The organism is Chryseobacterium luteum (assembly GCF_000737785.1).
Lineage (GTDB): Bacteria > Bacteroidota > Bacteroidia > Flavobacteriales > Weeksellaceae > Chryseobacterium > Chryseobacterium luteum.
This window is the reverse complement of sequence record NZ_JPRO01000014.1, coordinates 57,672-115,342: the sequence shown is the minus strand read 5'-3', so window position 1 is coordinate 115,342 and position 57,671 is coordinate 57,672. Positions and strand designations below refer to the sequence as shown.

The window sequence follows — 57,671 nt, the reverse complement described above, 5'->3', positions numbered from 1 at the left end:
TAGGCAGTCTGTCGGGAAAAAAATCTATTTCCCAAATTCATTCAACGACTGATTAATTTTCACTAATCTTTCGTTGGTAAAATTTATATTTTTTTCGTAGTTAAGAGAAACTACCTCAGCATTGGTTCCCAGTTTCAGGGCACACATAGCCAAAGCATCCTGTTTGTCTCTTACATCGAAGTTCTGTTCAAAATCTTTAATCATACTTTCAATCTGCTTTCCTACTTTACGCAGAGTCTCTTCCTCTGCGGCCGGTACGTTCAGCGGATATACCCTTCCTGCAATGTTGATGGTTATTCTTCTTACATCCATTATAATCCACTGTTTTGAAGCTGTGCAATACAGAAATCAATTTCTTTTACCAATCTGTTGATATGGTTTTTCATTAATCTGTTGTGCTCGGGATTCCCCGATATTGCTGAATACAATTTTATATTTTTCTGTTCTTCTGCTAATACCTGATTTCTTCTTCTTTCCTCATCATATTTCATTTTCAGTTCTTCATGCTCAACTGTTAATTCAGATAATCTTTCAGTAAGATTTTTATAGTTCTTTTGTAAAAGTAAAATCTTTTTCTCTAATTCTGAAAAATTATTTTCTAAATCTTGAAGCATTTCAGGTTTTCTATATTCTAACTAATAGCAAAAGTAAAAAAATAATAACAGTAACAAAAATAAAAGTCTCTATATTTTGATTAGGCACGAAAAAAAGGAGATGCATTGGCACCTCCTTTTGTATTTTATGGTATTATTTCTTATTCAAATTTCAGAACAAACATTACTGCTCTTGTCTGAAGTGTAGACATTGCTGTCGCCCAGTATGGAGGTGTATTTGCATTATCTGCCACTTTCTCGTTGTTCATGAAGAATGTTCCTCTGATAGCCGGAGTAAGTTTAAATTTATTGAAATAAAACTGGATTCCCATTTCAGCCGACCATGCAAAATTATGCGTAGTAGACCTGAAAACCTGCTGCATGTTGTCATCCTCAGAATCTGAATTGGACTGAAGGTTAACTACATAGTTCACCCCTGCCGCAATATAAGGTCTGGAATTGTACCATCTCTGACCGTGAAGTTCCAGCAATACGGGAATGTCTACCAGTGTAGATTTGATCTCTCTTACCCTGTCCTTTTCAGTTAAAGGAATTGGGATAAAAGGCGGGTTCGTTAATGTTCCTGCTGCGTACTGGTCATTGGACTGGGTATTGAAAGTCAACTGCCTCTGAGCAAATTGCAAGCCTGGCTCCAGTCTTAAATCCAGATAGTCATTCAGTCTCCATTTGGCGATCAACCCCGCCCCGAAGCTGTAGCTTTCTTTGGATTTAACAAGATTCTGATTACCTTCCGAACCATATCTTGGATGTAGGACGATACGGTAGTCCAGCCTGTTGCCGTTCAAATAAAACCCCCAGCTGAATTTCTGCTCGTCAAAGTCTTCCAACTTATCCATTCTGTTTCGGGTTCTGAATTGTGCATCTGCAAAAACTGCAATATTGACTGAGGCTAAAACCAGTGCTCTTAATAGAAATTTATTCATAGGTTACTTTGTTGCTTTATAAATTGTGGCTATACCTAAACTTAACTTTTTATATTCTACTTTCTTAAATCCTGTATCTAAAAGAATTTGTTTCATCTTCTCCCCGAAAGGAAAAGCATTTACAGAATCCGGAAGGTATGTATATGCCCTATTATCTTTGGAAACCAGCCTGCCGATGGCAGGTAATATATTTTTGAAATAAAACATATAAAATGGACCTAAGAACCCCTCAACCTTTGAAAACTCCAGTATGTAAACACTTTTGTTATCTTTAACTACTCTTCTCAATTCTGCCAAACCTTTGGTAAGGTTTTCAAAATTCCTCACTCCAAATGCAACGGAAACAGCATCGAATCTATTGTCCTCGAAAGGTAAATTTTCTGCATCTCCCTTTTGCATGGAAATTTTGCCGTCTAATTTAAGTTTTTTTATTTTAATAACGCCAACATTTAGCATTTGTTGTGATAAATCCAGACCAATTACTTTCGCATCGGTTCCTTTTTGAATCGTGATTGCTAAATCTCCCGTTCCTGTAGCCACATCCAGCACTTCCTGCGGATTGTCTTTTTTCATCATTTTCACCAGTGTATTCCTCCATATAATATCAATTTTCATTGATAAAACACGATTCAGAAGGTCATACTTCGGCGCAATATTGTCGAACATATCCTCTACCTGGCTTTTCTTGGTAGCCTCGGAGTTGTAGGGAGTAACTTTGGTAATATCTTTTGTCAAAACTTAAAACTTGTAATATTCTTTGTAATAATTTAGGAAATCCTGCTTTCTGAAGATCTTTGATCTTGATTCCACCTTTTGGATGTTTTTGATCACTTTATCATAATCTTCGTCTACATTGTAATAAAAATCTTCCGTGTAAAGCTTATTGAAGCGTCTTGCTCCTCCAAAATAATCTTTCCCGTCAATTGTGATTTTGTCCAGGGCCAAAAGTAATGAATCTTTTTTAAGATTATACCCATAATATTGATCATTAATATAATAATCCTCATGGGCGATATTAATAAGCCCTCGGATTTTATTGACTTCAAATGCAGAATCATACAGCATTTTCTTATTCTGGTCGAAAACTTTAATGGAGTTTTTTCCCTTCTTTAAATCTACATGAACATACTGCCCTGCAGAAATAACCCCTTCGGAACCGTTATTGATCTTAAAATAATAGGTATTGGGAGTAGGGTTGTCTACTACAAAATAATTTCTCTTGGCTAAAAAAAAGAAGTAGACCCCAAAGGCAACGATAAACACCACAGCTGCAATAAGTAAGCCTTTTAAGGACGAGTTGTTTTTCATACGATTGTAAAGTACAATTTTTGCAAATTTAATAATATTTTTAATTCTCCGTTATTAATATTAATTATTAACTTTGCATCTTTAAAAAAAATCATATAAACGAATGCCGAATACGATCATTATTGGTTCCGGGTCCTATATTCCTAACAGAGTTATTGGTAGAGAGTATTTCATGGATTCTGAGTTCTACACTGAAGACGGAGTTAAGATTGAAAAACCTGCAGAAGAAACCATCGCAAAGTTTGTAGAAATCACAGAAATAGAAAACAGAAGATTTATTGAAGATGATCTTTCCAACTCGCTGATCGGCTCTGAGGCTGCCAAAGCTGCTCTTGAGGACGCTAAAGTGGATGGAGAGCAAGTGGATTATATCATTTACGCAAGCAACTTCGGGGAAGTTACCGTAGACGGATATGTGAATTTTATGCCGAATATGGCAGCAAGAGTAAAAAACAGGCTGGGCATTAAAAACAGGAAATGTATTACATATGATATGATTTTCGGATGTCCGGGATGGGTGGAAGCCATGATCCTTGCCGACAACCTGATTAAAGCGAAAGCCGCAAAAACCATTCTTGTGGTAGGAGCAGAAACACTAAGCCGTGTTACCGACCCGCATGACAGAAACCGAATGATCTTTGCTGACGGTGCCGGTGCAGTAGTGGTACAGGCTACCGATGAAGAAAATGTAGGCATCATCGCCCGCAATACGATCTGCGACAACGGTCCGGAGTTGAACTATCTTGAAAACGCTCCTTCCATCAACCAGAATGTAGACCAAAGACGCCTTTACGTAAGAATGCAGGGAAGAAAGATCTATGAGTACGCCCTTAAGAATGTCCCTTCGGCCATTAAGGAAACAATAGAGGATGCAGGACTTTCCATAGAAGACATTGATAAGATCCTTATTCACCAGGCTAATGCCAAAATGGATTACGCCATGATCGAAAGACTTCACAAGCTTTATGATGTGAAGGATTATGACCACGCCATCTCCCCTATGACAATCCAGGACCTTGGAAATACATCTGTGGCAACCATTCCTACCATGTATGATTTAATAATTAAAGGAAAAATGCAAGGTCAAACGTTTAAAGATAAAGGTAACATTGTGATGACTTCGGTAGGGGCCGGAATGAACATCAATGCTATTGTTTACAGATTTCCTTAAAAATATTTAATTAATAAAATATAAAGCACAGGGAAACATATTCTTTGTGCTTTTTTTAGATTTATCATGCAGAGAAATTTTTTAATCATCGCCGCCATCTTCCTCTTTTTAGAGGTTTATATCTATCAGGCTATAAGAACATTAACTGACAATTTCTGGATAAGACTGGGATACTGGGTGGCATCTCTGGCCGTTTACGGAATCTTCGCCTATGAAGTAACTCATTTCCAACGATCAGACAGAAGTACCATGAGAGCTCAAATCATGATTTCGTTATTCCTGATCTTCATTATGCCTAAAATTTTCGTGGTTCTGTTTTTATTAATTGATGATATTTTCAGAACCGGAAGCTACCTGGCAGGCCTTACGCAACCTAAAGAACACTTTTTCCCTGAAAGAAGAAAATTCCTGAGTATCGTAGGATTGGGCCTTGGAGGAGTTCTTTCTGCTCTTTTCATAGACGGAATTACGTTCGGAAAATACAGACATACCGTAAGAAAAATAAAAGTAAAAATCCCCGGTCTGTCAAAAAGCTTTAAAGGCTACAAAGTGATCCAGATTTCCGATGTTCACAGCGGAAGTTTTTCCGATCCGTCTAAACTACAGCATGCGATTGACCTGATCAATGAACAAAACCCTGATCTGGTTCTTTTCACCGGAGATATGGTGAATAACATTGCAGATGAATTCAAGCCGTTTATTCCCTTATTTTCAAAGATCAGGGCAAAGGACGGCAAACTTGCCGTGTTGGGAAATCACGATTACGGAGATTATGTAACCTGGACTTCTCAAGATGCCAAAAAGAAAAACCTTGATACTCTTATCGAGTATGAAAAACAGGCAGGTTTTGATATGCTGAGAAATGAAAACAGAGTTATTGAAAGAAACGGAGAAAAGCTGTACATTCTCGGTGTTGAAAACTGGGGACTTAAGCCGTTTCCCCAATTCGGAAAAATTGATGACGCATTAAAAGGTGTGCCGGAATCCGCTCCAAAAATCTTAATGAGTCACGACCCTACCCACTTCGATTATGTCGTTAAAAAACACCCCGGAAACATTCATCTTACCCTTTCAGGACATACGCATGGGATGCAGTTCGGACTGGACCTGAAAAATGTAAAATGGTCTCCGGTACAATACCGTTACCCGAAATGGGCTGATTTGTATGAAAGCGAAGGCAAACTACTGTATGTCAACAGAGGATTCGGTGTTCTGGGTTATCCCGGAAGAGTGGGCGTTCTGCCGGAAATTACACTTTTTGAGTTGAGCTAGATTGGGTTGCGGGTTACGGGGTGAGAGAGTTTGAGGGGTTTAGAGTAAATGAGTTGAGAGGAGTGTTGCTGGTTGCTGGTTGCTGGTTGTTGGTTTTTGGTTTTTAGTTTTTAGTTTTTAGTTTTTAGTTTTTAGTTTTTAGTAGTTAAGTTAACGAATAATTGTCTTATGCCTGACATTTAGCATCTTGTTTCTTGAAGCTATCCTCCACCATTACCTGCGAAGCAAAATTCACCATTGACATTTATTCTGTAATAAAATCCAAATCAAAAACCGGGATTTCAACCTTCGACACAATCCCTAATCCCTAAAATCTTGACTCTTATTTCTTGAATATATCATTCCCCACTCACTTGCAAAGCAAAATTCACCATTGACCATTTATTGTGTAAAATCCAAATCAAAAAGACCAGAATTTTAACCTTCAACACAATCCCTAATCCCTACAATCTGCCAACTAAAAAATATAATCCTTCATCCGGGAAGTGGCAAGTTCCTTCTCGTTGATCCAGGTAAGGAGGGCATCCAGTTTATCTTCCATTTTTTTGCCCGAAAACAGGCTTCTGTAAAAAGGAATATCGAATCTGTATTTTTTAAAATCTGTAAACTGCCAGGAATTGAGATAAATTAAAACGAAACCATCATTTTTAAGGGTTTCAAAAACCATACTCTGATAATACTTCATCGGCAGGATCTGAAATACAAAATCGTTATACGGCAGCTGGCTGTATGGCGAGATACTTTCCGGGACAATACTCAGTCCGTCTTCTTCATTAATTTCCGTATCTCTTTTCAGTCTTTTGAACGGAAAAAGGATATCGGCATTATCAATATTGGAGACATAATTAAACTCCAGCGATTTCAGATCCTGCTGAGGAAGTTTGAAATCTTTCTGCCTGATTCCCCTCACCTGTTTTTCCAGAAGATCCTGAATATCCTTCTTAACATCTTCAATTTCCTGAAGAGGGGAATTCAAATTATAAAAAGCAATTTCATGCCCTTTGGATGAAATTGCTTTTATTAGGTTCCGCAGTTTTTCTGCGATAGAAATCTCTACAAAAAAACTTGCTTTTATGTCATGAATATCTAAAATCCGAAGAATAGCTTTTGTATTGTCTTCTGTGATTTTCAGTCTTTCCACATCAGAAATTTCTACATTTTTTTTCGCCTCTGCTTCCGTATTCAAGATGTTAAAAGTCAGTAAAATCATTTAAATTAAATTTTAGATAATATTTATAATTAATTAAAAATCAGATGTTAAAATATAATTTATTTAAACATTAACTTTAAGTAACTAATTTTTATTCAGTTTCACTTTAAGATTGCTGATCATGTCCTTAGTCATTTCAGAAATTCCGAAATCATACGTCAGTCCCCAGTCTTTTTTCGCTACCGAATCATCAATGGAAGCCGGCCAAGAATCGGCAATGGCCTGTCTGAAATCCGGCTTATAATCAATAGAAAATTCCGGAATTTCTTTCCTGATTTCTTCTGCCAGTTCTTTCGGTGTAAATGACATTCCTCCTAAATTATAAGACGAACGGACGGTAAGATTTTCCTTCGGAGCTTCCATTAATTTCAATGTTGCATTGATTGCATCATCCATATAAAGCATAGGCATTCCCGTTTCTTCAGAAATAAAACTTGTATATTTCCCCTCTTCTATCGCTTCGTAAAAGATCTCTACGGCATAATCTGTAGTACCTCCTCCTGCAGGCGTTTTCCAGGAAATAAGTCCCGGATATCTGATACTTCTTACATCTACTCCATGCTTATCGAAATAATATTCGCACCACTTTTCTCCTGCCATTTTAGAGATTCCGTAAACTGTTGTAGGATTCAAAACCACATCCTGCCCCACATTCTGTTTTGGAATTCCTTTCCCGAATACCGCAATTGAGCTCGGCCAGAAGATCTTTTTAAGAAGCCCTTCCTTTGCCATTTCACAAAAATGAAGAAGAGGCTCAAGGTTCAGTTTCCATGCAAAAACAGGCTGCTTTTCTGAGGTTCCTGATAAAAGTGAGGCCAAATGATACACTGTTGTGATCTCATAGTCTTTAACGACCTGTCTCACTAACTGTGTATTGGTAACATCCATTCTTTCATAATGTCCCGCAGCAGTAATTCCCTTTTGCCATCTGTCCAATCCTGATGCTACTACATTATCAGCTCCGTGAATTTCAACAAGCCTGTTGGTCAGTTCGGTGCCGATCTGTCCCAAAGCACCTGTAATCAATATTCTTTCCGTATAGGATTCCATTTTACATATTTTTTTAGAGTTGTACAAAAGTAAAAAAATCATGCTTATCATAATAAAAAACGTGTGTTTAAAAAATATATCCTTAAATGGATTATAAAAGAATTAATCTCACAAGAAATCAACTATAATCACCAATCAATAAAAACTCATTAACAAAACCTGATTTTTCATTCTATTTCTTCATTAATACAGCCTCCATACAAACATTCCATTGGTTTAATATGCAGCTGTTTACATTAAAAAATTATCTACTTTTGTTTTAAACAAAATCTTATGAAGAAGTTTTTTATTGCAGCAGTACTGTTGGCAGGGAATGTATACTGGGCTCAGTTTACTGATTTCAACATTATAAAGGAGGTAAAAGTAAAGAACAAAGGTGTAGTGGTTTCTGCACATCCCCTGGCAAGCCAGGCCGGAGCAGAGATCATGAAGATGGGAGGAAACGCCTACGATGCCGTTGTGGCAACACAATATGCTCTTGCTGTAGTTTATCCTCAGGCAGGAAATATCGGAGGAGGAGGTTTTTTAGTAGGTGTTAAAAACAATGGCGAAAAATTTACACTCGATTACAGAGAAACAGCCCCGAAGAAAGCATCCAGGGATATGTATATTGATAAAACTGGAAAGGCTGATACTGATCTGTCCCAAAACGGAAGACTGGCCGTAGGAATCCCCGGAAGCATAGCCGGATTTTTTGCGACTTTACAATACTGCAGGCTCCCGATGGATAAAATCATCCAGCCGGCTATTGATCTTGCAGAAAAAGGATTTGCCATTACAGAAATGGAAGCCAATATGCTGAATACACACAAAGAAAATTTCTTAAAGCACAACAAATCCACTATCGCTTTTGTAAAAGACAGCCCCTGGAAGGCCGGTGATCTTTTAGTTCAGAAAGAACTGGCTGCTACACTGAGATTGATTCAAAAGCTGGGTGAAAAAGGGTTTTATGAAGGAAAAACCGCTGGGCTTATGGTTTCAGAAATGAAAAAAGGCAACGGAATCATCACTCTGGAAGATCTCAAAAATTATAAAACAGCAGAAAGAAAACCTTTGGAGTTCGATTATAAAGGAAGCCGTGTGGTCACCATGCCTCTTCCCTCCAGTGGCGGTGTACTGCTTGCCCAAATGCTGAGCATGGCGGGTTATGAAAACCTGGAGAAGTACCAGCAGAATTCAACGGAGGCTGTACAGATCATGACGGAAGCAGAAAGAAGAGCTTTTGCCGACAGGGCAGAATACATGGGCGATCCGGATTTCATTAAGGATAAAACAGCTTACCTTACTTCGGATGCTTATTTAAAAAACAGATGGAAAAGCTTTAGCTTCAGTAAGGCTACACCAAGCTCAGAAGTTGGAAAAATCATCAGCCAGCCAACAGAATCCACACAGACCACCCATATTTCTGTTATAGATAAAGATGGGAACGCCGCTTCTGTAACCACTACGCTTAACGGATATTACGGAAGTAAAGTAGTAGTTTCAGGGGCAGGTTTCTTTTTAAATAACGAAATGGATGATTTCTCAATCAAGCCGGGGGTCCCGAACATGTTTGGAGCTGTAGGCGGAGAAGCCAATTCTATACAGCCTAATAAGAGGATGCTTTCCTCGATGACTCCTACTATTTTACTTAAAAACGGGAAACCTTACATGGTTGTAGGAACACCGGGCGGAACCACGATTCCTACTTCGGTTTATCAGTCCATCGTTAATGTGGTAGATTTTAAGCTGAATGCGAATACCTCCGTGAATGCACCGAAATTCCACCACCAGTGGCTTCCTGAGAAAATTACGGTAGAAAACAATTTCCCCGAAAGCACGATCACAGCCCTTACAAGCAAAAACTATGTGATAGAAAAAATAAAATACATCGGAAAAACAGAGCTGATCCTGATGGATGACAACGGAAATATCCATGCTGTGGCAGACGGCCGTGGAGACGATTCTGTTGCAGTGGAATAATTTTGTAACACATACTATAGATGCTTCGGCTCCGCTCAATATGATAACGTTGATTAAACCATGTCATACTGAGCGGAGCCGAAGCATTATCAATTCATGGTCATTGGTTTTAGTAATATCTTTATTCAAGAACACTTTTTGTTTTTTAAGATAAAGAACAATCCCATTCGGATTATTTTAACTGACTTTCATCATGTTTAAGATAAAAATTCTTAATTTTCCGCCTTCAAAACCTAAAAAAAGAATCCTTTGAAAGCGAAACAATTTTATCATCAGCTTTATTTCCAGGTTATTATTGCGATAGCAGCAGGTATACTTCTCGGAAGATTTTATCCTGAACTGGGCGAAAAAATGAAACCGCTGGGCGATGGATTCATCAAACTGGTGAAAATGATCATCGCTCCGGTGATCTTCATTACCCTGACGCTGGGAATTGCCCATATGACCGATCTGAAAAAAGTCGGCCGTATTGCTGTAAAAGCCATGATATATTTCTTTACATTTTCAACTTTAGCCCTGATCATAGGACTGATTGTAGGAAATATTTTACAGCCGGGACACGGTTTAAATATTGATCCGGCTACCCTGTCAGGCGATGTTTCGCAGTATCAGCAGAAGGCCCACGATTCTACACTGACAGGCTTTATCATGAATATCATCCCCGAAACGCTTTTCAGCCCGCTGGTAGGAGAAAATATACTTCAGGTGCTTCTGGTGGCTATTCTGATGGGGGTCGCACTGGTCCTGACCAAAGAAAAAAGCCAGAAAGTGACTGATTTCTTGCAGGATCTGTCTACTCCGGTTTTTAAAATTGTTCATATGCTGATGAAGCTGGCCCCAATCGGAGCTTTTGGTGCAATGGCATTCACTATCGGGAAATACGGCCTTCATTCTGTCCTGAACCTCCTATTTTTGGTAGGAACATTCTATATCACTTCTATACTTTTTGTTGTAATTGTTTTGGGTGCGGTTGCCTGGTACAATGGATTCAGTATTTTCAAGCTGATGTTTTATCTGAAAGAGGAACTTCTATTGGTTTTAGGCACCAGTTCTTCTGAATCAGCGCTTCCGGGAATTATGGAAAAGCTGGAAAAGGCAGGCTGCTCAAGAGCGATCGTAGGGCTTGTAGTTCCCACCGGATACTCTTTCAACCTGGACGGAACGAATATTTATATGACACTGGCTTCATTATTTATTGCTCAGGCTCTGAATATTCATCTTCCACTGGAAAAACAGCTGATGCTGCTTTTGGTTGCCATGTTAAGTTCAAAAGGTGCTGCCGGTGTTACAGGGGCCGGATTTGTAACATTGGCTGCAACACTGGCCGTGGTTCCTGAAATCCCGATTGCAGGAATGACTTTAATTCTGGGAATCGACAAATTCATGAGCGAATGCAGGGCTTTAACGAATGTAATTGGAAATTCTGTAGCTACGGTAGTTGTAGCAAACTGGGAAAAGCAACTGGATAAAACCCAGCTGCAGTATTGCCTGAATCATCCGAATGAAATTGAAAAGAAGCTGGAGGTTTGATGATTTATATTATGCGAACTAAACCTTATAGGTTTTAAAAACCTATAAGGTTTGTGCGGTGTTACAAAAATTGATGGTAAATTCTATTTTAAATTTCATCATAACAATCACCCTACACTAAAATATTCAGGCTGGCTGGTAAAACTTTTACATGAATGGGTGATTTTATCTTATTAAATTCACCGTCAAGATGCCAGTTTTTAGTGTTTACTTTAAATGAAATTTCCGAAACGGGAAGATACGTTACATATTCATCATCTTTCAGCCTTTTGGTAAACATTCTGAAGGCGAAAAGAGCTGAATAGGTCAGCGGGAATTTTTTCACCAGCACCATATCCACCAATCCGTCACTTTTACTTGCTTTTGGAGCAATATAGGCGTTGTTCCCGAACTGTCGTGTATTGGCTATATTCAGCATCAGGTATTTTCCGTTGTACTGCTGATAAGCTTCATCAAAAAATTTAACCTTAATGGGCCTGTAATTGAAAAATGTCTTCAGGGATACTTTGATGTAATTTTTGAATCCACGGCTGGTTTTTTCGAACTCTTTAACTACTTTCCCGTCAAATCCAGTTCCTGAAACGTTGATAGACAACTTGTCGTTAACGGTAAAAGTATCAATCTTTCTGGATGTTTTGGCTTTAATTTTCGCTAACAGTTCGTCCAGGTTTTTACTGAATTTAGTCTCATTGGAAAAGCCGTTACCTGATCCGGCAGGAAATATGGCCAGAATCTTATCTGTATTAATAAGGTTTCTTGCCACCGTTGAGATGGTTCCGTCACCACCAATCGCCACAAAAATATCTACATTGTCAAAATTCGTCCTGATAAAATCATCTGTCCCCGGAATGGATTCGGAGATATAGTATAAAGGGTTGTCAACCTTTTTTTTGAGTTCGTCAAGAAACGGCTGATAATTTTTTTTGGCCGAAAAGGGATTAATGATAAAAGCTGCTTTTTCCATTACCGCAAAAATAGAAAATGCTTCCAGATCAGGAAGCATTAATTTACTTTATTTTCATTCTTTCTTTGAATTCTTCATTGAGTGTTCCTTTCAGTTCGTCCCAGGATATGGGAATGATGATATCACCGGCCGCAAATGCTGTAATCTCATAGGGGCTGTAATGGAAGTACAGGTTTTTCTGATCAAAATAGAAGTTATCTGTAGCAGGAATGACTTCCACCAGAAGCATTTCTGAATTATTTACATTCCCTTTACTGTCTGTTGTCCCGCTGTTTATCTTATTAATATTCTTCATCAGAATAGCTTCAAGTTTGGCTTTTGGCATTGAAGTAATATCTTTAAGTTCCAGTTTTTTATTGTTTTTAAGGTCGAAAATCCTTTCCGAAAATCCGTAATTATCATGGGCTCCTCCTTCGTATGAACTCCAGGCATACCCGATATGCATATATCCGTTATCATTAGAGACGAGATTCATATCGGAGCTTGTATACCATTTCTGCGCGTAGGAAATATCTGAGAGCCAGTCTTTACTGTCTCCTTTTACCGATTTGAAATAATCATTTTTGTCTTTATCAAGGAAAGCTTGCAGCCCTTGTTTAGAAAAATCTTTAATCCCCTTATTCTGAAAATAAATACTGTCCAGCAGTTGTTTGTCTTTCAAAGCTGGAAAAACAAGAAGTTTGGAAGTAAAGGCTACGGACAGGGAATCTGCAATATTTGAAGAGTCACTCACTTTCACGGAATCTACAGTAAATTTTTCCGGTTGGGAAGTTTCCGTTTTATCAGGTTGGGTTGTATTTTCTCCTTTTTTACATGCTGAAAAAGCGAGCAAAGAAGAAACCGCCAGAATGGCAATGGTATTTTTCATAATTATATCTTTTGGGTATAAATGCAAAAACCATTCAAAAGATGAATGGTTTTGCAAATTATTTTTATTTATCTGAAAGAATTGCCTTTTATGATTTTTTGACCAGGCTTATTACCTGGTTTTCACTTTTTGAGGCGGTTCCCCAAATCTGCCTGAAGGCAGGATAATATTCTTTGGGATAATCCGGACTGGCAATTTTTGTGGTAGAGATTATTTCAAGCTTATTGCCTTTCTGCTCGGCTATATAACTGTACTCAATTTCTTTATCTTCTGTAACGATCCTTTTACTTTTAGGCATTGCTTCTATGACGTAGCCTTCCGGTATTTCCAGGATTATTTTTTTCACTTTGGTAATTGAAGAAATAAAATCTATGGGATATTTTCTTTCATCAGCCTGATCAAATTCATTGGAATTTTTGCTTAAAAAAAGCATAGGATTAATGATCATTTTCTTTCCTACCTTATCTATCAGATTATCAGAAGAGAATTTCATGGTACTTTCAAAGTCTCCATTTTCAAGGATTTTAGAATCAATTCCGGTAAAGTCTATTGCAAAATTTTCTTTGTACTGCTTCTTGTATTTTTCTGCATTTTCATCATAGCTTTCTTTGGTAAACATGGCATAGGAGCCGGTATCTTTATCAGAATAGGTTCCGGAAATACTGCCGTCTTCATTGATCTTTGCTTCTGTGGTAAGATAATTGAAACTTGTTGTTCTATTTTCCATCTCCATCAGGATTGCCTTCTCTTTAGCCATGAGAACACCATAATGATTCCAGTCTCTTGGGGGAAGGTTGTTCACAGATGCCTGCTTTGAAGTGGCATCGTAAAGATTAAACCCATCTCTTATTTTAACGGCTGCAATAACAAAATTCATTCCGACTATGCTGGGTGAAACTAAGTTGATTAAGCCGTTGTCTACGGTAGAAATAGCAAGTGGATCTGCTTTCAGTCCGGCCTCTCTAAGCATCATGACAAGCAAAAGGTTGATTTCTGCGGCGTTTCCTGTTTTGGTTTCTATCAGTTTTTTTACTCCTTCTTCTGTATAGATCCCTCTGTCTTTGTTCCAGGTGAATGTATTTTTCACATAATTAAAAATGGCATCTGCTTTTTCCGTATCGGAATGCAGCCCTGAAATAATTGAGGATACATTTTCTTTAACCAGCTTCGTTCTTTTCAATTCTTCACCAAAATCTTCGTCTTTATAAAGTTTATCTTTGATTTCGTCCCAGGAGGAGGAATACATTTTCAGTTCTTTAAAATTAGTCGAATGAAGCTCCGCGCTTACTTTTGTACGGTAATTCCTGTCATTTTTAACAAATTTTTCAGTTTTGAATCCTTTCAGGTTTTCATACCCGAATCTATAGGTTTTAAACGACATTCCATACATGGTCTTTTCTTCCACCATTCTGTACTTTGGAGATAATGAGCCTGTATAATTCACATTATAAGCTATATGGGAAGGACTGTCCAGAATATACTCAGTATACAGTGAAGGAACATCAGACTCTATTACGATCTGCGGAACCGAATATAAAAAGGGCGATACAACTTCATACTGGTATTCTATAACCGATCCGTTTTTTACATTGGGAAAGGCAAATTTGGTAATGGTTGTATATTTACTTTCCTTGCTTTTGTATTTTGAACTCTTGTCTACTTTTGTAACTGCTGCGGCTCCGTTTTCGAGATTATATACGAAAGCTTTTATTTTATTTAAAACCTCTTCATTCCCGCCATTGCTTTTATATAGCGGGATTTCAAGATTTAACCAATCTTCAGCTTTATCTTTGTCATAGATTTTGACTCTGTAAAAAACCTTTTTTCTAAGATCTCCGGTTGAGGTATCGATATCGAAGTGTACCGATTTGTATAAAATTTCTGCCGGTGCATTTTCATCCAGAGCTGATTTTTCTTTAGACAGATCAGCATTGTCAAATTTCGGAGGGTTCAGAAATTCACGTTTCTGGCCGTTTATATGGATCAAAGTTCCAAAGCAGAAAGCTGTCAGTATTATTTTTTTCATGGTTAAATTTTAGTCAGTAAGATTTTTGAATTATCAGTATTCAGGGTCTTTTTTCTGAAACTTACGTACTCGTTGTATTTTTCTTTCGGAAATATCCCTTTGTTAATTTTAATGAATCGTGTGACTTTCAACGATTCGCCGTTTTTTACAATATTCAGTTTATAGGTTCCAAATTCAGAATTGATGGTAATATTTTCCGGAACTTCGTCAATTTTATAATTTTTAGGAATGATAAAATCAATTTCGTATTCATCCTGGAAAGACTGCCCTATCTCAAACGGAAGCTCCCGGTTTTCATCTGATTTATAATAATTATTGGCGAAAATAGGAACCGCTCTGAAAATCAGGTTCGTTCCTGTACTTTTGGAATAATTATTTGCTTTAAAATTCATATTGAATTTTATCACTGCATTGTCTTTATCATTGACAAAGTCTTTCATTTCAACTTTTTCAAAATTCAGAACATCAAATCTCGTTTTCATAGCCTCAGTTCTTTCCTTCGGCGATAAATAAGCATAAGCTAAATTATTGTCATACTGACTTCCGGTATAAGCAAACTGGATTTCTCCGCTGATGCTGTTGTCTTCTGTAAGGTTAATTTTTAAAATCTGCTTTTCTTTGTTCTGCTCGGCTGCATATGCAGGGGTATTAATCAGTTCAATTCCCTTTTTAGTTACAGCGAGAACATTCCTGTCTGTAGTACTGTAGCTCAAATGGTTAAACGCAATCTGCTGAGAGGTGTTTTCGAGCCAGATATTTCCTTTTTCGGTAGGAACCATCAGAATGGCATGATTTCCACCCATTGAAGGAAATTCCGGATCAAAAGAAATCTGGGAGGAACCGGAATTGATCACGCAATAATGAGATGGAATTCCAGCCTCGTTCAATAAAGTTTTCATGTAATTGGTCAGTCCCTTACAGTCTCCATAACCTTTTTTCTGAACTTCATCAGGAAACATAGGAAGCCAACCGCCAATTCCCAATCCTACAAATATATATCTGGTCTTCGACTGCATATACTGGTAAAGCTTTTTTACTTTTCCCTCCGTTGAGCCTTCCAGCTTCAAAGCAGCCACTTCAGCTTTGATAGCCGGAGTAGATGCAGAAACAGGTTCTACAAGATTAGTATAATACCAGGTTCCAAAATCCATCCAGTTGTTCAAGGCTCCCTGCTTGCCTTCCAGATTGAATCTGGCCAAAGCAAAACTTACTTTAGGTACTATTTTTTCAGGCTGAGGCAGCATCAAGGCATCATCTATTGCCGGAACATTCTTGTAGGAGTAATTTTTCTCATTACCATTGTCAGTTTCAGTTACTGCGGTGTAATTGTATTTTGACGGATAGATTTTGGTCTTAAGGTCGATACCGGATTTATTGATTATTTTGAACTGGGCTTCTTCCAGGGATATATTCGGAGAGGAAAACGGTACAAAATCGGGAATGAAAATGGTGTTTTCATCTGTGATCTGGTAGGAGAAATCAATTGTGTAAGGATAATAGGCCGAAGTATATGGTAAAGCCAAAACCCTGCTATCTGAATAAAACACACCCTGGGTATTATTGGCAAAATCCCCGAAATCAGATTTGGAAAAGCTTTTTACTTTTTTTCCGGATTCATCATATATGGTTACTTTCACATCAGAAATATTATCTCCTTTCTGATAAGGAATATAAATCTGAGCTTTTGAATCGCCATCTTTATTTAAAACAGTAGTTACCGTATTATATTGGTACTTAATTTCATCAATTTTGTTAACCTGAGCCGTTGTAAAGTCCCTCCTGACTACAACATCGGCATTTTTCTTCAGGTTTTCAGGAATGGCAGAAACCGGATAGATTTGTGCAAAATACAAAGAGGCTGTAGTTAGAGTGCCAAGAATTAAAATTTTCATCATGGTTATTAAAGTTGGGCAAAAATAATAAAATCTTAATAAATGTTAATTTTTTATTTTAATATAAATAACAATACCACATAAAATACTTCATTATTAAAGCATTTTTACATTACGATTTTTACAGTTTATGTCTCTAAATGAGGATGTTTTATAATTTTTCCGCAAAATCATTTTTTTTACAGCATTTTAAATTTTCAAGTTTTAAAATAAGGACAAAAAAAAGGCCCCATTTCTGGAGCCTGTCAATATCTTTTTTATTGATTATTGATCATTTGGAATTCTGTTACTGTCGTATTTATCACTGCTGAACGCCAGAACCGGTACAAAAATAAAACCAAAGAAAAACAAAAGAATGGTATAAACCGGAGTTTCTTTTCCAAAAGCTTTTGCCAATCTGTCATTCACTACCCATGAAGCATAAAGGTTAACAAAAGGAACGAAAAACAAAACAATCCACCATATGGGTTTCTTAACAATATCCAGGAGTACAATGATATTGTAGAAAGGTACAAAACCTGCCCAAGCATCTTCTCTTCCTGCTTTCTGAAATATTTTATACATACAGTATCCATAAAATACATAAATCAGCAAGCTGAAGATCATAGTACCCATTCCCAGTCCTGCTGCTGCAGCACCCGACATTGCATCGACCCCATTATAAGGGTCTGTTTGTAAAAGAGTTAACATATTATTATTATTTTTTATTGGTTCGCATCAAATATAGAAAAAGCTTCTAACACTTAGAAGCTTTTTTGAATATATTTTTAATAACAATTATGCATCAATTTTTGCATATTTTGCGTTTTTTTCGATGAATTCTCTTCTTGGCGGAACCTCATCTCCCATCAACATAGAGAATATACTGTCGGCCTCTACGGCATTATCAATCGTTACCTGTTTTAAGATTCTGTGTTCAGGGTTAAGAGTTGTTTCCCAAAGCTGTTCAGGATTCATTTCTCCAAGACCTTTATAACGCTGAACCTCTACACCTTTTCCGTCCGGAGCCATTTCTAAAGTAAATTCTTCACGCTCTTTCTCGTTGTAGGCATATACTTTCTTGTTTCCTTTCTTTAATAAATATAAAGGTGGCTGAGCAATATAAATATATCCGTTCTCAATAAGTTCTTTCATAAATCTGAAGAAGAAAGTAAGAATCAGGGTAGAAATGTGAGATCCGTCGATATCGGCATCGGTCATGATCACTACTTTATGATATCTCAGTTTGGCCATGTTTAAGGCTTTGCTGTCTTCTTCTGTTCCTACAGAAACTCCAAGAGCGGTGTAGATATTTTTAATTTCCTCGTTGTCATATACTTTGTGAAGCATAGATTTTTCAACATTCAGGATCTTACCTCTCAAAGGTAAAATAGCCTGGAAATGTCTGTCTCTACCCTGTTTAGCTGTTCCACCTGCGGAATCTCCCTCTACAAGGAACAATTCGGATTCAGCAGGATCTTTGGATGAACAGTCAGATAATTTCCCCGGAAGTCCGGAACCGCCCATCGGAGATTTTCTCTGAACCATTTCACGGGCTTTCTTGGCAGCCTGTCTTGCTTTTGCAGCTAAAACTACTTTCTGAACGATGATTTTTGCTTCGTTAGGATTTTCTTCTAGGAAATTAGTAAGCATCTCCCCTACAATTTTATCTACAGCACCTGACACTTCGGAATTCCCCAGTTTTGTTTTGGTCTGTCCTTCAAACTGAGGTTCCATTACTTTTACAGAAATTACAGCCGTCAGTCCTTCACGGAAATCGTCTCCTGTGATTTCTACTTTTTCTTTAGCTGGAATTCCCAGATCATCGGCATATTTCTTCAACGTTCTTGTTAAAGCACGTCTGAAACCTGCAAGGTGGGTTCCTCCTTCATGCGTATTGATGTTATTAACGTAAGAGTGAAGGTTTTCGTTGAATGACGTATTATAACGCATGGCAACTTCTACAGGAATATCATCTCTTTCGCCTTCCATGAAAATAACGTTTTCCATGATAGATTCACGGTTTCCGTCAATAAATTCCACGAATTCTTTCAAACCACCTTCAGAATGGAACACTTCAAAAGCAAAAGAACCATCTTCGTTGGGTTCTCTTTCGTCAACCAAAGTAATTGTAATTCCTTTATTTAAGAAAGACAGCTCACGCATTCTCGCTGCAAGCGTATCATAATTATAAACCAATTCCTGAAAAATAGTACCATCCGGCTGGAAGAAAACTTCAGTTCCCCTTTCGTTTGTAGTCCCTATTTCAGCTACGTCGGCCAAGGCTTTTCCTTCAGAATATTTTTGTTGGTATAATTTACCGTCACGGCTCACAGTAGCAATCAATAATGTTGAAAGTGCATTCACACAGGAAACACCTACCCCGTGAAGACCTCCGGAAACCTTATAAGAATCTTTATCGAACTTTCCACCTGCTCCAATCTTGGTCATTACAACCTCTAAAGCCGATTTTTGCTCTTTCTCGTGCAAATCTACAGGAATTCCTCTACCGTTATCTTTTACAGAGATACCTTCTCCTTTATGAATGGTTACTAATATTGTATCGCAATGGCCCGCAAGAGCCTCATCAATAGAGTTATCTACTACTTCATAAACCAAATGATGAAGACCTCTTACTCCTACATCTCCAATGTACATTGATGGTCTTAATCGAACGTGTTCCATGCCTTCTAAGGCCTGAATACTACTAGCTGTATATTGTTTTTGACTCATATAAAAATTAATGTTTTTGCCTAGTGCAAAGACCTACAAATATCGTGATTTTTTTCGACTTATCAAAGTTAAAGTATGTCAAAAAAGTATTGTTTAAAATATAAAAAAGCAGACCTTGGCCTGCTCTGTTTTTATGGTTCCTGTACCAGCGAACTTTATGTTTTTCAGGATCAATTTTTTATCATTTTAAAGATAATCCTGACCTTTATCTCTTTTCGATCAATTTTTCAAGTCTTCCAAGCATATCATCTTTCTCTTTCAGCATCCTTTCGTACAAAGCTATTTTTTCATCATACAATTCTACAATTTTATCAATCGGATTGAATGTAGGTTGAAAATTGAAAAACGCGGGTTGCTGACAATTATCAAAAGATGCTGTATTTGAAATTATACTGATCGCCTGCTCTTCATCAAAATTCTCAATAGCTTCAGCAGGAACTTTAAGAATACCCGCAACTTTTGCTAAAATATCGGATTCTACAGTTTCTTTCTGCTCAAGGAGGGAAATCTTCTTCTGGTTCCAGTCATCACCCAGCTCAAAAGCCAGTGCTTCCTGCTTGATACCGAGCATTTCCCTAAAACGCTTGATATTTCGGCCCTGATGTATTTTTTTATTCTGCATATCTGTGTCAATCATAATAACAAATATAAAGCTTTAGGAGAGAAAAATAAAATACCTTTTTAAAATAAATTATATTCTAAAATATCCTGTATTTTGAGTAAAATATCCTTTCCAGCTCACCATATCTTAACAAGTATTCTTTCATTCAAAGAAAACAAGATTGACAAAGAGAAATAATTGTCACTTCATCAGGTCATCAATTCTATTGTAATATCGGTCTTTCCAAATCTCAAAAGACATTAAAAAGGATCGAATTACGGGCAGAAATAAAGAATTTCTAACGCACAAAAAAATTCAAAGTTATCATCTATTTGCCAAATTTCAACTGCATTAAATCATATTACACATCCGTATTTTATGCTTAAATTTATTTACTCAAAAGTTGATTATTATGGATGATTTTATTGCAGCCCGAGCGCAGATGGCCCTCTCGCTTGGCTTTCATATCATTTTTGCCTGTGTGGGAATGGTGATGCCTTTCCTGATGGCTTTTGCACACTGGAAATACCTGAAGACCAATAATGAGGTATATAAAGGCCTTACAAAAGCCTGGAGCAAGGGAGTTGCCATTCTTTTTGCCACCGGAGCCGTTTCAGGAACCATGCTTTCTTTTGAGCTCGGACTTTTGTGGCCGGGGTTTATGAAACACGCAGGCCCCATCTTCGGAATGCCTTTTTCTCTTGAAGGAACTGCATTTTTTATTGAAGCAATCGCAATCGGGTTCTTTTTATACGGCTGGGAAAAATTCAACAAATGGTTCCATTGGTTCTGCGGATTTCTGGTAGGACTAAGCGGACTGGCTTCCGGTATTCTGGTGGTGGCAGCTAACGCCTGGATGAATTCACCTTCGGGTTTTGATTATATTGATGGACAGTATGTCAATATAGATCCCATTAAAGCGATGTTTAATGATGCATGGTTCCCCCAGGCTCTTCATATGACGGTTGCTGCATTCTGTGCGACGGGATTTGCCGTTGCAGGGGTGCATGCCTTTTTAATTATGAAGAAAAAGAATGTGGAATTCCATACAAAAGCATTCAGGATTGCTGCCGGATTTGCCTTGATCGGGGCTTTCGGAGCACCTTTAAGCGGTGATGTTGCTGCCAAATCTGTTGCGGAAAGACAGCCTATTAAGCTTGCGGCAATGGAAGCTCATTTTGAAACTGAAAAAGGGGCACCGTTTATACTTGGAGGGATTCCTGATGAAGAAAAGGGAGAAGTGAAATATGCCGTTAAAATTCCGAAAGTATTAAGCTTCCTGGTGAGCAATGATTTCAATCATGAGGTAAAAGGATTAAAAGATTTTCCCCGTGACGAATGGCCTCCGGTAGCGGTTGTTCATTACGCTTTCCAGATCATGATCTTCTTCGGTGTCGTGATGATCTGTATCGGGGGTATTTATCTGTATTCTTTCTTTTTCAAAAAGGAATGGCTGAACAAAAACTGGCTTTTAAAAACATTTTTAATTGCAACGCCTTTCGGATATATTGCTCTGGAAGCCGGATGGACTGTAACTGAAGTCGGAAGACAGCCCTGGATCATCTACGGAATCATGAGGACAGCAGATGCGGTGACGCCTATGCCGGGAATACAGTATTCTTTCTATTTCTTTACTGCTATTTTCGTATCATTATCATTGATCATTATCTTTCTTTTGAGGAGACAGATCCAGATGGTACCGAAACTTTATGACCCTACAGACGCTCAGTTTAACGATAAAAACAAAAAATCATGATCTACGTTGTTATAGGTTTTCTATGGCTTTCTATCTGCCTTTATATTATTTTGGGCGGTGCAGATTTCGGAGCCGGAATTGTAGAGCTTTTCACCCATAAAAAAGCCCGCCACAAGACACAGGAAATCATGTATGAGTCGATTGCACCTGTATGGGAGGCCAATCATATGTGGCTGATCATTGCGATCGTTATTCTTTTTGTGGGCTTCCCTGAAATTTACACGACCATGTCGACTTACCTTCATATTCCTTTGGTATTGATGCTTTTGGGAATTATTGCAAGGGGAACGGCCTTTACGTTCAGGCATTATGATGCTGTGAAAGATAAGATGCAGGTATTATATACGCAGATTTTCTATTATGCAAGCCTTTTAACGCCTTTTTTCTTAGGTTTAATTGCAGCTGCAACTGTTTCACATTCCATCAATCCTGATGCCGTTGGATTTTTAGATTTGTATATTTTCAGCTGGCTGAACTGGTTCGGAGTTTCCGTAGGTCTGTTTACCGTGGCACTCTGCGCTTATCTGGCTTCTATTTTTTCATTAAGAGAAACCCGTGATAAGGCTGATCTTACCCTGATGATCAAAAAATCCAAACAGACCATGATTTTTGTAGTGATCACAGGTATACTGGTGTTTTTAACGGCTTACATTTCTGATATTCCTCTTGTGAAGTGGGTGTTTTCAAAACCATTGGGGATTATGGCGATTTCCTTTGCTACTGTTGCGCTGGGACTTATCCTCCGCGCGATGAACCGGAGAAAATTGCTTCCGGTACGGGCACTTGCAGGTTTTCAGATGGTGATGATCCTGGTTGCAGCTACGTATCAGCATAATCCTGATATTATTTTACTGGGAAATGGGCAGCATCTTTCTCTTCTGGCGCATATGGCTCCTCCGAAAACGATTGCAGCTTTGGGATGGGCACTGATGCTGGGTTCTTTATTTATTCTTCCGTTTTTGTTTTATCTGATGTTTTCGTTTAGTAAGCAGAGAAAGTAAGGAAGGACACTCTCCACTTACTGATTTGACCTTAAAAATAAAAATCCTGAAAATATTTTCAGGATTTAATTTATTTAAATTTTAGTTTTTAATTCCTTTCTTGGAAATTATTTGATTTTGCTCTGTGATAATTTTAATAAAGTAAACTCCTTTTTCCAGCATAGAAGTATTGATGTTTTTTGTTGCGTTTGCTTTTAACACTGAACGTCCTGCTTCATCATAAATTTCAACTGATTTTATTTTTTCATTGGTATTTAAATTTAATTCATTTTTGAAAGGATTAACAAAATCTAACTCAGTTTTTTGATTATTAGCTCCTTCAACTCCAAGACTTGTTTCGGATAAAATATATCTTGACACTTTAGAAAAGCCAATCATATAAAGATAATTCCCCACCACTGTTGTACCAATGTAGCCATATTGATCATCAATCAGATTGGTTTCGTAAAAAGATTGATTATTTATAGTCATGAGATTTCCGTTTTTATTATAAATAACAAACTTAACCGAGCCATCGGTAGGATTTGATTCGTTTTTAAGAATAAAATAAAACCGTTGATTATTATAATGAAAAATCTGATTATATTTAAAAGTCTGGCCGCTAAAAGATGTCTGTAGATCTAAACATCCATTATTAGCAAACGAAATATCAGAATTTCCGTCTGAAAGCTTCTTTGAAATACTGTTTTCATGCAAAAAAACAACCTCTCCTTCTGTATCAAGATATTGTGGATAGCCGTAACCCATATTTCCCGAGGGGCATCCCGGTAATGATTTCCCGTTTACTCCGTAGCTCGTATCTGTGTTTGCTAAAGCAATATTTCTTTTATAAATACCATAATCAGTAGCCCATTCAGAGCCATATTCATATAAATTATTGCCAGAAAGTTTCAAGCTATGCGTTCCATATGCATTGTGAACATCATAAAACCCATTATTAGCAAAAGAAGTATCAAGAACACCTACCGATGAATATCTTTTGAACCCATTTTGTGATCTTACCAAGATTTTTCCGTCTGGCTGTGTAATCATTGTGGCCTGGTACATTAATCCCGCATCCAAAACTCCATTTACTCCGAAACTTGTATCTAAACTTCCGCTAGTCAGAAGATATCTTTTGATATAATATCGCCCCTCAAACTCTCTCCCACCATAAAAATAGTTGTTATGGATACTTAAAATCCGATCATCTGTAACGGTTAAAACCCCATTAGTACCAAAAGCAGGATTATAAGTTCCGTCAGTTTTCAGTTTAATAAATTTTGCTCCACCCGGATTATAAACAGATAGCAAAACTTCGCTGTTGTCCATTGGTTTTATATAGTCCGTTTCACTTGTTACATAACTACCTAAGGTAACGACACCATTATTTCCGTAAGAAAGATCTTTTGAAATCGTAATTTGTGCAAAAGAATAGGCAATACTGCACGCAAAAATTGCCGTTAATATTTTTTTCATTGTCAATTCTAATTTTTAATTCCTTTCTTGGAAATTACTTGATTCGATTCCGTAGTTACTTTTATGAAATAAATTCCTTTTTCTAAATCTGATGTATCAATATTTTTCTTTGTATTCTTTTTCAAAACCATACGTCCGCTTTCATCATACATCTCTACAGATTTTATTCTCACATCCGTAATTAAATTTAGTTCGTTTTTAAAAGGATTGGCAAAGCTAAGTTGTGCATCTGCTTTAGTTTCGTTTGCAGAAAGTACGTTTTCTGATATCAAATATCTTTTGATAATAGTCGGGTTTACAAAAAGATAGAGATAACCATTCTTTACCGAAATAAATACTTTATCATCAGGATTAACCATAGCCGTGGTGATTCCAGTATCTAAAAGATTCTGACTGTTAATCGTACTTAATCCATTGTTATTAAAATTGGCGAGATACATCTTTTTTGGATAACTATCATCAAATACCGGAACGATATAATTAGTTTCATTGACAACCGCAAAATCCTGATTATACAATAAACTAACACCGTTTACGTTTCCTGGCAAATCAATTTTACCATTATTACCCAATGCCGAATCCAACATTCCTGTTGATAATGTTTTGGTTAAAAATTTTGAATTCGGATTATTACTGTCAAACAAATAATTAATCAACGAATGATCACTTAACACATGAAATTTCATAATAGTACCTGACGTTCCGTTGGTGTATTGTGCATTTCCATCGACACTAAAACTAGCGTCATAATTACCGCTGACATAATTCATTTTCCTCAATCTACCGTAATTACTATCATATTCTAAAACTGAATTACCTGAGCTTAAAGGCACGAAATTATCTTGATAATTAAAGATTGGATAGTTATAGTTTGTTAAAAGATTATTTGTAGAAACACTTCCGTTATTCCCGAAAGTAGTGTCTAAGTTCCCTGTTGATGTATATTGATAAAAATCATTGATGGTTCTAATGAGTAACTTGCCGTTCGGCAGCACTTTACGATAAATCTCTTCAGGATACACCTGTGTTTGACCGTTGTTACCGTAGGTCTGATCTAAACTCCCGTTATACAAATATTTTCTACCAGAAATCATCAGGATATAGGATGAGTTGAGATGGTGTACAAAATCGGCATCATTGTTACCATTATAACTGGTTGGCAAAAGAAATGAACCACCCGCTCCAAAATTTGTATATAAACTCCCATCATTATTCAGCATTGAAATTCTGGAATAAGTAAGATTTGGATTTGTTAAATCATAGTTTTGAATCATAATCTTATCATTTAAAAAACGGTAAGAAAGAATTCTACTTAGATTAGGTCCTAAATCTACAGTGCCATTGTTTCCGAAATTAGAATCTGGGGTTAAGTTAATTTGCGCATAAGAATACGCAAGATTACAGGCAAGAATTGCCGTAATTATTTTTTTCATTATTCAAGTGTGTTTTATTATTTTTCAAAAATAACTTTTTTTTCCACAGGAAAATGAAAAAAGCAGACTTTTTTAGCCTGCTCTTAATATTTTTATTTCTAATTGATTTTAAACCAGTTTCATCAAAACATTCTCATCAATTTTCTCCACCTTCACCAAATTATTTTTAGTCAAAGTTTTAGAAGCTTTATCCCATTTTTTACCGGATAACTGACTTCTTTCCTTCACCTCAGCTAATGAAAAGGGCTCTTCCTGGGAATTTAAAATTTCAAGAATTACTTTTTCATCTTCACCTAATTCGATTTGGGGTACTGTTTTTTCAGGTCTCATCTGAGGGAAGAACAATACTTCCTGGATAGATGGATTATTCGTTAAGAACATAATCAATCTGTCCATTCCGATTCCTAAGCCTGAAGTTGGCGGCATTCCGTATTCTAAAGCTCTTAAGAAGTCTTCATCAATGAATTGTCCAGCTTCATCATCTCCTTTTTCGGCTAATTTCAGCTGCTCTTCGAAACGTTCTCTCTGGTCAATCGGGTCATTTAATTCTGAATAAGCATTGGCAATTTCTTTACCGCAAACCATTAATTCAAAACGTTCCGTAAGACCTTCTTTGCTTCTGTGTTTCTTCGTTAATGGAGACATTTCGATCGGATAATCAGTAATGAAAGTCGGCTGAATGAAGTTTCCTTCACATTTTTCACCAAAAATTTCATCAATCAGTTTTCCTTTACCCATCGTTTCATTGACATCAATTCCGATAGATTTAGCGAAATCGAACAATTCCTGCTCCGTTTTCCCTGTGATATCGAAACCTGTATATTTTTGGATTGCTTCCGTCATAGAAACTCTTGGATATGGCGCTTTCCAACTGATCGTATGTTCACCGAAAGTAGATTCTGAATTTCCGTTCACAGAAGTTGCGCAGAATTCCAATAATTTTTCCGTAAAATCCATCATCCAGTTGTAGTCTTTGTAGGCTACATAAATTTCCATTGCTGTAAATTCCGGATTGTGTGTTCTGTCCATCCCTTCATTTCTGAAGTTTTTTGAGAATTCATAAACACCGTCAAATCCACCAACGATCAATCTTTTCAGATACAATTCGTTCGCAATTCTTAAATATAATGGAATATCTAAAGCATTATGATGCGTGATAAACGGTCTTGCAGCCGCTCCACCTGGAATTGACTGTAAGATTGGAGTTTCAACTTCAAAATATCCTGCATCATTAAAGAAAGTTCTCATTGCATTGAACAGTTTTGTTCTTTTCACAAAGATCTCTTTCACCTGCGGATTCACCGTTAAATCTACATAACGCTGTCTGTATCTCATTTCAGGATCGTTGAAAGCATCGTGTACTACTCCATTTTCATCCGTTTTTGCTTGTGGAAGCGGACGTAATGCTTTGGTAAGCAGCGTAAAGTTTTTTACCAAAACTGTTTTTTCACCCACCTGAGTGGTGAACAGTTCTCCTTCGATACCGATGATATCACCGATGTCTAAAAGGTGTTTGTAAACGTCGTTATATAAAGTTTTGTCTTCACCTGTACAGATTTCGTCTCTGTTGAAGTACACCTGAATTTTTCCTGTAGAGTCCTGCAATTCAGCAAAAGAAGCCTTCCCCTGAATTCTGCGGGACATCAATCTTCCTGCAATCTTCACCTGTTTACTTTCAGAAAAATCCTGTTTTATAGATTCTGTAGTATCTGTAATAACGTATTCTTCTGCCGGGAATGCATTGATTCCCATTTCAACAAGCTTATTCAGCTTTTCTCTTCTAATGATTTCCTGTTCTGATAATTGCATTGTAATTCAATTTTTTCGAATTGCAAAAATAGTGATTTTAAAATCTTTATGAAACTTAAATTTTGACTAACTTAAAACTCAATTTAAAGCGGAGCTTACAAATATTTTTCCGTCAATTTCATCGTTAAAAAACCAAATTCCACTATAAGAGGATTAATGTTTGATCAATTTTTTAGTTATAAAACTTCCATTTTCAAATTTGATTTTTGCAATGTATAAACCTTTCGATAAATCAGTGATGCTTTGGTTATTTTCTTTAATAGTTTTAATGAACCTGCCTTCTGCCGAATAAAGTTCTATAAGAGAAATCTTTTCTTTTGATTTATATACTAAATTTGACTTCAACGGGTTTTCAAACCAAATTGCCTCCTTAGAATCTACTTCTGAAGTTGCAAGAGTCTGCGTAACGACAAATTTACCTACATAGATATTATTGCTGTTTCCGCTAATTTCTCCCGCAATGATGAAAGAAGCAGGTGATAGTATATTGAAACTCTCGGCCCATTCTGATGAGGCATTTGTATTGTAAATATAAATACCATCGTTATCAAATGAATTGTCTAAAGTTCCATTAGAATGTAACCTTCCCAATAAAAGATTGGCTGTTCCACCCTGCAGACTTGCGCCACTGAAATAGATCTGACCTGAAAGTGTTTCCAGTCCGGAAATGGTGGCATTGGCCAAAACAAAGCTCCCGTTATTGGCAAAACCTGTTACCGGAAAACCATTTGAAGAATATTTTTTAACTGTTACCGTAAAATCATTTTCATTCGATAAGGCATAAATGATATTTTGGGTATCATCTGTTGAAATATAATCGTAAGCCGCTTCAACTTCATTCAAAGAGCCAAAAGAACTTACAACCATACTGCCGTTTGTGCCAAATGCCGTATCCAAACTGCCATCTGTATTCACAAGCGTTATTGATGTAGCTAGAGATTGATAATTAGTTGATTTAACGATTAGTTTTCCATTTGGCCCGGAATAAATTCCATTTGATTTTGTAAGCCCGGAAATTGTTGATGAAGAGATAACCAGACCTGAGCTGATATCAATTTTATCCAAAATCACTTGTGAAGATACATTTTTAACAGCATACAAATAATTCCCAATCAGTATATTTTTAACCTGGTATGATGTGGAAGCTAAAGTTACCATACCATTGGTCCCGAATGAATTGTCAACACTACCGTCGTTATTGAGTTTAATGAATGTTCCTTGTTCCGGGTAAAAAATCAGTATTTTATTTCCATTCAAAAATAAATTTGCCGAATAAGCATTGGGATTCTGATAAGACGTAAAATATCCCGAGTTTGCAAATGTTGTATCAGGAATTCCATTGGCATTCAATCTTGCAATAAAAACCTCCTCGTTATTAGCACCGTTGATTCGCATTCCTGTAACAAGAATCTTTCCATCACTCTGGACAATAGAATTTACAACAGAATTACCGTTGGTCTGATGACTTAAAACGGAAATACCGTTTGTTCCGAATGTATTGTCAGTGGCAACAGTTTGTGCATGGAGAAAAAAGGCTGTGACACAGCCCAAAGTTGTCATAATTTTTTTCATCGTGTGTGTTTTTTAATTTTTATGGCATCAATTGTACATGAAGCATAAAAACAATTCATTAATTTGCAAAATAAGTAAATTAATGAATATTCCACAAACTTATGGAGATCATTTCAACATTTTCGCATGCAAAAAGGGAATTCACTTTTTTTATTAAAACCAATCTTTCCTGGTCTGTTTCGGGATAAATGTCCATGCTAAAATCCGGCTGATCTTCTGACCCTGAGCCATATCGATGGTTTTAAATTCTTCAACCCTGAGGTTTTTCAAAAGCGTAGTAAGCTGATGTAAATTGTCTTTTTTGGAAACCAGGCTTGTAAACCACAAAACCTGCGACGAGAACCGGACACTTTCATTGATCATCTTTTTGATAAAAGCCATCTCGCCACCTTCGCACCACAATTCCGACTGTTGCCCGCTAAAATTAAGATTCGGCTTTTGTATTTTTGACTTTCTAAGATTGTTGGATTTTCTGCGGTTTCCTAATAACGCCGCTTCCTCAGAATCATGAAAAGGAGGATTACACATAGAAAATGTAAAACGATCTCCGGCCTCAATGATATTTTTAAAGATATGATTGTGATCAGGCTGCTGTTTTAACTGAATAACCGGCAATACATCCGGATTGTCAACTAAAATACGCTGTGCATTCTCCAAAGAAGCCTTACTGATATCTGTTCCCAGCATTTTCCATCCATAAGACCTGTGAGCCAGTAAAGGATAAACAAGGTTCGCCCCTGTCCCAATATCCAGACCAGATATGGAAGTTCCTGTAGGAATTTCAGACCGCTGCTCAGCTAATAAATCAGCAATATAATGGATGTAATCAGCCCGTCCGGGAATGGGAGGACATAGGTTGGTCTCCGGAATATCCCAGTTTTTGACATTGTAAAAATGTAACAGTAATGCCTGATTAAGAAGTTTAACCGCTTTAGGAAGGCTGAAATTGATTGTAGCCGTTTGATAAGCATTCACAAAAACATAATGTTTCAGTTCTGGCACACAAGAAATAAGCTGATCAAAATCATAGGGATTACGATGCAGATTTCTTGTGTGCAGACTGGATTTTTCGGCAGGCATAATTTATTTTTTCTGACTCAGAATATATTCTACCATTTTTTTGGCATCTTCTTTAGACACCTGTGGATGGGCAGCCATCGGAACACCTCCCCAAACTCCGCTTCCGCCTTCTATAATCTTCGAGGCCAGCATTTCAATATCTTTATCAGAATATTTTTCTGCAATCTCTTTGTAAGAAGGTCCTATCATTCTCTCATTCACGGCATGGCATCCTGAACAGTCTAATGTTTCAATGATCTGGTCACCTGAAAGATTAGCTTTTGCCGGCTCCGAAACAGCGGATGTTCCGGAAGGCATACCTGGTACCTCCGTATTTTCTTTTTTAGAACAGGAAAGGATCAGAAATCCCACAGCTCCTGCCAAAAGGAATTTTTTCATTATTTTTTTGCTGCAGTAGAATCTGTTTTAGCTGCTTCAGGAGTAGCTGGCGCAGGCGTTGTTGCAGCAGCCGGAGCAGCTTTCTTAGCTGTAGAATCTACTACTGCTGGAGCTTCAGGTTCTTCAAGCATGGTGTTGCTGTCCTGTAATGTATGATCAGGTTTCTTGGAACAGTTTACTACGAATAAACTTCCGATGAATGCAATTGCTAATACTTTTCTCATTATTTTTTCTATAAAATTTAGACAAAAATATAAAAAATAAGCTTCTAAACTCATGATTTATCTCCACATTGCTTACATTTTTCCATAAAATTAATGTTTAGATAATGATTATATGCGTCAATAATTTTAAATTTAAGCTATGATTTTCATCTCCAAAATTCTGTTTTTCACCAGCCATCACGGTTTTTATACTGTGATCATACTTCTGGTGTTCTTTGTGCTGCTTTCCTACATGACCAGAAAGGCATGGTTCCTTGCTCCTATCATTCCTCTGGCTATTCTGAACGGTATTGCCGGACAGTATCTGAATGCCTGGTTTTTAAACCAATACGGTGTAGAAAGTACAGCCGTCATCACCTCTGATGTAGAAACCAATTCTACACTGAATGATATGTATATTCATGATTATGAAGCTATTGTCAAAAAGCAGGACGGGAAATATGTGTCAACTTATTTTTCAACAACAAGTGCTACCATTTATCCTATTGAAAATGCCATCAGGATTCCGAGGATGGAGCAGCATTTTCCGGTAAAATATATTCCGGGATATGAGAAAAACATCGTGATCCTGTATTATCAGTCCAAAGAAGGAAACGCTTTGCTGAAATATGAAAAAATGGCTCCGGTGAACTCTGCCAGAATCAAATATGAAGCGGACAGAACCAATAAGGAATTCATTGAAGAATATATTTCAGCTCTGGAAGACTATGTAAAATACTATGAAAGTGAAGAATACAAAATAAAAATTGAAGAATTAAAAAAGGAGCTGAAGCAGCTTAAATAGAAGATTTCAATATTAAGTTTTTTTAATTCTGCCGTTTTTTTGTTTTTATATTAAAAAAATTTCTACATTTGTCCCATGTTTAATATGAGCAACAATATTTGGTGGTGGCTTTCAAACTCTTCGTCGGGTCTGGAGGTATTGTCATGTTGCTAATGGTATAGCAGAATAATTAAGATACAATATATAGGCTTTGACGGATTCCGTTGAAGCTTTTTTTATTTAATCAAAACAGAAATACAAGTCAGATGACCACTCAAAAAATAAAAATAAAAACCGGTTCCAGAAAAACGCTGGGAGATCTTTATACTCCCATGAATATCTATCTTCAGATCAGAGACAGATTCCGGGATACCATCCTTCTGGAAAGTTCGGATTCCAAGAATATTGACAATAACTTTTCGTTTATTGCTGTGAATGCCGTTGCAGGAATTGAAGTTAAAAACCTGAACGAGTTTGAAATCAAGCTTCCCGGTTCAGATCCTGTAAAGCAGCTGATAGGCGAACGTAAAATTACTGATATTTTTGATGAATTTCAAAGTATCTTCGATTGTGAAACTACGCATGATCCCATTGAACAGACAGCCCAGAGCCTTTTCGGATACACCAGTTTTGAAGCTGTACAGTTTTTCGAAAACATCAGCCTGAAGCCACAGAGCCCGGAAGTAGAAATCCCGATTCTCCGTTACAGATTATACCAGTACGTCATTGCCATCAATCATTACAATGATGAAATGCATATTATTGAAAATCAAATTCCAGGTTTAAAATCCGAGATTTATTTGCTGGAAAGCCTGATCAGAAATCAGAATATTCCGGTCTACCCTTTCGAAAAAACCGCCAGCGAAACTTCTAATCTTACGGATGAAGAATATATTGAACTGGTAAAAACGGCACAAAAACACTGCATGAGAGGCGATGTTTTTCAACTGGTTCTGAGCAGAAGATTTGAACAGAAATTCAAAGGGGATGAATTCAATGTCTACCGTGCCCTTAGAAACATCAATCCTTCTCCCTATCTTTTCTTTTTTGATTATGGAAACTACAAATTATTCGGATCAAGCCCTGAAAGCCAGCTAATCATTAAAGACAATAAAGCCATCATCCACCCTATTGCCGGAACTTTCAAAAGAACCGGACATCTGGAAACCGACCTGGCGTCGATTGAGGCTTTAAAAAATGACCCGAAAGAAAATGCGGAGCACACCATGTTGGTAGACCTGGCAAGAAACGATCTTGGTAAACTTGGCAAAAATGTAACCGTTACCAAACTTAAGGAGATTCAGCTCTTTTCCCACGTTATCCATATGGTAAGCGAAGTTACTGCTGATCTTCCCGAAAATCTCAATCCTATGGATATGGTTTCCGCAACCTTTCCGCAGGGAACTTTAAGCGGGGCACCAAAACATAAAGCCCTTCAGCTGATTGATCAGTATGAAAAAGATTCCCGCGGCTATTACGGCGGATGCATCGGTATGATCGGGTTAAACGGAACCTGCAACCAGGCGATTATGATCCGTACTTTTTTAAGCAGAAACAATACCCTTTATTATCAGGCCGGAGCAGGGCTGGTCGCAAAATCCGTCCCTGAAAATGAGCTGCAGGAAGTGAACAATAAATTAAACGCCTTGAAAAAAGCAGTCGATAAAGCAGGTAAATTAGTAATGAATTAAAGGTCATCCAATAACCGGCAACTACCCATCATCAAACAGTAAAAAAACAAAAAATGAATAATAATATAAACCAACCTGCGGTCAATACTCCATTTAAAGTTCTGGTTTTTGATAACTACGACAGCTTTACGTACAACCTTGTCCAGATCATTGAAAGAATTCTGGATCAGAAAGTGGATGTCATAAGAAATGATCAGATCACTTTGGAAGAAATCGGGAAATATGACAAAATTATCCTTTCTCCCGGTCCGGGAATTCCGGAAGAAGCAGGAATCTTACTGGAACTGATCAGGGAATACGCTCCCAGTAAAAGTATTCTGGGCGTATGTCTTGGCCAACAGGCTATTGCAGAAGCTTTTGGAGGCAACCTGATCAATCTTTCAGAAATTTTTCATGGCGTGGCCACTTCTGCTGAATTTGTTAAAGAAAACACGAAAATTTTCAAAAACCTGGTTTCAGGAATGGAAGTGGGAAGATACCACAGCTGGGCAGTCAATCCGGAAGGTTTCCCGGAAGAGCTGGAAATCACAGCGGTAGATAAGGACGGAATGATTATGGCCCTGCAGCACAAAACTTATGATGTGCACGGGGTGCAGTTTCATCCCGAAAGCATCTTAACTCCTGATGGAGAAGTCATTATCAGAAATTTTTTATTGAACTGAGATGACCAAGGAAGAGTTTGAGCAGTTTCTTGCCAAAAAAGAAATGCATGCACAAAACAACAGAACCCAAAGTTCTGACGAGGAAGTTCTCCGGATCTATGCCTACATTTTGGAGCATGAGAACTGGGACAGCGATTGGTGGAGTGAATGTCATGGTACTGATGATGTGATAAGGCTCATTCAAAATTCCAGTGAGAATATTCTTGAAAAAATAAAAAAAGATATTCCCAACTGGAGTGGGTTTCAGATCGAATTATTTGCTTTGTCTTTAATTTCAAGCTTAGAACTTGATTATAAAGTGAATGAAAGGATTACACTGTACTTAGAATTATTTGATTTCCCAAAATATGACTGTGATCTCTATATAATCTTTGATCAGTTACACATTAATTTGAACCTTGCAGACAAAGAAGTTTTAGAAAGACTTGCAGAAAAACTTAATTTCAGTTCAGCTGAAGCTTTAATGCAATTTGTTTACACTTAGAATTATGAAAACAGCAGAAAGCGATTACGCAACAACCATAAAAACACCACAAATGAAAGAAATATTACAATACCTGTTCAATCATCACACCTTGTCCAAATCTGAGGCGAAGGCAACGATGATTGAAATTGCTCAGAATAAATTCAATACCGCAGAGGTTACCGCCTTCATCAGCGTATTTCTGATGCGGAATATTACCTTAAAAGAGCTCGAAGGTTTCAGGGAAGCTCTTTTGCAGATGGCCGTTTCCGTACATCTCGATACCGATGATACGATAGACATCGTAGGGACGGGAGGTGACGGTAAAAACACCATCAATATATCAACGCTGGCAAGCTTTGTTGTTGCCGGAACAGGACAGAAAGTTGCCAAGCACGGAAACTACGGGGCATCTGCCACCACAGGATCATCCAATGTAATGGAAGAGCTTGGCTATCAGTTCAAAAACAATTCCGACCAACTGAATCATGATCTTGAAAAAGCCAATATCTGTTTTCTTCATGCTCCGTATTTTCATCCCGCACTTCAGTCTGTCGGTGCTTTACGAAAAGCTTTGGGACTCAGAACATTCTTTAACCTTCTGGGCCCGTTGGTCAATCCCGCAAAGCCAAGATATTCGGTGATCGGAGTGTATAATCTTGAAATTGCAAGAATCTACCAATACCTTTTGCAGAAAGAAGATCGGGAGTTTGTCCTGCTACACGGTCTGGACGGCTATGATGAAATAAGCCTTACCCAGGACAGCAAGATCATTACGAAAAGCGGCGAGGAAATTTATTCTGCGCAGGATCTGGGATTTGATTCTGTAAGCCCGGAAAGCATCAGAGGCGGTGAAACACCTCAGGAATCGGCAAAGATCTTCAGGAATATTCTCGAAGGAAAAGGCTCGGTACAGCAAAATTCTGTGGTTCTTGCCAATGCATCAACGGCTCTTCTTCATACCCGGAAATTCGGATCCTATGAAGACTGTCTTGCACTGGCAAAAGAAAGCCTGGAAAGCGGAAAAGCATTAAAAAGTCTTGAATTATTGGTGAATGGTTAATTATTGATATCAATTAGCTGCTGATTACTGGTTATCAGTTGATACCGGAAATTTTAAATTCTAACTTCTAGTTTAAAAAAAATGACAATACTGGACAAAATTATTGAAAGAAAAAACGAAGAAATTGCAGTTTCAAAAGCTAAAATTTCAATGGATGATCTGAAGAATTCTGAATTTTTTGGAAGACCTGGTTTTTCCCTGAAAGAATCTGTTAAAAATAAAAGCGGAATTATTGCCGAATTTAAAAGAAAATCTCCGTCAAAGGGAATTATTAATGACCAGGTTCAGCCTTTAGAAGTGGTTTCCGCCTATGAGAATTTCGGGGCATCAGGAATTTCAATCCTGACTGACAAGGATTTTTTTGGAGGAAGTTTCGATGATATTTTAAACGTAAGAAACCATATCAATATTCCAATTCTCAGAAAAGATTTTATGGTGGATGAGTACCAGTTTTACGAAGCTAAAAGCATCGGTGCCGACGCTGTTTTACTAATCGCAGCCTGTCTTTCTCCGGATCAGGTTCAGGAATTTACAGAACTGGCGCACCAGCTGAATCTGGAGGTCCTGCTGGAAATTCACACACAAGAAGAGCTAAAGCATTTCAATTCTGCAATTGACCTTGTCGGCATTAACAACAGAAATTTGAAAGATTTTAAAGTTGACCTTCAACATTCAGTACAATTAAAAGATCAGCTTCCTAAAGATGTTTTATCCGTTGCGGAAAGCGGAATTTACCATCTGGAAGATTTCAGATATTTAAAAGAAAAAGGATTTGACGGTTTTCTGATGGGGGAATATTTTATGAAGAATGAGGATCCGGCAAAAAAATTCGCTGAATTTGTTTCCAGTGCAGGAATATAACAGTTTATCCATCTGACAATGAGTAAAGACCCGCAGCCAAAAATAAAAGTTTGTGGATTGACCCAATTCAATCAAATTCATGAATTAATTCCCCTGAAAACGGATTTTTTAGGGTTTATTTTCTATGAAAAATCACCAAGATATGTTTTGAACCATTTGAGTCCCGAAGATATCTCGAAGATCAGCCATCCCGGAAAAACAGGGGTTTTTGTGAATGAAAAAATTGATAGAATTACAGATATCGCAGAAAAAGCAGGATTGAATCTGATTCAGCTTCACGGTGATGAGAATCAAGATTTTATTATTGAATTAGGTCAAAAGCTACAGCCGGAAACCAAAATCATCAAGGTGATCAGGATTGGCAGCAATGATCAGGAAGCTCGAAAAAGAATAGAAAATACAATCGGTTCCCATCTTTCAGTTGTTAGTTATTTCCTTTTTGATACGGACGGGAAGGCATTTGGAGGAACGGGAAAACAATTTGACTGGACCGTATTGAATGAATTGGAGGTCCCGCTTCCCTATTTTCTGAGCGGCGGGATTTCAGAAGAAAATATTGAAGACATCGGCCTTCTGAGGCAAAAACCATTTGCGGTTGACATTAATTCAAAGTTTGAACTGGAACCGGGAATTAAAAACCTGGAAAAAATAAGAAAATTCATTTCTAAAACGTTCTGAAATAACGGCTAAAAAATACACAACAAGATGATGAACATCCATCTGCTAAAGAAAACATTTTATAAAACCTTATTTCCGCCAAAATTCGGGAATAAAAAAATCCAGTCTCTGTATAATTTTGTTTCCCAAAATGACAGCAGTACGGAATACTGGACCATTGACAAACAGTTACAGGAATTTATCGGCATCATCAAAAGCTTTGACAGTGATGATATCCAGTATTTCTTTGAAAGGATCGGTCTGTGGAACAGCTATTATCTGGTCATTATTTCAGATAAATTTTTGGACAGCCACGTCAAAGCTAATGTCAAATATGACCTCGGAAAGATTTATGCTAAGATTTTTTTGCTTTATGAAGATTCCGATCCTTATTTTTTGATTGACAACCTTGAAATTGCGGTCACCATGTATGAATCTAAAATAGATGCAGCGACATTAGTTGACATCATCAATAAAATTGAATTCATGCATCACAAAAAACTGATCACAAGACAGCAACGCAACCATAACATTCATTTTATCAACCTGTTAACCAATGAACTATCAAATTAAAAAAACAGGTGATCTTACAGATCATGAAACCCGACATATTTTAAACCTGTGGAAAATCCGGGAATGGAACGGGATGTCTCCTTCAGATTTCCGTACTTTCTTTAAAGATTCGGAATTTCATTTTCTATCAGGATCAGAAGGTGAAATACTGGCGGTTATCCGGCTTAATTTTGATTTTGTGCTGAAGGTTTCCGGAAAGCAGTATTCTTTTGCCGAAGCGGTTGGCCTGGTTTCCGCACACGAAAAAAAAGGATACGGATCGCAGCTGGTTAAGTCTTTTACAGAAAATGTCATTCATAGAAATCTTGAAACTATAGGATTCTGCTTTACGGATCTCCGCCCTTTTTACCATCGCTTTGATATTGAAATTCTGGAAGGTAAAGCCAAAGCCATTCTTGAAAATGATGAAACCGGATGGATCAGTTCTGAAGACGATGATATTTTAATTTTTAATACTTCCGGAGAAATCGTGGAGCTGCTCAGACAGCTTGGCCCGGGAAGAAATGCTTATTTAATGACTAAAGAATAATACAATGAATTATAAAAACCCTGATGAACACGGATATTATGGTGAATTCGGAGGCGCTTTCATCCCTGAAATGCTTTATCCGAATGTAGAGGAACTGCAGAAAAACTATCTTAAGATCATAGAATCTGAAGAGTTTCAGAATGAGTATCAGGACCTGCTGAAAAACTATGTGGGGCGTGCCACACCACTCTATTTCGCCGGGAATTTAAGTCGGAAATACAATACCCGGATCTACTTAAAAAGAGAAGACCTCAACCATACCGGAGCGCATAAGATCAACAATGCTTTGGGACAGGTTCTTTTGGCAAAACGTCTGGGAAAAACAAGAATTATTGCTGAAACCGGGGCCGGACAACACGGTGTAGCCACCGCTACGGCCTGCGCCTTACTGGGCCTGGAATGCATCGTTTATATGGGAGAAATCGACATACAGCGACAGGCTCCGAATGTGGCAAGAATGAAAATGCTGGGTGCGGAAGTTATTCCTGCCATTTCAGGTTCCAAAACGTTAAAAGATGCCGTGAATGAAGCCCTTAGAGACTGGATCAATAATCCTGTGACAACCCATTACGTGATCGGAAGCGTAGTCGGTCCACACCCTTTTCCTGATCTGGTCGCCAGGTTTCAAAGCGTTATCTCAAAAGAGATCAGGGAACAGCTGAAAGAAAAAACAGGAAGAGAAAACCCGGATTATGTAATCGCCTGTGTAGGCGGAGGAAGCAATGCGGCAGGAACTTTTTATCATTTCGTGGAAGAAAAAGAGGTGAAGATTATTGCTGCGGAAGCTGGCGGTCTTGGCGTTGATTCCGGTAAATCAGCAGCCACCACTTTCCTGGGAACCTTAGGTGTTCTTCACGGAAGCAAAAGCCTTGTGATGCAAACCGCTGACGGACAGGTTATTGAGCCTCATTCTATCTCCGCAGGACTTGACTATCCGGGAATCGGGCCGTTTCATGCCCATTTATTTAAGGAAAAACGGGCTGAATTTTTCAGCATCAATGATAAAGAAGCGTTACAGTCTGCTTTTGAGCTGACGAGACTGGAAGGAATCATTCCGGCCCTGGAAAGCGCTCATGCCCTGGCGGTTCTGGATAAAAAGAAATTCAATGAAGATGATATTGTTGTGATCTGCCTGAGCGGACGCGGGGATAAGGATATGGAAACATATCTGAAGAATCTGTAAAATGCCTGATGTAAAATGTACAATACATCTCTACGTCACTTTGTACATTATACTTTAACTTTTTACATTTATACTTTTTACATTTTACACTAGTACAACCAAAAATGAAAAAACTGAACATCTATTTCACAGCAGGGATTCCGCAGCTGGAAGATACCGCTGATATTATAAAACTGATCCAAAATTCCGGGGCCGATATGATGGAAATCGGGATGCCCTATTCTGATCCTGTGGCAGACGGCCCGGTGATCCAGCAAGCCCATGAGCTGGCTTTAAAGAACGGAATGACCATCGAAAAACTGTTTTCCCAGCTGAAAACGGTAAAGAATGACATTAAAATCCCAATGATCCTGATGGGATATATCAACCCTGTCCTGAGTTTCGGATTTGAAGAATTCTGTCGTGAATGTTCGGAAAGCGGAGTTTCGGGACTGATCATTCCTGACCTGCCTCCTATTGAGTTTGAAAACAATTATCAGCAGATTTTAAAAAAGTATCACCTTAATTTTACGTTTCTGGTTACTCCCGAAACTTCTGACGAAAGAATTCTGTATCTGGATTCTTTAAGTTCAGGATTCCTGTATGCGGTAAGTTCATCATCAACCACCGGAAATGACAATGCCGTTCTGAAAAATGAAAACTATCTGTCTAGACTCGCTTCTCTTACGATTAAGAACCCTGTAATGATCGGTTTCGGGATCAAAACAAAGGAAGATTTTGAGAATGTTACTGAAAATGCAGATGGAGGAATTATAGGAACCGCCTTTGTGCATACCCTGCTGAATCATAAAGACTGGAAAAATGCTGCGATAGATTTTATCCATGCTGTAAAAGCTTAAAATTCACTAAATTTGTATGTCAAAAATGGTATGAACTCGTGATTCCATATACCATTAAATAAAACAGACATCTGCATATGAATACAAATCAAAATAAATCGGTGGAATTTGAGGATCTGGGTATAAAAGAATATCAGCCTGCCTGGGACTATCAGGAGAGCCTGATGAAAAATATCATTGATACCAAAATTAAAAACCGTGATTTACCCGCAGAAGAGCACATGACCACTCCGAACCATCTTTTATTGGTGGAGCATCCTCATGTTTATACTTTGGGAAAAAGCGGTCATGAAGAAAATATGCTTGCCGGTATCGAAAAACTGAAAGAAATAGATGCCACTTTCGTAAAAGTGAACCGTGGCGGAGATATTACCTATCATGGTTTCGGGCAGATTGTGGGCTACCCTATTTTAGATCTCGAAAACTTCTTTACAGATATTCATTTATATATGAGAAACCTGGAAGAGGTGATCATCAGGGCGATTGGTGAATTCGGCATTAAAGGCGAACGCTCACCGGGAGAAACCGGAGTCTGGCTGGATGTAGGAAAACCTTATGCCAGAAAGATCTGCGCTATGGGGGTGAAAGCTTCACGATGGGTAACCCTTCATGGTTTTGCCCTGAATGTAAATACCGATATGCGTTATTTTGAATACATTATTCCATGCGGAATCAAAGACAAACAGGTAACTTCTGTAAAAAGAGAACTGGAAAGAGAACTGACCACCGAAGAAGTGGAAGACCTGAAAGCAAATATCAGAAAGCATTTTGCAGATGTTTTCGGAGCGGAACTTGTTTATAAATAACTATAAAAGTAAGAAAGTTTGACACCTGAAAAGGTAACATCTTGTTATTAATTCCCTTACATCATCAACTTTCCAATAAGAATAAAAACCGGCAGTACCTTTACAGCCGGTTTCTTCATTTATGTGTGCAGGCAGGCTTTAAATTTCAAAAATTTTCCAGCTACTGCATGATTTTAAAACTTATTTTTGAGGATTATAATTTTACTTAACCCAACATTCCCAAATGAAACCAGTTATCGGAATTCTCTGCAGTGCTGCAATACTTTTTACGGCATGCCAGTCATACGCACAAAATAAAAATGATTATACCCGCCGGATCGACAGTTTAATACAATCTCCAACGTCTCCAAGACCTTTCAACGGAGTTATCCTTATCACCCAAAACGGAAAAACAAAATACTCCAAAGCCTACGGTTTTGAAGACAGCAGAACGAAAGTTCCTGTAAAAATGAACGATCAGTTTGAGATCATGTCCAATACCAAACAGATCACTTCCGTTTTATTATTAAAACAATTTGAAAAAGGAAAAATAGATCTGCAGGCTCCTATCAAAAAGTATCTTCCTTCTCTTACACAGCCCTGGGCAGATTCGGTCACTGTGCATCAGCTGTTAAATCACAGTCACGGAATTGATGACCTGGAAAAGCCATTACTTTTTAAACCCGGCACACAATTTAAGTATGGTAACCTGTCGAATATTCTTTTAGGGAAGATCATTGAGAATGTTTCCGGTACCTCTTATATCCGGCTGGCTTCCAGCCTGTTTAAAGAGCTTCATATGAACAGTACATTCTGCTACTCAAAAAATAACCGCAGGAATCTGGTATCCGGCCATATGAATAAGGACAATAAGTTTACACCGGTTGAGAATTCATTCATCAGCGATGAAAATGTGCCTGCCGACGGGGTAATTACTACAGCTGAAGATCTGGTACTATGGAATTCGCTTCTTCATAAAGGCAAAATTCTGAACCCTAAAAGCTATCATCTTATGACCAGTTCTTCCATGATGTCACAGCATGATGTATTTGGAAAAGATAAAATGGGCTATGGTTATAATATCCGGATCGTTAAAGACAACGGTATCTCCTTTTTGGGACACACAGGCCTGGGCGATGGTTTTGCTTCTTTGAATATATACATTCCCGGTTCTGATGTAAGTATTATAGTTCTTGAAAACCAGATGAGCGAAAACTCCGGCCTCTTCTATTACTATGAAACCCTGATCAAAGATTTTGTTTTAAAAAGCAGCCTCGTGAAGACTAAAAAATAATTTTACATATAAATTCCATCATATTTCGGCGGATCTTTTCATATTCGCCGAAATATGTTCAACCCCGTTAGAAGCACCTAAGCCGCAGGTTTCATTTAAACTTGAGTTAAAATAATTGATTTTTTATCATAAATAATTTGTTGGTATTCTATTTTTGTCTACTTTTAATATCACAATAAAGTGAACTATTATTTCTGATAAGTTCCTGTAAAAACGATACACACCAAAACTTAGATCAATACATTGTATTACTAACCACCAAATCATGAGAATTATGAAAAAATTTCTGTTATCAATGATGGTATTTGTGGCAGCCCTGTCATTTAATGCCTGTAAAGACTCCGGCGAAGAGCAGCAGATGAGTCAGAACGAAACAAGCAGCAAAGCTTTTACAGAACTGGGAAAAACGATTCCGGTAGGGATTGAGGATGAAAACGGTACCCTGAAAGTATCCTTCATTGTCACTGCACAATTCTATACCATTACCCCAACAAAAGAAAATGAAAAGTACATCAGCCTGATCAGAGAAGCCCTGAAAAACGAATCTCCAATCCAGGTTTTTATCAAGCCTAACACGCATGAAATTGCAAAAGTAGAAAAAGGAAGCGGGGAAGATATCCGCTATTTCAAATCTGTTTTTACAAAAGAGGCCAAAAATGAAGCCGCCAAACTGACAACTGTTCTCCCTAACGTAGCTACATTAAACAGTATGTTTGCCCTGATCAAGAACCAGGCTTGCGGTGCTTCTACGGCATCTTCACCATGCATCACATTCAGATATCCTGTAGACGGATGCTACGCAAGAGCCCACAAAATGAGACAAATCCTGATCAACAACGGCTATGACTGTGAGAAACAGTTTGTATACGGAAACTTAAAAGCATCTACAGGAACTTGCTGTGTCGCCTGGAGCTACCACGTTGCCATCCTGGTAAGCTATATCAATGCATCAGGCGTTATTGAAAAAAGAATCATAGATCCTTCCCTGTTCCCAGGCGGTCCTGTTACGGATACGGCCTGGAGAAATGCCTGTATCAATACAAGCTGCGGATCTGCATCGGTATCTTCTTACGTTAATACGGCAGGAAATGTATATTATAGAAGCCCTACCAATTCTTACCTTTATGATAATAATTTAGTGAATACCAATTGTGTACTGACTAAATTCTCATCACTTTCCGGATGCTCTCCATCCCCGGCTCCAAGCGTTTCGAGCTGTGGATATTAATTAACTTAAACAGCTTCCGTTACTTTTTTATAATTAATGGCGGAAGCTGTTTACTAAATATTTTTTCTATGAAAGTCTGGACTTATATATTATTAATACTATTTATGATTACATCCTGTTCCGGCAGCTCAAGTTCTCAGAACCTGACCTGGTATAAAAATTCAGTTATCACCAATGTAGCAGAAGACCCGGAAAAACCGGAAGAATTCACCCGTATATCCATCGGGATAAGTCCGCAGATCTTTTATCTGTCTAAAAAGGGATCAGATTACAAAGCACTCCTGGAAAAGACAGCTCAAAGCCATAAAAAAGGAAAAGCATATGATATAGGTATTGAAAATAATACGAATATTATAAAACAGATCAACGAAATTCACTGACTTGATTATCCCGCTCTTTCCGTTCAAGATACTGTTTGAAGAACAGCATTAAATGATTCTCTCAAAATCTCCAATCACTGATATGATGGGGATTTTTAATTTACCTTATGACTGAAATTCCTGTACCACCTTAATTTCTGCCCCAGGAATGTAAGAAGCTTTTTCCGAAGCCAGGAATAATACGGCATTGGCAATTTCTGCTGCCTCACTCTGTCTTTTAAAAGGAATGGAGGGAATAATATCGTGAACTGCATTTTCAATCTGTTCTGCATTCAAGCCTCTGTTATTAAAAATATTGGTATTATTTAGGTTTTGTCTAAAACTGGCATAAATTAAATCTATCAAAATTAAATTGTGTACAATTTAATAGTTGTACATTTGTACGGTCAATCTGATTTTATAAACATTCAGATTGATAACGTTAATAAGTATAAATTTAAAATAAAAGAAATGTCATTAATAGAAGACTTACAATGGAGACATGCAGTAAAAGCATATGATCCTTCAAAAAAAGTATCGGAACAGGATCTTAACACCATTTTAGAAGCAGCAAGACTGGCGCCTACTTCATCAGGGCTTCAGCCATTCCGCGTTATCGTTGTGGAAAACCAGGAATTGAAAGAAAAGATGGTACAGGGAGCGCTAAATCCTGAAGTAATGAGAGACAGTTCCCATGTTTTGGTATTTGCTGCCTGGGACAGGTATTCTAATGAAAAAATTGACAAGGTGTATGATCATCATACCGATGTAAGAGACCTTCCAAAAGGCCGTTTCAACAGCTATACGGATAAGATCAAAGAAATGTACGGAGCTCAGACTCCAGAACAGCATTTTGCTCACACTGCACGTCAGACTTATATTGCGTTAGGTTTGGCTATGGCTCAGGCTGCCGAATTAAAAATCGACAGTACTCCTGCAGAGGGGTTCAGCAATGAGGTAGTGGATGAAATTCTAGGATTAAAAGAATTGGGATTAAAAAGCGTCAGCCTTCTGTACCTAGGTTACAGGGATGAAGAAAAAGACTGGCTGTCTTCGATGAAAAAAGTAAGAGTTCCAATGGAGGAATTCATCATCAAAAAATAATATATTCAGTACACTTTTCATGTTCAGCCTTATGGAAAATTCAAAACCGTTACAGTTGGAAAACCAGATCTGCTTTCCGCTTTATGTGATTGCCAAAGAGATCACAGGACTTTACCGTCCGTTTCTTGATGAGATCGGTATTACGTATCCGCAGTATCTCGTGATGATGGTATTATGGGAAAATGACGGTCTTGCAGTCAACCATATCGGTGAAAAACTGTTTCTGGACAGCGGGACTTTAACTCCTCTTCTGAAAAGGCTTGAGAGTAAAGGAATTATTTCCAGGAAGAGGAAAAAAGAAGATGAAAGAGTGGTTGAAGTATTTTTAACGGAATCAGGAAGGCAGCTGCAGCGGAAAGCCTGTGAAATTCCAGGAAAAATACAGGACAAAATCGGTATAGAGACAGAAGACCTGCTGCATCTCAAAGAAACTGTCTTAAAAATATTAAACAAAATAGAGAAATAAATGAAAACGTTATATACAACAAAAGTTACAGCACAAGGAGGAAGAAACGGCCATGTGAAAAGTGAAAACGGAGTTTTGGACCTTGAAGTAAGAATGCCTAAAGCTTTAGGTGGCGGCAATGACGATTTTGCCAATCCTGAAATGCTTTTCGCTGCCGGATATTCGGCTTGCTTTGACAGTGCCCTTAATAGAGTGATCAGCCTTTCAAAAGTAAAAACAGGGGAAACAACAGTCACTGCTCAGATAAGCATCGGACAGCTGGAAAACGGCGGTTTCGGTCTGGCAGCAGAGCTGGATGTGAATATTCCAGGAGTTTCTATTGAAGAAGCACAGGAATTAACTGAAAAAGCACACCAGATTTGTCCGTACTCTAATGCTACGAGAAATAATATGGAGGTGAAACTTACAGTGACGAATAACTAAGTTCAATTCCTTTCAATACATTAAATCTGTTTCTTACCGAAGCAGATTTTTTTATTGAACATACTCTATTTTAAAATTATTTTAAAGTGAAAATTACTTAATTTTATGGGAATTATAATATCTGTTTTTTGCGCTTCGATTTCCCACCTGAACACAAAAGCTCCGAAACGTTGTGCGTCATGCAAATTAACCACTTAATAAAAAAATGACAATATGATTTTAAAATTCGAAAAAGATACTGACGGAGTCCTTTTGTTATGCTCAAAAAAAGGGCTTGAAAAATATTATAGAGAAAGAGACTTCAATTATGATTTTCCTGAGGGAATTATTCCATTAATAAACCAAGGTATTGTTGCTGCTATTGTTACCGAAAGTGGAGAAGATGTAGTTGGCGAAATAAGAATAATGGAAGGGATGAACAATAAGGAAAACTATAATATTTCTTCTGAAAATAAATTCTTTATTGAATTGGAAGATGAATTGTTTCTTTTGTCCCATAGCGAGTTTACTCAAATTTGTTACACCAAGAAAGGAGACATAGACAACTTTGAATTTTGGGATGAAAAAGTAAGCATTTCAAATCTTAGAAATGGGTGGGCATTCTTATTGATACATACAAAGGCATCTGATGAAGTACCTTATTTAGACATTATCTTCCAATTAACATTTTCGAATATTGAACCTCCTTATGAAGACACGGATGTGATTATTGCTGTTTAAAATTCTAAAAGAACGAACGTTTTAAGTCAGACGGGCTGAAGTGCAAATTTAACTACAATTTTTCAGCTAAACTTTAGTAATGATATCAGCTTTTGTGCTTCAATTACCCCACCAGAAGACAAAGCTACGAAACGTTAACGGTAATTTATAACGACAGTAAAACAATGAAACTACATATTTTTGGAGCATCAGGGAGTGGAGTATCAACGCTGGGACGGTTATTAGCTGAAAAATTAGGCGTGAAATATTTTGACAGTGATGACTATTTCTGGATTAAAACAGAACCACCCTTTACTCACAGGCGAAGTCCAAACGAAAGAAACCACCTTATTATTAAAGACATAAATGAAACTGAAAACTGGATATTAGGCGGTTCTATCATTCATTGGGGAGATAATTTATTCCCTGACTTTGACCTGATCATATTCCTTTACTTACCTAATAAGATAAGAATTGAAAGGCTTAAAAATCGGGAACTGGAAATATATGGTGACGTCATTTACAAGGACAAAAGCAGGGCAAAGCAATTTAATGATTTTATTGCCTGGGCAACAGATTATGACAATAACACGGGGCTTGCCAAAAGAACTTTAAACGCTCACGAGACCTGGCTAAAACAAACCAAAAGCCCTGTTTTGAAAATCATTGGGGACCAAACGCCGGACGAGAAACTGAAACTGATTTTGGACAAACTAATGGATGAAGAAATACGGAAACCTGACGACAAATAAAAACTACCTTAACATCTGTTCGGCAATATGGCTGCTAAACTGCCTCTACAAAATATTTGCCCAAGATTCAATATTTGGAATTCCATAGAAGTTTTTGCTGAAAATCCGCCAGAAATAAACCAAAAGAATTTAACAACAAAATCATTACCTAGTCATAGAATCACTTTTCTTATAAGCATCCACCGGTTTATAAGAATCACTCTTCTCTTTTTCCTTTTTATCTGAAATCAGGATCCCGAAAAGATGGTCGATTTCATGCTGGAAAATCACCGCCGTAAAACCTTCTACAATTTCTGAATATTTCTGCCCTTTCAGATCAACATACTCTAACTGGATGACTTTACTCCTGTAAAACTGATCTCTGAATTCAGGAATAGAAAGATCTCCTTCCGGCCCAAGGTTCTGTAACTCTGATCTCCAGACAATCACAGGATTAATGAAGTATTCCAGAGGATTCCCTTCTTTATCAAAACGCTGTACCCAGATCACTTTCCTGTTGATCCCGACCTGTGGTGCGGCAATTCCAACCCCGCCGTCTGTGGAAAGAAGAGATTCTTTCATCCTTTTGACCAAAGTTGCCGTATTGGCATCAACCGGGTCAATATCCGTTGAAAGGCTTAGTAAGGTTTTATGCTGGTGAGAATCTGTTGTCTGGTAGATAGGCAATGCCGTTCCGGTATCTCCCTGGTTAATAACTGAGATTTCGTCCAATGTAAGTTTCTGAGCATTAACCAGACTGATAAAAAAGATCAGCAGAAAAGATATTTTTTTCATTTTTATTATTTGTTGATGCAAAGATAGATATTGTATTTCAGAATAGATAATTGGGCTAAAGCCTCTTTGGATACTGTATAAAAAAACGGGCTAAAGCCCGCTCTGTTGAATTAAAATGTCTTCGTCATATCTGCCGGAATGATCAGATTAAAATCAGTCGGGATATATTCTTTTTCAGGAACTTTCAGCTCCGGATCTTCGGATTCAAAAACAGAGATCACCGCCATTTTAAGGTTTGGATTCTTTTGTTTGATATACCAATAGATTCCTCCGAATTCTTTGCTGTGATAATTTCCGTTGTAATGGATAAACGTTTTTCCGGCCTGCATACTTTTCAGGATAGATTCAGCCATGGTAGCATCTTTTATGGCCTGTGCAGAAATGAAGTTCATCACTTTCGTACCTTCCGCATGGTCACCCATCATCGCCTTCATTTCCTGATAGCCCGGTGTGTCCAGCGTTACTTTAATTGGGAGCTGTGCGATATAGTTTTTCTCCTGAGCACTTAATTTGTTTAAAGATTCAAGTCCTTCTTTTGCGGTTTGGGAAGCATATCTCCTCGGGATATTGGTCGCAATGAAGTTCAGCTTTTTGGTTTTGGCAAAATCAACCAGGGGTTTATAATCTGTTACATAATTGTTCCATAAACGGGCTGAATCTTTGAATGTTTTAGCATCATACTTCCCATCCAGATACTGATTCAGCTGTGGCTGATTATCCCTTTCGAACATTTCTGCACCCAGAATGATCCCACCGTTTTTCTTTTGATACAAACCTTCCGTTATCTTAAGCTGCAGCCAGTGATTGATAGAGCTGTTATGGTTTTCTCCAAAAAAGACAACATCATATCCGGCCAGCTCTTTAATCAGCCTGTCTGTTTTTACCTCCTTCCCTTTTTTGTCATAAAACTGGTAAGCTTTAAAATCCTGCCCGCTTAATGAACAGAAACCAGCCAGCAAAATGGCTATGAAAATATTTTTCATCTTATTTTATTTAAACTCAAATTACACAAATGTTTTTGCACAAATATCACAATTTCATACTAAATTCTAAACCATAAAAGTTTGGTTGGTAATCGCAAAGATGGTTCAGCAAATTAAATTTCCCTGTTATTTAGAAAATCTGCCTATTTCTCTGTCATTTCATAAAAAAGACCGCCTTGAATTAAAAAAAACAAAACGGTCCTTTCAAAATTATCTAATTATTATTTCTCCAATTCTGCCACAAGATCCTTCCACTCTTGTAGTTCAGGAATTCCGGGCTTTCTTTTTCCAAAGAACTGAACGATGAAATCCCCTTCTTTGTTGAACACTTCAATAGCCGTTACTTCACCGTCTTCCGTAGGTTTTTTAACGATCCATGCTTCAGCGATTTTAGTAACATCAAGATGTAAATTGAAATCCGGGTCCATTACATTGAACCACTGCTGGTGCCAAAGAGTTTTCTTCACGTTTCCGGTATGAATCTGAATAATTCCCCTGTTTCCTACAAATATCATGATCGGAATATTCTTTTCTGAAGCATCTTCCAGAACATTCACCACTTTGGCATTATCAATTTTTTCAGCAAATCCTTCGGGTGCTAATCTCAATGCCTGGGTTCTGCTTACCCCGAATTTTCTGGTCATCATGAAGAAATCGTGGGTATCTTTCAATTCAGTCCATGCTTTTCTGAACCCTTCTGCATCAATTTCAGAATCAGCCTTTTCAGGTGCTTTCGGGGCAGCTTCTTCAATAGTTAAGGCCTGGCTCTGGTCTTCTGCTCTGAATTTTTCCACAATAGCATCGAATGCGGCTTCATCACTGTTTTTTGTCAGATAGATCTTATGAAGGGCAAGACCGTCTTTCCCAAAGAACTGAAGACTTTTTTTATCTCCTTCCACAACTGCAAAAGCAGATTTCCAGTGGTTAATGAATATTCTAAGGTCGATATCCTCTCCTACGAAAAGCTGTGCATGAGGACTGCTGAAATCACCGTTCTGGTAAATTCCTTTTCTCTCATGTACACATTCGTCATTACGGGTAAGGGCCATTACTTTTCCTAACTTTTCCGCTTCGGTAAGGATGGCCGGAAATTCAGATTGAAGTACGGTTACTCCTTCGCCTATGCTTGTTGCCAGTAATTCAGCTTCGCTTACGCCCAGCTGTGCGGCAGCATTTCTTATTCTTATATTTGGACTTTCTGCCTTGAGAGCTTCCCATTTTTCCTTTAAATCATTAACTAATGTGCTCATAATTTTATTTTTTTATGGTTAAAACTGTATAAATTCTATGGATGGTTTCGTTTCCTGACTTGCTTTGTATATCTTCTTCTTTCTCGGAAATTTTCATTCTCTTAAAGTGACTTTCAGCAACCAGTTCTTCCATTTCGGAGTTGCTGTACATGGTAAAATTATATTCCGTAAACGGCAGGGTTTCCATGAATTTTCTCTGTCCGAAAGTAAGAACGAAAATTCCGTCCCTCTTTAAAACTCTATAGATTTCATTGAGAAACTCAACCGGATTTTCCCAGAAATAGACTGTGTTGACCGTAAATATTTTGTCAAAAGTTTTGTCTTCAAAGGGAAGTTTTTTTCCTTCATAAAGTACAAAACCGGCCTGGCTTTCAAAATTTTTGTTCAGCCTTTTGGCTTCGTTGTGCATGGTTTCTGAAATATCAACTCCTGTATATTTCAGGTTTTGAGCCCTGTTTAAAATATTTTTCAGGTGTCCGGCATTGCCGTGTCCTATTTCAAGGATGTTTTCATCATCTTCTATTAAAAGCGTCCTTATGCTTTCCAATGTCATGCTGATGTTGGTGGCATTCATCATCTCGCCGATCTCTATGCCTTTTTCACCTTGTGGGTTGGCAAGGTTCTGCGCGAGGATTTTTAATTCATCTTTTTCCATGGTTATCCAAAAATGATCATTGGGTTATTGGTAATGGGGTGTCCACAGATGGTGCACGGAAAATTGTAGGCATGGCTGATATTTTCGGCCGTAAATACTTCCTGTGGCGTTCCGTATGCGGAGACCTTTCCTGATTTCATCAATAAAATTTTGTCGGCGAACTGTGCGGCAAGATTCAGATCATGCAGTACAACAACAGCGCTGTTGGCCTTTTGGGTGAAATTTTTAATAATTTCTAAAGCCTTATACTGGTGTTTGATGTCTAAATTATTCAGCGGTTCATCCAGAAATACCAGTTTGTGGGCAATTTCGTTCTGCAGCTGTGCCATTACTCTTGAAAGGTGTACACGCTGTTTTTCACCTCCGGAAAGGGTATTGTATTCCCTGTCTTTCAGATGAAAAATATCGGTATCATACATCATATTATTCATGGCTTCAAGGTCTTCCTTTCCGGGCTGGGCATCGAAATAAGGATACCTTCCCATCATGATAACGTCTTTTACGTCAAGCGGAATATCATTGCTGTTGTGCTGGGAGAATTTAGCCTTGTGCCTGGACAGTTCTTTTACATCCCATTCGGTCATCGTTTTATTTTTGAATACTATCTTCTGCCCGGACCTGATTTCATTAGCCAAAATACTCAGCAAACTTGATTTTCCGGCTCCGTTCGGTCCTACAATAGCCAGGAATTCACCATATTCAAGAGCAACATCTATCCCATCCAGAATATGGAAATCTTTATGTTTGTAACTGATCTGATGCGCCTTTATCATTACATGGATTTTTTGAATTTAATTAAAATAGCAATAAAAATAGGGCCTCCCATCAGTGCTGTAAGAATCCCGATCGGAAGTTCCGACGGTTCTACAATGCTTCTGCTGAACGTATCTGCCGTCAACAGTAATATGCTTCCGCATACCGCCGACAGGGGCAGGATAAATGCATAATTCGATTTAAATAAAAGCCTTAAGATATAAGGTACTATAAGCCCTACAAATCCTATGGTTCCTGAAAATGCCACGCAGCTTCCTACCATTAATGCTACAATAATAATGATCTGCTTTTTAAGCTTTTCTACATTGACCCCTAAATGCTGGGCATCTTTTTCCCCAAGCATCATGGCATTTAAAGCCTTTCCTTTGGGAAGCAGGATGATGTAAGAAATGATCAGAACCACTGTTAAAATAATATTTTTCATCCAGGTTGCCGCTGCCAGGCTTCCCAGGTTCCAGAAGGTAAGGTCCCTGAGCTGGTCGTCTTTTGAAATATAGATCAAAAACCCGGTGATCGAAAACCCGATCGCTGTAATGGCTACTCCGCTAAGGAGCATCATGACGACATTGGTTTTTCCGCCGCTTGTAGAAATTCTGTATACCAGCATCATGGATAAAAGTGAACCGATAAATGCTGCAATTCCTACTATTGAAAATTGTACGGCTTCAGGAAGATACTGCTTAAAATGTCCTCCTAAAACAATGGCAATTGCCGCCAGCAGGGTCGCCCCCGATGTAAGCCCTATCAGATCTCCTGTCGCCAGAGGATTTTTGAAAAGTCCCTGCAAACCGGTTCCTGAAACAGCGAGCATACTTCCTATTAAAATGGCCATAATGATCCTTGCTGCCCGCACATCCCAGATCACATATTTATCGCTTAAAGATAAACCAGGATCACCTTTTATATATTGCCACAGAACTTTGAAGGGTGATGTTCCTCCAAAGTCGTAGACTCCTGTATTAAGTGCCAGTACTGCTATAATAACAAGCAGTACGGCACCTATAGTTAGATAAAAATATAATTTACTTTGTGTTCTCAATTAGAAGTTTGTTTAATCCTACTGCTGCTTCTCCCAGTCTAGGTCCGAAACCTGAGACCAATCCTCCATCCATTGCGATGATCTTTTTGTTTTTACCTGCGTTGGTCTGTGCCACGCCCGGCATTTTAAGAGCTCCTTCGTTTCCTCCGGCTCCCTGAAGGCCTGTTTCAAAGAAGAATAAAACGTCCGGATTGGCTTTAACTACCGCTTCTGGTGTCAAAGGCTTGAAATCTTCGAAATCGGTTACTGCATTCTGTCCCCCCGCAAGAGTGATCAGGGCATCCATTGGAGTTTTTGTCCCTGAAACCATCAGCATATTTCCTCTTGCGTAGATGAACAATACTTTCGGTTTTTTAGCGATAGGCTGAACTTGTTTCAAATCAGCATCAATTTTATCATTTAATTTCTGGTAGTCTGTATTTCCTATTGCTTTTGCTACGTCAGCGATCAGCTTTTTAGTTCCTTCTACCGTGTACTCCTGTTTGAATACTTCAACTTTGATCCCTGAAGACTTGATCTTAGTCATCAATTCAGGATTGATATCTTTTTCTGAAGCTAAAATTAAAGTCGGGTTTACTGACATGATCGGCTCTATTGTCATAGATCTTACGTGACCCAAGTCTTTAGCTGTAGCTTTTAATGATTCCGGATAGGTACTTGTAACGTCTGTTCCTACGATTTCTTTTTCGTGGCCCAGTGCGCTTATAATTTCTGTAACTCCGCCGTTTAGCGTAACGATTTTATTATTGGTTTTCGGAGCTTCAGAAGATGTTTCTGTTGTATTTTCTTTTTTGGCACCTTCTTCTTTTTTGCATGAATATACTGCCATCAGAATGGAAGCTGCAAGGATTATTTTTTTCATGATATACTATTATTTGATTATTATAAAGGGGCAAATTCAAAATTAGAGGAACCGCGGTTTCCATTCTTGTCTTTCATAGCATTGAATCTCAGCTTAAAATAAAATCCTTCTGCATCTTTAAGGACAAAGAAACGGTCTGAGTACACAAATGGCTGCGGTATATCCGGCGTTCCGGTAGTTGTTCTCCACTTATCTCCAAGAGCTCTCTGATCGTTAAAAACAAATTTGGACTGATCTATATCACTTAATTTGAATGCATTATAAGCCTGTTCAAGATTACCTCCGGCATTTACCTGATATACGCCAACGCCATCCAGGGTATTCGTAATAATAAAATCAGCATAGAAATAGCTTCCTGCACTGGTGGTTGGGGCCAGGAACACTTCGTTGGTAAAGGTAGTGAAGGCCAGATCCCATTTTTTCTTTCTCGGCTGTATCTTAGCAGGAGTTCCGGTTTTAAGGTTGAAATAGGTAAAATTATACTCCGTATCCTTTGTGATAATATATTCCTGATAAGTCGTCGCTTCTACATCAGCATAACGTATTTTATATCCGTTCAGGGCACGTAGAATCTGAATTTTCTTCCAGCCTCTTGCAGATCCGGATAAGTTTACAGATCCAGCTCCGATATTGGCTGAAGGGGGAATCTCTCTTCCTAAGTTGACCAGATAGACCGGGTTTTCGGCATCATTTTCCTTCACAGCTTCAATTCCTGTAGTCTGGGTCATGAAGTTCCCGGTTGGATTATCCACATACTGCATATTGGCCGCACTGAATGTTCCGACCTGAGCTTCGGTTTTAAGGGCAGTAACATCTGATTCTTTTACCAGATTGATGTCTGTAGCATTCGGAATTTTCGCAACGGTCATCGCTATAGATCCATTGATCACTACACGGAATGCATCTCCTGTGTAAAATCCAAGGTCCCAGTCTGTTCTAGCATTAGTAACAGGGTTCTGGTAATCACTTAAATCAATCCACACCTGGTTAGGTTCTGTAGGTCCTCCTATTGCAACATCCACTACTGATCCTGTAAGAGGAGCAACCGCCACCGGATCTTCATCTGCTGCCAAGCACGACTGCAGAGCAACAATGGACAGAAGGGATATTATTTTTAAATATTTCATAATGATAGCTTATGTTTTAAAATTGATAGATTAACCTTGCAAAATAGCTTCTTCCATAATATAAATTAATACGGTCCGCCCCGGCAGTGTGAGCAGATCCGGCATTTGCTGTAGAATTTAAACTCGTAACATCGAAGATATTTTTAACGCCAGCCGAAACTTCCATATGATCCTTCCAGAAAGGCTGACTTACAATGAAATCCATCATATGAAAACCTTCTGTCTTACCAAGTCTGAAACCTTCGGTATCATTCTCCAGGACATAATTTCTTCCGGGACCTGTATATTTATAATACAATGAAAAACCGGTCCCTATATTTTTCAGTTTATAGTTAGCTGACGCTCCTGCCTGTACAAGATATTGGAAATCTGTAGGAGAAGTGTGTTCCAATTCATTCAATGATACAGAAGTACCATTTACCGAACCTCTTAAAGAAAATGCTAACTGATCTTTTTTAAAGTCTATGTTGGCAGATAAAAGCATGTTTCTATAGGTATTGAGGTTCATGTACTTATAGGTGGAGGGTCTTTTCACCATCACCATTTCTATCCGGTCCTGTACGTCAAGATACAGCGCATTAGCACCGTAAGCTATTTTCCAATTATTACCAGCTGAAAAATTCTGATCCCAGAAAAGGCCGGCTGAAAATCCTTTTTCAGGATTCAGATCAGGATTTCCCTGAACATCATGGTTAATATTAACAAAGAAAGTAAACAACTCGTCGTAGGTAGGAAAACGGTTGGCCGTACCGGCAACAGCTCTCAGATTTGAATTTTCAGAGGTTTTAAGTCTTGCAGAAAGAGAGTAATTGAATTGATTATCAAACATATCGCTTACTGAAAGTCTGGCTCCCGGTCTTAATGAAAACTGATCTGAAATGTTCCATTCTCCTGAAATAAAATTGGAGTAAGTAAAAATATTTCTTTTCACAGAATCACCAAAAAACTGTCCTGCAATAAGAGCTGCCTGACCGTTTGTATAATCCAGTTCATAACCAAGCTGGAAATCAAAGGTTTTATTGTTCAGGAAATTACTGAACATTCCTCTTGAATAGATGATATCTGTCTGGTAATAGGATCTTTTTTCATCCTTACTTGTAACCGTCCTATTAGGAATATCGTAGTTATAATCAAAATATTTTCTATCCTGGGTCTGATAAGAAAAGTCTCCCGTATAGCGGATATCTCCAAAATTCGTCTGAATATTGAACTGATGAATCCATCTGTTGGTATTGTATTCTCTATCCCTGCTCTGATAAACAACCCCTCCCAAACCGTCGTTAAGAGGAATTCTGTTGGTTTCAGGATTATAAAAATTAAATTTCTCGTTCAGATAAGACAGTTTATAGTAAAATGAAGTTTTGTTCTTGGTGTACCTTAGCAATGCTGAAGCATCATACTGATCCTTCGGATTCCATTCGTAACCTCTTTTTATCCCTGGATCTGTCCCAAAATATTTATATCCTCTGCTATCGCCTTCATAACCCATGAATTGGTTATGGTTGAAACTGACATTCGCAAACCAATTGTTGTCTATATTGTAGTCTACGTTAAAGTTCTGAATATGTCTTCCGTTTCCTTTTTTCTTAAGATCATAGTTATTTCTTACTGTTTCTTCCTGAAGTGATGCTTTTACAGCCACTTTTTTCACATTGGTTTTTCTTGTAATAATATTGATGACTCCGGCTACCGCTCCATTACCGTATTCCACTCCCATACTTCCCTTTACAATCTCAATTCTTTCTACATTGTTCAGAGAAAGTTTGGTGAGGTCAATATTGCTTCCAAGCCCTGTATCTCCTACTACCGGAATATTATCTATCAGTATTTTTACATAATTTCCATCAAGGCCCATAATATTGGCCGTAGAATTTCCCGAACGGGTGTCCGGTGTAATCTGAATATTGAGACTTTGATTTAAAACATCTGCCACATTGGTTGCAGCCATATTTTTGATCTGCTGGGCATCTATGACGTCAACTTTATATATTGATTTATTGATCGACTGCTGTGTATATTGTCCTGTAATGACAACTTCCTCTATTTTATGTTTATTAAGAGAATCTTTTTCTTGTGCATTCATCCAAAAAGCAATGGACAATGATAGAACGGAAAGCACCTTCTTCTTCATAGAGTAAAAATTTTGGCAAATATAATGCTTTATTTAGAATAGTTAAAAATAAATACTTATTTTTGTAGAACAATTCTAAATAAAAATAAACGTTATGAAATTAAGACTACTTTTAGGAACATTGATGTTTACAGCTTTTACAGCAAATGCACAAGTAGCTACGATCAATGAAAATTTCAATGGATTTACGTCCGGAAGTTCCACTTTTCCACAAAATGGATGGACTGTAAAGCTGGCTGCGAATCCATTACCTTTTCCTCCATCGCCATTAATGATTGTAACAACCGATGCAAACAAAGCTGTTCAGGCATATTCAGGAAACAATACAAGCCTGCCTTCATACTTAATCACTCCTCAGATTGTAACGCCTGCAGGTGATAAAACATTAACTTTTACGGCTACATTAGTATCTCCTTCACCCGGTCCGGGAAGCATTCAGATAGGATTGGCTACCGACCCTGCGGATATGACAACTTTTGTACCTGTAGGCACTGCAACGAATATAACGACTATCGGATCTGTTCAGAATTTAAGTGTACCGATTCCTGCATCAGCAGCTTCTTATATTGTATTTAAATTTACACCTACTTCCAACCATGTAGCGATCCAAATTGATGATGTAATGTACAAAGCTTCTACTTCTTTGGGAGTTAATGATACTGCCAAGGCAAAAGAGAACTTCAAATTTGCTGTAAGTGCAGACAATACTGCTTTGGAATTTATCACAAAAACAGAACCTAAAAACATTGAGGTGTATTCTGCTGCAGGTCAAAAAGCAGCTGAAGGAAAATTAAAAGGGCAGAAATTCGACATCAGTGAACTTCAGACAGGTGTTTATTATATGCTCGTTGAAACAGCTGAAGGATCA

General features: G+C 37.9%; 58 protein-coding genes (1 of these 58 only partly in view). 27 read left to right on the top strand and 31 right to left on the bottom strand.

All coding sequences use genetic code 11. The features are described 5' to 3' along the window. Window positions 1-24: 24 nt before the first annotated feature. The 5 genes from IX38_RS14630 to IX38_RS14610 all read right to left on the bottom strand — a co-directional run bounded on the left by IX38_RS14630 (window position 25) and on the right by IX38_RS14610 (window position 2,845). Entirely contained in the window at window positions 25-312 is a 288-nt protein-coding gene (locus tag IX38_RS14630) for a cell division protein ZapA (protein WP_034706217.1), read from the bottom strand. Next, window positions 312-614: a hypothetical protein gene (locus IX38_RS14625; RefSeq protein WP_034706216.1), complete on the bottom strand. Its 303-nt coding sequence runs from the start codon at window positions 612-614 to the stop codon at window positions 312-314. The genes IX38_RS14630 and IX38_RS14625 overlap by 1 nt, the downstream gene beginning before the upstream one ends. A 140-nt stretch (window positions 615-754) precedes the next feature. After that, window positions 755-1,537, bottom strand: coding sequence for a type IX secretion/gliding motility protein PorT/SprT (porT, locus tag IX38_RS14620; RefSeq protein ID WP_034706214.1), 783 nt, complete (start codon window positions 1,535-1,537; stop codon window positions 755-757). 3 nt (window positions 1,538-1,540) lie between these two features. Next, window positions 1,541-2,272 (bottom strand): bifunctional demethylmenaquinone methyltransferase/2-methoxy-6-polyprenyl-1,4-benzoquinol methylase UbiE, encoded by a 732-nt coding sequence (gene ubiE, locus IX38_RS14615; RefSeq protein ID WP_034706212.1) that lies wholly within the window; start codon window positions 2,270-2,272, stop codon window positions 1,541-1,543. 3 nt (window positions 2,273-2,275) lie between these two features. Further along, window positions 2,276-2,845, bottom strand: a complete 570-nt coding sequence (locus IX38_RS14610; RefSeq protein ID WP_034706210.1) for a hypothetical protein — start codon at window positions 2,843-2,845, stop codon at window positions 2,276-2,278. 103 nt (window positions 2,846-2,948) lie between these two features. On the opposite strand from IX38_RS14610, the gene IX38_RS14605 reads away from it, so the two are divergent. Both IX38_RS14605 and IX38_RS14600 read left to right on the top strand, forming a co-directional pair. Further along, on the top strand, window positions 2,949-4,016 hold the full coding sequence (locus tag IX38_RS14605; RefSeq protein WP_034706208.1) for a 3-oxoacyl-ACP synthase III family protein: 1,068 nt from the start codon (window positions 2,949-2,951) through the stop codon (window positions 4,014-4,016). Between the two features lie 66 nt (window positions 4,017-4,082). Continuing rightward, window positions 4,083-5,288 carry a metallophosphoesterase gene (locus tag IX38_RS14600; RefSeq protein ID WP_034706206.1) on the top strand — a complete coding sequence of 402 codons (1,206 nt, stop codon included), beginning with the start codon at window positions 4,083-4,085 and terminating at the stop codon, window positions 5,286-5,288. A 457-nt stretch (window positions 5,289-5,745) separates the two neighbouring features. Here the strand turns inward: IX38_RS14600 and IX38_RS14595 are convergent, their stop codons facing one another. Together IX38_RS14595 and IX38_RS14590 are read right to left on the bottom strand one after the other, a co-directional pair. Further along, window positions 5,746-6,498, bottom strand: coding sequence for a polysaccharide deacetylase family protein (locus IX38_RS14595; RefSeq protein ID WP_034706204.1), 753 nt, complete (start codon window positions 6,496-6,498; stop codon window positions 5,746-5,748). An 84-nt stretch (window positions 6,499-6,582) separates the two neighbouring features. Beyond that, the gene (locus IX38_RS14590; RefSeq protein ID WP_034706203.1) at window positions 6,583-7,548 is read right to left on the bottom strand and encodes an NAD-dependent epimerase/dehydratase family protein; all 966 of its coding nucleotides are present in this window, start codon (window positions 7,546-7,548) and stop codon (window positions 6,583-6,585) included. A 273-nt stretch (window positions 7,549-7,821) separates the two neighbouring features. On the opposite strand from IX38_RS14590, the gene ggt reads away from it, so the two are divergent. Beyond that, complete coding sequence (gene ggt / locus IX38_RS14585; RefSeq protein WP_051884778.1) at window positions 7,822-9,510, top strand: gamma-glutamyltransferase; 1,689 nt, start codon at window positions 7,822-7,824, stop codon at window positions 9,508-9,510. 249 nt (window positions 9,511-9,759) lie between these two features. After that, complete coding sequence (locus tag IX38_RS14580) at window positions 9,760-11,040, top strand: dicarboxylate/amino acid:cation symporter (protein ID WP_034706202.1); 1,281 nt, start codon at window positions 9,760-9,762, stop codon at window positions 11,038-11,040. A gap of 112 nt (window positions 11,041-11,152) precedes the next feature. On the opposite strand, the gene IX38_RS14575 is transcribed toward IX38_RS14580, so the two are convergent. The 7 genes from IX38_RS14575 to IX38_RS14545 form a co-directional block, all read right to left on the bottom strand. Beyond that, a complete protein-coding gene (locus IX38_RS14575; RefSeq protein WP_034706475.1) occupies window positions 11,153-12,004 on the bottom strand; it encodes a diacylglycerol/lipid kinase family protein in 852 nt (283 codons plus the stop codon). A 43-nt stretch (window positions 12,005-12,047) separates the two neighbouring features. Next, a complete protein-coding gene (locus tag IX38_RS14570) occupies window positions 12,048-12,872 on the bottom strand; it encodes an RsiV family protein (protein ID WP_034706200.1) in 825 nt (274 codons plus the stop codon). Window positions 12,873-12,960: 88 nt separating this feature from the next. Next, window positions 12,961-14,898, bottom strand: a complete 1,938-nt coding sequence (locus IX38_RS14565) for a transglutaminase-like domain-containing protein (protein ID WP_034706198.1) — start codon at window positions 14,896-14,898, stop codon at window positions 12,961-12,963. 2 nt (window positions 14,899-14,900) lie between these two features. Further along, a complete protein-coding gene (locus IX38_RS14560) occupies window positions 14,901-16,793 on the bottom strand; it encodes a DUF3857 domain-containing protein (protein ID WP_034706196.1) in 1,893 nt (630 codons plus the stop codon). Window positions 16,794-17,054: 261 nt separating this feature from the next. Next, complete coding sequence (locus tag IX38_RS14555; RefSeq protein WP_034706195.1) at window positions 17,055-17,480, bottom strand: DUF5684 domain-containing protein; 426 nt, start codon at window positions 17,478-17,480, stop codon at window positions 17,055-17,057. An 87-nt stretch (window positions 17,481-17,567) separates the two neighbouring features. After that, window positions 17,568-19,502 carry a DNA topoisomerase (ATP-hydrolyzing) subunit B gene (gene gyrB / locus IX38_RS14550; protein ID WP_034706194.1) on the bottom strand — a complete coding sequence of 645 codons (1,935 nt, stop codon included), beginning with the start codon at window positions 19,500-19,502 and terminating at the stop codon, window positions 17,568-17,570. A 205-nt stretch (window positions 19,503-19,707) separates the two neighbouring features. Continuing rightward, a complete protein-coding gene (locus tag IX38_RS14545) occupies window positions 19,708-20,139 on the bottom strand; it encodes a helix-turn-helix transcriptional regulator (RefSeq protein ID WP_034706192.1) in 432 nt (143 codons plus the stop codon). 376 nt (window positions 20,140-20,515) lie between these two features. On the opposite strand from IX38_RS14545, the gene IX38_RS14540 reads away from it, so the two are divergent. Continuing rightward, window positions 20,516-21,859, top strand: a complete 1,344-nt coding sequence (locus IX38_RS14540) for a cytochrome ubiquinol oxidase subunit I (RefSeq protein WP_034706190.1) — start codon at window positions 20,516-20,518, stop codon at window positions 21,857-21,859. Continuing rightward, the gene (locus tag IX38_RS14535) at window positions 21,856-22,860 is read left to right on the top strand and encodes a cytochrome d ubiquinol oxidase subunit II (RefSeq protein WP_034706188.1); all 1,005 of its coding nucleotides are present in this window, start codon (window positions 21,856-21,858) and stop codon (window positions 22,858-22,860) included. The genes IX38_RS14540 and IX38_RS14535 overlap by 4 nt, the downstream gene beginning before the upstream one ends. Window positions 22,861-22,941: 81 nt before the next feature. On the opposite strand, the gene IX38_RS14530 is transcribed toward IX38_RS14535, so the two are convergent. From IX38_RS14530 to IX38_RS14500, 7 genes are all read right to left on the bottom strand, one after another. After that, on the bottom strand, window positions 22,942-24,318 hold the full coding sequence (locus IX38_RS14530; protein ID WP_034706186.1) for a T9SS type A sorting domain-containing protein: 1,377 nt from the start codon (window positions 24,316-24,318) through the stop codon (window positions 22,942-22,944). Between the two features lie 8 nt (window positions 24,319-24,326). Continuing rightward, the gene (locus IX38_RS14525) at window positions 24,327-25,751 is read right to left on the bottom strand and encodes a T9SS type A sorting domain-containing protein (protein ID WP_034706185.1); all 1,425 of its coding nucleotides are present in this window, start codon (window positions 25,749-25,751) and stop codon (window positions 24,327-24,329) included. A gap of 108 nt (window positions 25,752-25,859) precedes the next feature. Next, a complete protein-coding gene (lysS, locus tag IX38_RS14520; RefSeq protein ID WP_034706182.1) occupies window positions 25,860-27,560 on the bottom strand; it encodes a lysine--tRNA ligase in 1,701 nt (566 codons plus the stop codon). Window positions 27,561-27,713: 153 nt separating this feature from the next. Continuing rightward, window positions 27,714-29,132 carry a T9SS type A sorting domain-containing protein gene (locus tag IX38_RS14515; protein ID WP_034706180.1) on the bottom strand — a complete coding sequence of 473 codons (1,419 nt, stop codon included), beginning with the start codon at window positions 29,130-29,132 and terminating at the stop codon, window positions 27,714-27,716. A gap of 153 nt (window positions 29,133-29,285) precedes the next feature. Beyond that, window positions 29,286-30,212, bottom strand: a complete 927-nt coding sequence (gene rlmF, locus IX38_RS14510; protein ID WP_034706178.1) for a 23S rRNA (adenine(1618)-N(6))-methyltransferase RlmF — start codon at window positions 30,210-30,212, stop codon at window positions 29,286-29,288. Window positions 30,213-30,215: 3 nt separating this feature from the next. After that, entirely contained in the window at window positions 30,216-30,590 is a 375-nt protein-coding gene (locus tag IX38_RS14505; RefSeq protein ID WP_034706176.1) for a c-type cytochrome, read from the bottom strand. Then, window positions 30,590-30,814 (bottom strand): hypothetical protein, encoded by a 225-nt coding sequence (locus IX38_RS14500; protein WP_034706175.1) that lies wholly within the window; start codon window positions 30,812-30,814, stop codon window positions 30,590-30,592. The genes IX38_RS14505 and IX38_RS14500 overlap by 1 nt, the downstream gene beginning before the upstream one ends. Before the next feature lie 139 nt (window positions 30,815-30,953). Between IX38_RS14500 and IX38_RS14495 the strand changes: the two genes are divergently transcribed. The 15 genes from IX38_RS14495 to IX38_RS14425 all read left to right on the top strand — a co-directional run bounded on the left by IX38_RS14495 (window position 30,954) and on the right by IX38_RS14425 (window position 43,785). After that, window positions 30,954-31,598 (top strand): hypothetical protein, encoded by a 645-nt coding sequence (locus tag IX38_RS14495; protein WP_034706174.1) that lies wholly within the window; start codon window positions 30,954-30,956, stop codon window positions 31,596-31,598. Between the two features lie 245 nt (window positions 31,599-31,843). Beyond that, window positions 31,844-33,268: an anthranilate synthase component I family protein gene (locus IX38_RS14490; protein ID WP_034706173.1), complete on the top strand. Its 1,425-nt coding sequence runs from the start codon at window positions 31,844-31,846 to the stop codon at window positions 33,266-33,268. A gap of 53 nt (window positions 33,269-33,321) precedes the next feature. Beyond that, window positions 33,322-33,930, top strand: a complete 609-nt coding sequence (locus IX38_RS14485; RefSeq protein WP_051884777.1) for an anthranilate synthase component II — start codon at window positions 33,322-33,324, stop codon at window positions 33,928-33,930. Between the two features lies 1 nt (window position 33,931). Then, window positions 33,932-34,414 (top strand): hypothetical protein, encoded by a 483-nt coding sequence (locus IX38_RS14480; protein WP_034706172.1) that lies wholly within the window; start codon window positions 33,932-33,934, stop codon window positions 34,412-34,414. A gap of 52 nt (window positions 34,415-34,466) precedes the next feature. Beyond that, window positions 34,467-35,456 carry an anthranilate phosphoribosyltransferase gene (gene trpD / locus IX38_RS14475; protein ID WP_034706473.1) on the top strand — a complete coding sequence of 330 codons (990 nt, stop codon included), beginning with the start codon at window positions 34,467-34,469 and terminating at the stop codon, window positions 35,454-35,456. Window positions 35,457-35,537: 81 nt separating this feature from the next. Further along, window positions 35,538-36,317: an indole-3-glycerol phosphate synthase TrpC gene (trpC, locus tag IX38_RS14470; RefSeq protein WP_034706171.1), complete on the top strand. Its 780-nt coding sequence runs from the start codon at window positions 35,538-35,540 to the stop codon at window positions 36,315-36,317. Window positions 36,318-36,335: 18 nt separating this feature from the next. After that, window positions 36,336-36,995: a phosphoribosylanthranilate isomerase gene (locus tag IX38_RS14465; protein WP_034706170.1), complete on the top strand. Its 660-nt coding sequence runs from the start codon at window positions 36,336-36,338 to the stop codon at window positions 36,993-36,995. A 27-nt stretch (window positions 36,996-37,022) separates the two neighbouring features. Next, window positions 37,023-37,547 (top strand): hypothetical protein, encoded by a 525-nt coding sequence (locus IX38_RS14460; RefSeq protein ID WP_034706169.1) that lies wholly within the window; start codon window positions 37,023-37,025, stop codon window positions 37,545-37,547. Further along, window positions 37,531-38,076 carry a GNAT family N-acetyltransferase gene (locus IX38_RS14455; protein WP_034706168.1) on the top strand — a complete coding sequence of 182 codons (546 nt, stop codon included), beginning with the start codon at window positions 37,531-37,533 and terminating at the stop codon, window positions 38,074-38,076. The genes IX38_RS14460 and IX38_RS14455 overlap by 17 nt, the downstream gene beginning before the upstream one ends. 4 nt (window positions 38,077-38,080) lie before the next feature. Beyond that, a complete protein-coding gene (trpB, locus tag IX38_RS14450) occupies window positions 38,081-39,259 on the top strand; it encodes a tryptophan synthase subunit beta (protein ID WP_034706166.1) in 1,179 nt (392 codons plus the stop codon). Between the two features lie 104 nt (window positions 39,260-39,363). Then, a complete protein-coding gene (gene trpA, locus IX38_RS14445) occupies window positions 39,364-40,098 on the top strand; it encodes a tryptophan synthase subunit alpha (RefSeq protein WP_034706164.1) in 735 nt (244 codons plus the stop codon). Between the two features lie 77 nt (window positions 40,099-40,175). Then, entirely contained in the window at window positions 40,176-40,904 is a 729-nt protein-coding gene (lipB, locus tag IX38_RS14440; RefSeq protein ID WP_034706162.1) for a lipoyl(octanoyl) transferase LipB, read from the top strand. 223 nt (window positions 40,905-41,127) lie between these two features. After that, on the top strand, window positions 41,128-42,177 hold the full coding sequence (locus IX38_RS14435; protein WP_034706160.1) for a serine hydrolase domain-containing protein: 1,050 nt from the start codon (window positions 41,128-41,130) through the stop codon (window positions 42,175-42,177). 274 nt (window positions 42,178-42,451) lie between these two features. Continuing rightward, a complete protein-coding gene (locus IX38_RS14430; protein WP_131368688.1) occupies window positions 42,452-43,405 on the top strand; it encodes a protein-glutamine glutaminase in 954 nt (317 codons plus the stop codon). A gap of 104 nt (window positions 43,406-43,509) precedes the next feature. Next, window positions 43,510-43,785 (top strand): hypothetical protein, encoded by a 276-nt coding sequence (locus IX38_RS14425; protein WP_034706157.1) that lies wholly within the window; start codon window positions 43,510-43,512, stop codon window positions 43,783-43,785. 105 nt (window positions 43,786-43,890) lie between these two features. Here the strand turns inward: IX38_RS14425 and IX38_RS14420 are convergent, their stop codons facing one another. Beyond that, window positions 43,891-44,130: an SDR family oxidoreductase gene (locus IX38_RS14420; protein WP_034706155.1), complete on the bottom strand. Its 240-nt coding sequence runs from the start codon at window positions 44,128-44,130 to the stop codon at window positions 43,891-43,893. A 105-nt stretch (window positions 44,131-44,235) separates the two neighbouring features. On the opposite strand from IX38_RS14420, the gene IX38_RS14415 reads away from it, so the two are divergent. From IX38_RS14415 to IX38_RS14395, 5 genes are all read left to right on the top strand, one after another. Beyond that, window positions 44,236-44,868, top strand: coding sequence for an NAD(P)H-dependent oxidoreductase (locus tag IX38_RS14415; RefSeq protein ID WP_034706472.1), 633 nt, complete (start codon window positions 44,236-44,238; stop codon window positions 44,866-44,868). 31 nt (window positions 44,869-44,899) lie between these two features. Beyond that, the gene (locus IX38_RS14410; protein WP_034706152.1) at window positions 44,900-45,334 is read left to right on the top strand and encodes a MarR family winged helix-turn-helix transcriptional regulator; all 435 of its coding nucleotides are present in this window, start codon (window positions 44,900-44,902) and stop codon (window positions 45,332-45,334) included. Continuing rightward, on the top strand, window positions 45,335-45,757 hold the full coding sequence (locus IX38_RS14405) for an organic hydroperoxide resistance protein (RefSeq protein WP_034706150.1): 423 nt from the start codon (window positions 45,335-45,337) through the stop codon (window positions 45,755-45,757). Window positions 45,758-45,970: 213 nt separating this feature from the next. Next, complete coding sequence (locus tag IX38_RS14400; RefSeq protein WP_034706148.1) at window positions 45,971-46,477, top strand: hypothetical protein; 507 nt, start codon at window positions 45,971-45,973, stop codon at window positions 46,475-46,477. A gap of 164 nt (window positions 46,478-46,641) precedes the next feature. Continuing rightward, window positions 46,642-47,208 carry an AAA family ATPase gene (locus IX38_RS14395; RefSeq protein ID WP_034706146.1) on the top strand — a complete coding sequence of 189 codons (567 nt, stop codon included), beginning with the start codon at window positions 46,642-46,644 and terminating at the stop codon, window positions 47,206-47,208. Between the two features lie 144 nt (window positions 47,209-47,352). Here IX38_RS14395 and def read toward each other — a convergent pair whose 3' ends face one another. The 9 genes from def to IX38_RS14350 all read right to left on the bottom strand — a co-directional run bounded on the left by def (window position 47,353) and on the right by IX38_RS14350 (window position 56,803). Beyond that, window positions 47,353-47,982, bottom strand: a complete 630-nt coding sequence (def, locus tag IX38_RS14390) for a peptide deformylase (protein WP_051884776.1) — start codon at window positions 47,980-47,982, stop codon at window positions 47,353-47,355. Between the two features lie 110 nt (window positions 47,983-48,092). After that, window positions 48,093-48,965 (bottom strand): ChaN family lipoprotein, encoded by an 873-nt coding sequence (locus IX38_RS14385; protein WP_034706145.1) that lies wholly within the window; start codon window positions 48,963-48,965, stop codon window positions 48,093-48,095. A gap of 221 nt (window positions 48,966-49,186) precedes the next feature. Beyond that, on the bottom strand, window positions 49,187-50,215 hold the full coding sequence (locus tag IX38_RS14380) for a hemin-degrading factor (protein WP_034706144.1): 1,029 nt from the start codon (window positions 50,213-50,215) through the stop codon (window positions 49,187-49,189). 4 nt (window positions 50,216-50,219) lie between these two features. After that, window positions 50,220-50,870 carry a class I SAM-dependent methyltransferase gene (locus tag IX38_RS14375; RefSeq protein WP_034706142.1) on the bottom strand — a complete coding sequence of 217 codons (651 nt, stop codon included), beginning with the start codon at window positions 50,868-50,870 and terminating at the stop codon, window positions 50,220-50,222. Between the two features lie 2 nt (window positions 50,871-50,872). Beyond that, a complete protein-coding gene (locus tag IX38_RS14370) occupies window positions 50,873-51,643 on the bottom strand; it encodes a heme ABC transporter ATP-binding protein (protein ID WP_034706140.1) in 771 nt (256 codons plus the stop codon). Then, the gene (locus IX38_RS14365; protein ID WP_034706138.1) at window positions 51,643-52,683 is read right to left on the bottom strand and encodes a FecCD family ABC transporter permease; all 1,041 of its coding nucleotides are present in this window, start codon (window positions 52,681-52,683) and stop codon (window positions 51,643-51,645) included. Before IX38_RS14365 ends, IX38_RS14370 begins: the two co-directional genes overlap by 1 nt. Further along, a complete protein-coding gene (locus IX38_RS14360) occupies window positions 52,667-53,545 on the bottom strand; it encodes a heme/hemin ABC transporter substrate-binding protein (protein WP_034706137.1) in 879 nt (292 codons plus the stop codon). Before IX38_RS14360 ends, IX38_RS14365 begins: the two co-directional genes overlap by 17 nt. Window positions 53,546-53,565: 20 nt before the next feature. Then, window positions 53,566-54,672, bottom strand: a complete 1,107-nt coding sequence (locus IX38_RS14355; RefSeq protein WP_034706135.1) for an HmuY family protein — start codon at window positions 54,670-54,672, stop codon at window positions 53,566-53,568. A gap of 16 nt (window positions 54,673-54,688) precedes the next feature. Then, on the bottom strand, window positions 54,689-56,803 hold the full coding sequence (locus IX38_RS14350) for a TonB-dependent receptor plug domain-containing protein (RefSeq protein WP_034706134.1): 2,115 nt from the start codon (window positions 56,801-56,803) through the stop codon (window positions 54,689-54,691). A gap of 94 nt (window positions 56,804-56,897) precedes the next feature. Here IX38_RS14350 and IX38_RS14345 point away from each other — a divergent pair, with 94 nt between their 5' ends. Further along, window positions 56,898-57,671 carry the 5' portion of a T9SS-dependent choice-of-anchor J family protein gene (locus IX38_RS14345; protein WP_034706132.1) on the top strand. Its footprint extends 30 nt past the window's final position, so 774 of the gene's 804 nt are visible here — the first part of the coding sequence; its start codon is at window positions 56,898-56,900; the stop codon falls past the right edge of the window.

Bases quoted from the DNA above. Each gene is read 5' to 3' on its own strand.
- IX38_RS14415 (WP_034706472.1), top strand. From the start codon at position 44,236: ATGTCATTAATAGAAGACTTACAATGGAGACATGCAGTAAAAGCATAT.
- IX38_RS14455 (WP_034706168.1), top strand. From the start codon at position 37,531: ATGAACTATCAAATTAAAAAAACAGGTGATCTTACAGATCATGAAACC.
- IX38_RS14435 (WP_034706160.1), top strand. From the start codon at position 41,128: ATGAAACCAGTTATCGGAATTCTCTGCAGTGCTGCAATACTTTTTACG.
- ggt (WP_051884778.1), top strand. From the start codon at position 7,822: ATGAAGAAGTTTTTTATTGCAGCAGTACTGTTGGCAGGGAATGTATAC.
- IX38_RS14400 (WP_034706148.1), top strand. From the start codon at position 45,971: ATGATTTTAAAATTCGAAAAAGATACTGACGGAGTCCTTTTGTTATGC.
- IX38_RS14555 (WP_034706195.1), bottom strand. From the start codon at position 17,480: ATGTTAACTCTTTTACAAACAGACCCTTATAATGGGGTCGATGCAATG.
- IX38_RS14360 (WP_034706137.1), bottom strand. From the start codon at position 53,545: ATGAAAAAAATAATCCTTGCAGCTTCCATTCTGATGGCAGTATATTCA.
- IX38_RS14605 (WP_034706208.1), top strand. From the start codon at position 2,949: ATGCCGAATACGATCATTATTGGTTCCGGGTCCTATATTCCTAACAGA.
- IX38_RS14350 (WP_034706134.1), bottom strand. From the start codon at position 56,803: ATGAAGAAGAAGGTGCTTTCCGTTCTATCATTGTCCATTGCTTTTTGG.
- IX38_RS14485 (WP_051884777.1), top strand. From the start codon at position 33,322: ATGAATAATAATATAAACCAACCTGCGGTCAATACTCCATTTAAAGTT.
- IX38_RS14570 (WP_034706200.1), bottom strand. From the start codon at position 12,872: ATGAAAAATACCATTGCCATTCTGGCGGTTTCTTCTTTGCTCGCTTTT.
- IX38_RS14560 (WP_034706196.1), bottom strand. From the start codon at position 16,793: ATGATGAAAATTTTAATTCTTGGCACTCTAACTACAGCCTCTTTGTAT.
- gyrB (WP_034706194.1), bottom strand. From the start codon at position 19,502: ATGAGTCAAAAACAATATACAGCTAGTAGTATTCAGGCCTTAGAAGGC.
- IX38_RS14610 (WP_034706210.1), bottom strand. From the start codon at position 2,845: ATGAAAAACAACTCGTCCTTAAAAGGCTTACTTATTGCAGCTGTGGTG.
- IX38_RS14355 (WP_034706135.1), bottom strand. From the start codon at position 54,672: ATGAAATATTTAAAAATAATATCCCTTCTGTCCATTGTTGCTCTGCAG.
- IX38_RS14535 (WP_034706188.1), top strand. From the start codon at position 21,856: ATGATCTACGTTGTTATAGGTTTTCTATGGCTTTCTATCTGCCTTTAT.
- IX38_RS14575 (WP_034706475.1), bottom strand. From the start codon at position 12,004: ATGGAAAAAGCAGCTTTTATCATTAATCCCTTTTCGGCCAAAAAAAAT.
- IX38_RS14395 (WP_034706146.1), top strand. From the start codon at position 46,642: ATGAAACTACATATTTTTGGAGCATCAGGGAGTGGAGTATCAACGCTG.
- IX38_RS14490 (WP_034706173.1), top strand. From the start codon at position 31,844: ATGACCACTCAAAAAATAAAAATAAAAACCGGTTCCAGAAAAACGCTG.
- IX38_RS14495 (WP_034706174.1), top strand. From the start codon at position 30,954: ATGATTTTCATCTCCAAAATTCTGTTTTTCACCAGCCATCACGGTTTT.
- IX38_RS14460 (WP_034706169.1), top strand. From the start codon at position 37,023: ATGATGAACATCCATCTGCTAAAGAAAACATTTTATAAAACCTTATTT.
- IX38_RS14545 (WP_034706192.1), bottom strand. From the start codon at position 20,139: ATGATTGACACAGATATGCAGAATAAAAAAATACATCAGGGCCGAAAT.
- porT (WP_034706214.1), bottom strand. From the start codon at position 1,537: ATGAATAAATTTCTATTAAGAGCACTGGTTTTAGCCTCAGTCAATATT.
- IX38_RS14590 (WP_034706203.1), bottom strand. From the start codon at position 7,548: ATGGAATCCTATACGGAAAGAATATTGATTACAGGTGCTTTGGGACAG.
- def (WP_051884776.1), bottom strand. From the start codon at position 47,982: ATGAAAAAAATATCTTTTCTGCTGATCTTTTTTATCAGTCTGGTTAAT.
- IX38_RS14465 (WP_034706170.1), top strand. From the start codon at position 36,336: ATGAGTAAAGACCCGCAGCCAAAAATAAAAGTTTGTGGATTGACCCAA.
- IX38_RS14625 (WP_034706216.1), bottom strand. From the start codon at position 614: ATGCTTCAAGATTTAGAAAATAATTTTTCAGAATTAGAGAAAAAGATT.
- IX38_RS14505 (WP_034706176.1), bottom strand. From the start codon at position 30,590: ATGAAAAAATTCCTTTTGGCAGGAGCTGTGGGATTTCTGATCCTTTCC.
- trpC (WP_034706171.1), top strand. From the start codon at position 35,538: ATGACAATACTGGACAAAATTATTGAAAGAAAAAACGAAGAAATTGCA.
- IX38_RS14370 (WP_034706140.1), bottom strand. From the start codon at position 51,643: ATGATAAAGGCGCATCAGATCAGTTACAAACATAAAGATTTCCATATT.
- lipB (WP_034706162.1), top strand. From the start codon at position 40,176: ATGAATACAAATCAAAATAAATCGGTGGAATTTGAGGATCTGGGTATA.
- IX38_RS14405 (WP_034706150.1), top strand. From the start codon at position 45,335: ATGAAAACGTTATATACAACAAAAGTTACAGCACAAGGAGGAAGAAAC.
- IX38_RS14480 (WP_034706172.1), top strand. From the start codon at position 33,932: ATGACCAAGGAAGAGTTTGAGCAGTTTCTTGCCAAAAAAGAAATGCAT.
- IX38_RS14500 (WP_034706175.1), bottom strand. From the start codon at position 30,814: ATGAGAAAAGTATTAGCAATTGCATTCATCGGAAGTTTATTCGTAGTA.
- IX38_RS14630 (WP_034706217.1), bottom strand. From the start codon at position 312: ATGGATGTAAGAAGAATAACCATCAACATTGCAGGAAGGGTATATCCG.
- IX38_RS14410 (WP_034706152.1), top strand. From the start codon at position 44,900: ATGGAAAATTCAAAACCGTTACAGTTGGAAAACCAGATCTGCTTTCCG.
- IX38_RS14430 (WP_131368688.1), top strand. From the start codon at position 42,452: ATGAAAAAATTTCTGTTATCAATGATGGTATTTGTGGCAGCCCTGTCA.
- IX38_RS14540 (WP_034706190.1), top strand. From the start codon at position 20,516: ATGGATGATTTTATTGCAGCCCGAGCGCAGATGGCCCTCTCGCTTGGC.
- IX38_RS14565 (WP_034706198.1), bottom strand. From the start codon at position 14,898: ATGAAAAAAATAATACTGACAGCTTTCTGCTTTGGAACTTTGATCCAT.
- lysS (WP_034706182.1), bottom strand. From the start codon at position 27,560: ATGCAATTATCAGAACAGGAAATCATTAGAAGAGAAAAGCTGAATAAG.
- IX38_RS14375 (WP_034706142.1), bottom strand. From the start codon at position 50,870: ATGGAAAAAGATGAATTAAAAATCCTCGCGCAGAACCTTGCCAACCCA.
- IX38_RS14385 (WP_034706145.1), bottom strand. From the start codon at position 48,965: ATGAAAAATATTTTCATAGCCATTTTGCTGGCTGGTTTCTGTTCATTA.
- IX38_RS14425 (WP_034706157.1), top strand. From the start codon at position 43,510: ATGATTACATCCTGTTCCGGCAGCTCAAGTTCTCAGAACCTGACCTGG.
- rlmF (WP_034706178.1), bottom strand. From the start codon at position 30,212: ATGCCTGCCGAAAAATCCAGTCTGCACACAAGAAATCTGCATCGTAAT.
- trpB (WP_034706166.1), top strand. From the start codon at position 38,081: ATGAATTATAAAAACCCTGATGAACACGGATATTATGGTGAATTCGGA.
- IX38_RS14380 (WP_034706144.1), bottom strand. From the start codon at position 50,215: ATGAGCACATTAGTTAATGATTTAAAGGAAAAATGGGAAGCTCTCAAG.
- IX38_RS14595 (WP_034706204.1), bottom strand. From the start codon at position 6,498: ATGATTTTACTGACTTTTAACATCTTGAATACGGAAGCAGAGGCGAAA.
- IX38_RS14525 (WP_034706185.1), bottom strand. From the start codon at position 25,751: ATGAAAAAAATAATTACGGCAATTCTTGCCTGTAATCTTGCGTATTCT.
- IX38_RS14530 (WP_034706186.1), bottom strand. From the start codon at position 24,318: ATGAAAAAAATATTAACGGCAATTTTTGCGTGCAGTATTGCCTATTCT.
- trpD (WP_034706473.1), top strand. From the start codon at position 34,467: ATGAAAGAAATATTACAATACCTGTTCAATCATCACACCTTGTCCAAA.
- IX38_RS14600 (WP_034706206.1), top strand. From the start codon at position 4,083: ATGCAGAGAAATTTTTTAATCATCGCCGCCATCTTCCTCTTTTTAGAG.
- IX38_RS14515 (WP_034706180.1), bottom strand. From the start codon at position 29,132: ATGAAAAAAATTATGACAACTTTGGGCTGTGTCACAGCCTTTTTTCTC.
- trpA (WP_034706164.1), top strand. From the start codon at position 39,364: ATGAAAAAACTGAACATCTATTTCACAGCAGGGATTCCGCAGCTGGAA.